Raw genomic sequence first — 55,983 nt, forward strand, 5'->3', positions numbered from 1 at the left:
AAGCGCTTGCACCCCTTGTCCGCGTTGTGTCGCTCGACACAACGATTGAACACAGCGCGTGGAAGACCCTTTAAAAGCGCCTGGAAAGTGGTTATCGTAGACATGGTTGCAGGTTTAGGTTGTGAGCATGAGAACTCAGGGTTTTAGTACCCTTAACCTTTACCTGCAACTCCTTTCCGATGGTCTACTACCAGCTCAACTGTCAATTATCTTGGACAGCAGTGCGCCTTCGCGGGAAGTCATTTCGGGCAATGCCCGGAATGACGGTCAGGTAGCGTCGCGCATCGCCAGATCTTTGGCCTTCAACTTCGCCGACAGCGGCTTGCCCTTGCGCGCCCGCTTGCCGAAGTGCGGCTCCAGTCCGACGCCGAACAGCTCCACGGTACGCGGCTTGTCGCCGGCCCAGGTGCCGTTGACGTTCAGGCCTTTCGGGCTGATCGGCTGTGCGGCCAGCAGGCTTTCCTTCGGCTCCAGCTCCATCAGCGTCACGCCACGGCCGCCGTTCGTCAGCACTTTCATTTCGTCGATGCCGAACACCAGCACGCGGCCCTTTTCGGACAGGCAGGCGATGGCGCCGGCGTTGTCCGTCACCACGCGCGGAGCCAGCGGCACGGCGCCGTCGTCCAGCGTGATGAAGGACTTGCCGCCCTTCAGGCGGGTCGCCATGTCGCCGGCCCTGGCGATGAAGCCGAAGCCCGCAGTGGTCGACAGCAGCAGACGGGTGTCGGCATTGCCGGCGAAGTAGTACAGGATGCGGCCGCCGCCCGACAAGTCGACCAGGGTCGTGATCGGGACGCCGTCGCCGCGCGCGCCCGGCAGCGCGGCCACCGGCACGGAATAAGCCTTGCCGTTGTCGCCGATGCACAGCAGGTTGTCGACGGTGCGGCATTCGAAGACCTTGCCCAGTGAATCGCCGGCCTTGAAGGTGAGCTGCGCCGGATCGTGGCCGATGCCGGTGCGCGCGCGCACCCAGCCCTTCTCGGAGACGATCACGGTGACCGGCTCGTCGATGATTTTCTGTTCGAGCACGGCTTTCTGCGCTTCTTCGATCAGCGTGCGGCGGTCGTCGCCGTACTGCTTCGCATCGGCTTCGATTTCGCGGATCACCAGGCGCTTCATGCTCGAGGTGTTCTCGAGCAGGTCCTCGAGCTTTTCCTTTTCGCCGCGCAGTTCGGCCAGCTCCTGCTGGATCTTGATCGCTTCCAGGCGCGCCAGCTGGCGCAGGCGGATTTCGAGGATGTCCTCGGCCTGGCGGTCCGACAGGCGGAAACGCTCGATCAGCGCGGCCTTCGGTTCGTCCGAATTGCGGATGATGGCGATGACTTCGTCGATGTTCAGCAGGACGGTCTCGCGGCCTTCCAGGATATGGATGCGGTCGTTGACCTTGCCCAGCCTGAACTCGGTGCGGCGGCGGACCGTCACGAAGCGGTAGTCGATCCACTCCTGCAGGATCTCGGACAGGCCCTTCTGGCGCGGACGGCCATCGCCGCCGATCATCACCAGGTTGATCGGCGCCGAGCTCTCCAGCGAGGTATGCGCCAGCAGCATCAGCATGAACTCGGCCTGGTCCTGGTTCTTCGACTTCGGCTCGAACACCAGGCGCACCGGGGCCTCGCGGCCGGATTCGTCGCGCACGGCGTCGAGCGAACCGAGGATGGTCTGCTTCAGCGCCAGCTGCTCGGGCAGCAGGGTCTTCTTGTTGGGCTTGAGCTTCGGGTTGGTCAGTTCCTCGATCTCTTCCAGCACGCGCTGCGACGAGCAGCCCGGCGGCAGTTCGGTGACCACCGCCTGCCACTGGCCGCGCGCCAGTTCTTCGATCTTCCAGCGCGCGCGCACTTTCAGCGAGCCGCGGCCGGTGGCGTAGATGTCGGCGATGTTCGAGGCCGGAGTAATGATCTGGGCGCCGCCCGGATAGTCCGGCCCCTGGATCAGCGTCATCAGCTCGGCGTGGGTGATCTTTGGATTGCGGATCATCGCCACCGCCGCTGCCGCCACCTCGCGCAGGTTGTGCGACGGGACTTCGGTCGCCATGCCCACCGCGATGCCGGAGGCGCCGTTCAGCAGCAGCATCGGCAGGCGCGCCGGCAGGGTGCGCGGTTCCTGGACCGAGCCGTCGTAGTTCGGCTGGAAGTCGACCGTGCCCATATCGATTTCGTCCATCAGCAGGCGCGAGATCGGGGTCAGGCGGGCTTCGGTATAACGCATCGCCGCGGCGCCGTCGCCGTCGCGCGAGCCGAAGTTGCCCTGGCCGTCGATCAGCGGGTAGCGCAGCGAGAAGTCCTGGGCCATGCGCACCAGGGCGTCGTACACGGACTGGTCGCCGTGCGGGTGGAGTTTACCGAGCACGTCGCCGACCACGGCCGCGGATTTGCGCGGTTTCGCGGTCGGGCCCAGGCCCAGTTCGTTCATCGCGTACAGGATACGGCGCTGCACCGGCTTCTGGCCGTCGGACACGTCCGGCAGCGCGCGGCCTTTCACGACCGAGACCGCGTAGTCCAGGTAGGCGCGCTCGGCGAAGGTGGAGAGGGTGAGCGTTTCGGCGTCGTCGCCGGCCGGCTCGTTTTGTTGTTCGAAAAGGTTCGCTTGCGTCATGTTCGTTCGTATCAGATATCGGCTTCGGTTTCGTTACCGTGCTCTTCCAGCCATGCGCGGCGGGCGGCGGCTTCGCCTTTACCCATCAGCATGTTGAAGCGCGCCGACGATTCGGCCAGGTTGTAATCGCCGAAGGCCACCGGCAGCAGGCGGCGGGTGTCCGGGTTCATCGTGGTTTCCCACAGCTGCTCGGCGTTCATCTCGCCCAGGCCCTTGAAGCGGGAGATGCTCCACACGCCTTCCTTCAGGCCTTCCTTTTTGAGCTTGTCCTCGATCGCCAGCAGTTCGCCGTCGTCCAGCGCGTACAGCTTCTGGATCGGCTTCTTGCCGCGCGCCGGCACGTCGACGCGGAACAAAGGCGGACGGGCGACGCAGACATGGCCGTGGTTGAAGAGGGCGGGGAAGTGCTTGAAGAACAGCGTCAGCAGCAGGACCTGGATGTGCGAGCCGTCGACGTCCGCATCGGACAGGATGCAGATCTTCCCGTAGCGCAGGCCGGACAGGTCGGGATTGTCGCCCGAGCTGTGCGGATCGACGCCGATCGCCACCGCGATGTCGTGGATTTCGTTGTTGGCGAACAGGCGGTCGCGGTCGGTTTCCCAGGTGTTCAGCACCTTGCCGCGCAGCGGCAGGATGGCCTGGAATTCCTTGTCGCGGCCCATCTTCGCGGAACCGCCCGCCGAGTCGCCCTCGACCAGGAACAGTTCGTTGCGGGTGATGTCGGTCGATTCGCAATCGGTCAGCTTGCCCGGCAAAACGGCCACGCCCGAGGACTTCTTCTTCTCGACTTTCTGCAGCGAGCGCAGGCGGCTTTGCGCCTGCTTGATCACCAGTTCGGCCAGCTTCTTGCCGTAGTCGACGTGCTGGTTCAGCCACAGTTCGAGCGGCGGCTTCGTGAAGGTCGAGACCAGTTTGACGGCGTCGCGCGAGTTCAGGCGCTCCTTGGTCTGGCCCTGGAACTGCGGGTCCAGCACCTTCGCCGACAACACGAACGAGACGCGCGCGAACACGTCTTCAGGCAGCAGCTTGACGCCCTTCGGCAGCAGCGAATGCATCTCGACGAAATTCTTCACCGCGCCGAACAGGCCGTCGCGCAGGCCGGATTCGTGGGTGCCGCCGCTGACCGTCGGGATCAGGTTGACGTAGGATTCGCGCACCACGGCGCCTTCCTCGGTCCAGGCCACGACCCAGGCCGCGCCTTCGCCTTCGGCAAAGCCCTCATCGCCGGCGGCGGCGTACTGCGCGCCTTCGAACAGCGGGATCACGGTCTGGCCCTGGCCCACGGTTTGTGCAAGGGCTTCGGTCAGGTAGCCGCGCAGGCCTTCGTCGTAGCGCCAGGTCTGGACGTCGCCGGTCTTGGCGTTGGTGAGGGTGACGGTCACGCCCGGCAGCAGCACGGCCTTCGAGCGCAGCAGGCGCTGCAGCTCGGTCATCGGGATGTTGGGCGAGTCGAAATATTTACCGTCCGGCCAGGCGGTGACGCGGGTACCGTTCTTCTTGCCGCCGCGCTCGGGCGGGACGGAGCTCAGAGGCTCGACGACGTCGCCGGCTTCGAAGGCCAGGTTGTGCACGCCGTTGCCCTGGTCGTCCTTGCGCCAGACGGTGATCTCCAGGCGCTTCGACAGCGCGTTGGTGACCGACACGCCGACGCCGTGCAGACCGCCCGAGAAGGCATAGGCACCGCCCGAACCTTTGTCGAACTTGCCGCCCGCGTGCAGGCGCGTGAACACGATCTCGACGGTCGAGACGCCTTCCTCGGGGTGGATGCCGACCGGGATACCGCGGCCGTCATCTTCGACCGTGATCGAACCGTCCGGGTTCATCGTCACGGCGATGTTCTTGCAGTGACCACCGAGCGCCTCGTCCGAGGCGTTGTCGATCACTTCCTGGATGATGTGCAGCGGGTTTTCGGTGCGCGTGTACATGCCCGGGCGCTGCTTGACGGGCTCCAGCCCCTTCAGGACCCGGATGGATGATTCGCTGTAATCGGTTGCGGTTTTCTTGGTGGCCATGCTGTATTTGTGTAATCGAATGCCTGCGCATTCTATCTTGTCGCGCGGCAATAAGGTCGCCAAACGACGTGGCAAAAGGCGCCAGTGTCGGTGCTTACGCGCGTTTTGGGAAGAGTGCTTGGCGCAACACTGTATGGAAATACAGTATTTTTGCCTGTAGCGCGGAAGTTTGCAAGCATTGAATCGTCAGAATCTGTAAATGCGAATCGTGCGGGCCAATGGCCGGGCTATATTTAAGTGCATGGCAGAACATAATGAAAATCGTGAAACTGCCGGCCCGCCGCGCGTGCCGGACCGGCGCGCCAGCGGCAGCGGCTCGCGCTACCTGCGGCAGGGCGATACGCCCTTGAACCTGGCCGGCCGCGTATTGCGCTCGCGCTGGCGCGCCCTCAGCGACCGCTTCAGCCGCGACTTCATGCGGCGCACGCTGCGCATCGGCGTCTCGGCCCGCATCTTCCATCCGGAGCCCGGCTCGGTCGGCCTGCGCAGCAAGAACCTGCAATACCTCGAGGAATCGATTGCACAATGGGTGATGTCGCGCGACGTGCTGGTCTTCATGGTGCCGACCGTGAATACCGGCGGCCTGCTGCACCCCTCCAACATCACCATGCGCCATTACGCGCGCCACCTGGACGGGCTGGTGCTGCAGGGCGGGGCGGACGTCTCGCCGATGACCTATGCGGAGTCGCCCACGCGCCCGGAATGGAACGGCGACCGCGCGCGCGACGTGTACGAGCTGGAACTGCTGCATGAATTCGTCGACGCCGGCAAGCCGGTGCTGGGCATCTGCCGCGGTTGCCAGCTGATCAACGTCGGTTTCGGCGGCACCCTCTACCAGGACGTTGCCACCAACGTGCCCGAGGCCCTGGCCCACGTGCACGAAGACTACGACGCCCACCGCCACGCCATCGTGTTCCCGCCCGGCTCCTCGCTGGGCAAGATGTTCCCCGACCAGCAGCGCCCGATCGTGAACTCCATCCACCACCAGGCCGTCAAGGACCTGGGGCGCGATATCCATGTGGAGGCGATGTCCGACCCGGACGGCATCATTGAAGCGATCCGCTACCAAAGGGCGCCCTTCGTGATGGGGCTGCAGTGGCATCCGGAGTTCCACCGGGCGAAGGGGACGGAGCTGCTGGATTGTACGCCGGTGCTGGATGAGTTTTTGAGGGCGGCCAGGGAGACCAGGCTCTAAGTGTTGACTCGTCGTCCCCGCGAAGGCGGGGATCCAAGTTCTGCATGCGTTTCGTTAGCGCGCGCAACTTGGGTTCCCGCCTTCGCGGGAACGACGAAAGAATATGCTTGCACAGCTTTCCAAGTATCTCCATAATCTAAATGAGAATCATTCTCATGAAGACAAGGAGGCCACATGGACGACGATTTCCTGGACGATACCCCCGCATCCGGCACCCCCAGCACCCGCCACGCCCTGCTGGTCGCGGCCCTGCTGCACCTGATGTCGCAATACACGCTGCGCAGCACCCCGCGCGCACCCGCCGCGAACCCCGAAGACGAAGGCCCCTGCGTGAAACTGGCCGCCGTGATCGAACGCCACCTCGACGCCCTGGCCCGCCTGCCGGATGCCGAGCCGGTGCTGCGCGCCACCTGCGAGCAATTGCGCGTGAAATGGGAAGACCTGGTCGACAGCCGCATGCCTGTGCCGGTCAAGCGGCCGTTGTTGTCGCGCATTCTGCGTCCGGGCGCGTTCAAGGCGCCGGCGCTGGCAAGCTGAGGCGGAAAGGAATCAGCCCAGCCAGGCGCGCAGGGCAGCTTCGCCGTCCGGCGTAAAAGCCAGTACGCGGGAGTCCGGCACGCGCCTGGCCCAGCCCAGTTGCTGAAAACGGTCCAACAGGGCGGTGCCGAGCTGGCCGGCAAGGTGATGGCGCCGCTCGCTCCAGTCCAGGCAGGTGCGGCAGAAGGGGCGGCGCGAGGCCGGCAGCTTGCCGGTGTCGACGCCGAGGGCGCGCACCAGCGCCTGTCCTTGCGAAGTGAGCGCGACGCCGTCGGCGTCCAGCGCAAACGCACCGCGCCGCGCCAGGCTTTCATAAACAAGAACACCCAGCTCGCCGGCCAGATGGTCGTAGCAGACCCGCGCCTTCCTCAGCGCCGGCTCGCGCGGACTCGAGCGCACACGCACGGCGCCGGTGCCGAAAGCCACGCCCATCAGCGATTCGAGCAGCTGGGCGACCTCGGCATCGGCGATGCGGAAGTAGCGGTGCCGGCCCTGCGCTTCGACGCTGAGCAAGCCGGCATCCTCCAGCTTGGCCAGGTGCGTGCTGATGGTCTGGCGCGTGACGCCGGCGGCGTCGGCCAGTTCAGTCGCGGTCAGCGCCATGCCGCTCATCAGGACGGTGAGCACCTCGGCGCGCGCGTGGTCGCCGATCATGGCGGCGATATTCGTGATATTCGGTCCGTCTCGCATGCTTCGATCCTAACCGAAGCATCGTCGCGGGGCAAAGGGCTAATGTGGTCACCTTCATCACCAAGGAGGCCACATGATCACCTGCTTCATCCGCTACGAAATAGACCCCACACGCAAAGAACAGTTCCGCCGCTACGCGGAAAACTGGGGCCGCATCATCCCGCGCCTGGGCGGGAGCCTGCTCGGCTACTTCCTGCCGCATGAGGGCACGAACTACGAGGCCTGGGGCCTGGTCGGCTTCGACAGCCTGGCCGCCTACGAAGCCTATCGCGCACGCCTGAAACTCGATGAGGAGGCGCGCGCCAACTTCGCCTTCGCGCAAGAGCAGTGCTTCATCCTGCGCGAAGAACGGACCTTCACCGAACTGGTCGAAGGGACTTTACACCCGGAGCCGCTGCGATGATCGCCGTGATCTTCGAAGTCGAGCCGGATCCCGCGTATCGGCAGGAATACCTGGATACGGCCGCCGTGCTGCGCGCCGAGCTGGAAGCCATCGATGGTTTCATCTCGGTGGAGCGCTTCGAGTCGCTGTCGCGGCCGGGCACGCTCCTGTCGCTGTCCTTCTGGCGCGATGAAGATGCGGTCAAAGGCTGGCGCAACCTGGCCTCGCACCGCGAAGCGCAAATGCGCGGGCGGCAGGGCGTGTTCCGCAACTACCGGCTGCGCGTGGCCGAGGTACTGCGCGATTACGGCTTGCGCGAGCGGGACGAGGCGCCGGCGGACGCCCCGCGCCTCCGCATCACTCCCTGATCATCAATCCCTGATCTCGGCCTCGACCAGCTTGGCCAGCAGCTCCAGCGACTCCTGCCAGCCCAGGTAGCAGGCCTCTGCCGGAATCACGGCCGGAATGCCTTCCTGCCGGATCTTCACCTCGACGCCGCAGAACACTTCACGCAGCGTTACCGTGGTCTGCATGCGGCCGGGCAGGTTCGGATCGTCGAATTCGGCCGAGTAGCGCAGGCGCTGGCCCGGTTCCAGTTCCAGGTATTCGCCGCCGAAAGAATGGCCATGGCCGGTGGTGAAATTCGTGAAGGACATGCGGTAGCGGCCGCCGACCCGGGCGTCCATCTCGTGGACGGTGCCGATGAAGCCATGTGGCGGCAGCCATTTGGCGAAGGCGCCGGCGGTGGTGAAGGCGCGGTAGACGCGGTCGGCGCTGGATTTCAGGACGCGGTGCAAATCAACAGTATTCGTGGACATGATGTCTCCTTATCGTTGGCAGAGGAGGTCCCTCTGATGCTACGACGAACGGGGCGCGGCAAATTCGACATGCTAGAGTAATCGCATGTCATCCTCCCGACAATATCCAGTCACGCCGGACGGCCGCTACTTCGTGGTCGACGGCCGCCTGTGGCGCACCACCAATCCCGCGCTCGCGCCCGAAGAAAAGCAGGCACTGGTCGACAAACTGATGAAGGCGCGCCGCCAGGTCGGCGTCGCGAAGAAGGCCGGCGATGCGGAAGCGGAGCGCCAGGCCCGCGCCGCGGTCGATGAGGCCAAGCGCGCACTGGGCGAGCGAGGTCCGGTGTGGTGGAGCGATGGCGCCCCCGACTTCAACCGGCGCCTCGCCGCCAACACGCCCTACGCCGATTGGTATGCGGCGCTTCCTTAAAACCATTTCTTTTTGCCGCGCCTTATTCCTACAGCACACCATGTAAATACGATTGATTTCGGCTTGTCATCGTCGATACTTCGGAGCTTATAACCCGCGTCCATTTCCCTTGCTCAGTTACCAGCAGGCTGGCAATCATTGCCCAGCCAGGATTTCGCTCGTCTGTTGCATCCGCGCGGGTTCAACATAAGGAGGAGAGTGATGAAGAAGTTTGCATTTCTACTGGCGACCCTGCTTGGCATCTGGTCGATGGCAACCATGTCGGTCGCCGATACGGTCACGGCGATGCACCCCGCGGCCGCACCGCATCCGGATAATGTGTTCACAAGGATGTTTCCCGATCTATCTCCGTTTTCCCAGCAGACCAACGATGCGCGCAAGGCGGTGCAGCTGCTCGCCGCGCAAGGCGGGTTGCTCGATGCGCACGACCAGCTGACCGACCCGGTCGCCTCGATCACCGATCCCGGGCCGGTCAACCGGGACAACCCCAGCATGACGGCCGGCATGACCTTCCTCGGTCAATTCCTCGACCACGACATCACCTTCGACAAGAGGTCGGCGCTGAATGCCAACGTCGATCCGCTCAGGACAATCAATTTCCGCACCGCGGCCTTCGACCTCGATTCGGTCTACGGCGACGGTCCGCAGCGCTCGCCGCAGCTGTACGACACCAGTTCCGGCCGCATCAAGTTCAGGCTGCAGGCCATCCCCGGTTCGGAGACGGTGTCGCGGCATAACGCGGTGCGCTTCGACGTGCCGCGCGATGGCGCCGCCAATGCCATCGTCGCCGAATCGCGCAACGACGAAAACTGCGTCATCAGCCAGATGCAGGTGGCCTTCCTGTCTTTCCATAACGCCGTCACCGACTGGCTGGCAGCCCAGCCGGCCTACCAGGGCGCGTCCGCGGACCGCATCTTCCGCGATGCGCGCCGCCTCGTGACCTGGCACTACCAGTGGATCATCCTGCATGAATTCCTGCCCAAAACGATAGGGCCGACCCTGCTGGCAAGAATCTTGCGCGATGGGCCGCAGTTCTACCACCCCGAGGCGGCGGTAAACCGCTTCCAGGCCGCCGATGGACAATCGATGCCGCGCATCCCGATCGAGTTCGCGGCCGCCGCCTACCGCTTCGGCCACTCGCAGGTGCGGCCGAGCTACCGCCTGAATTTCTCGGCGACGGGCGGCACGCCGCTGTTCCTGTTCATCTTCGACGACAGCCAGGACCCCGCCGCGGCCGACCCCGGCGACCTGCGCGGCGGCAAGCGCGCGCCGCGCCGTTTCATCGATTGGGAAACCTTCTTCGATTTTGGCGACGGCAATGTCCGCAACAACAAGCTGATCGACACCCATTTGTCCACGCCGCTGATGGCGCTGCCGGGTTCGCGCGGACCTTCGCCCGGGCTGCCGAGCGACGGGCTGCAGTCGCTGCCGGCGCGCAGCCTCACGCGCGCCGTGAACTTCGGCATCCCGTCCGGGCAGGCGATCGCCAGGAAGCTGCGGGTGCCGGTGCTCACGCCGGCCCAGCTGCATGAACTGGCGCCCTACGCCCTCGACAGCAGGACGACCATGGATACCTCGACCCCCTTGTTCTACTACGTGCTGAAGGAGGCGGAAGTGATGGCCAGCGGCCAGCGCCTCGGCCCGGTCGGCGGCGACATCGTCGGCGAAGTCTTCGTCGGCCTGCTGCGCGAGGACAGCGGCGCCTACCTTCGGGCGCAGCCGGGCTGGCGGCCGACCCTGCCTTCCAGCACGCCCGGCGACTTCCGGATGACGGACCTGCTGAAGTTTGCCGGCGTGGTGCCGCCGCTCTGAACAAAAATGCCCCTTCATCATGCCAATCCGAGGAGGTTTTATGAGCACCCTGTCTCACAAGCTAGTTACCGCAGCTATCTCCAGCGCGCTCGCCCTGGCCGGCGCCAGCTTCGCGCAGCAGACGCCGGACGACGCGCAGATCGCCGGCATCGTTGTCGCCGCCAACAGCGTCGACATCAATGCCGGCAAGCTGGCGCAGAAGAAGGCCGCGGACGCCGAGGTCAAGGCCTTCGCCAGGCAGATGGTGACCGACCACACGGCCGTGAACAAGCAGGCCGGCGCACTGGTGAAAAAGCTGAAGGTGACGCCGACGGAAAGCGATCTCAGTAAAACCCTGAAGCAGGGCGGGGCCGACAACATGGCGAAACTCAAGCCGCTGAAAGGCAAGGATTTCGATAAAGCCTATATCGACCACGAAGTCGAGTACCACCAGGCGGTCATCGACGCGATGGACAAGACCCTGATCCCCAGCGCGCAGAACGCCGAGCTGAAGGACACCTTGGTGAAGACGCGCCCGGCCTTCGTCGCCCACCTGGAGCATGCGAAGAAGATCCAGGCGGCGATGATGAAGTAGGCGGCAAATAAGCGGCGGCGCTTCAGCGCAGGCGGCGCTCGCCCCTGAAGCGCTGGATCGCCGCATTCACCATGCCTTCGCAGCTGCCCTGGCGCTCGTACTGCGCGCGCAGCCAGGCGGCATCGCTGCCGCCGGACGCCGCCTCGGCCAGGTGCAGCAGCGCCTCGACGCTGCCCAGCGCCTGGGCGTGCGGCTCCATCAGGTCGAGGGTGGCGAGGATGTCGTCGCGCAGCGGCAGCTGTTCGTAGGTCTTCGGATGCGTGATCACGCCTTCGAGGCCGAAGCGGGCGGCCTGGAAGCGGTTGTAGTTGTAGACGAGATAATCGTCCTCTACCGGTGGCGGATCGCGACGCTCCAGCAGATGGCGGCAGATCGCCTGCAGGTAGGCCGCCAGCGCCGCCGCCCGTTCCACCGTCAGCGGGGTGTCGCAGACCCGCAGTTCGATGGTGCCGTATTCCGGCTTGGGGCGCAGGTCCCAGTAAAAATCCTTCATGCTCTTGATGATGCCGGTGCGCTCCATCTTCGCGAAGTAGACGTTCGCGAACTCGTCCCAATTCAGGACGAAGGGCGCGCGCCCGCTCAGGGGGAAGGCGCTGACGGAATTCAGGCGCGCCGAATCGAAGCCGGAATCGTGACCCTGCACGAAGGGCGAGGAGGCGGACAGCGCGATGAAGTGCGGGATGTAGCGCGACAGCGCGTGCAGCAGGTAGAGCGCGTCGTCGCCGTGGGCGCAGCCGATGTGCACGTGCTGGCCGAACACCGTGAACTGCTTGGCCAGGTAGCCGTACAGGGTCGACAGTTCCTGGTAGCGCGGTTTGGAGGAGATGCGCTGCTCGGACCAGTGCTGGAAAGGGTGGGTGCCGCCGCCCGCGATGCCGATGTTGAGCATGTCGCTGGCGGCGACCAGGGTGTCGCGGATTTCCAGCAGCTCGGCCAGCAGCGGGCGGTAGCGGGTCTGCACGCTCGAATTAATCTCGATCATGCTCTCGGTGATCTCCGGCGTCACGTTGCCGGGGAAGGGCTTGCGCTTCAGGAGATGCATCAGGTCCGGACTGGCCGGGGTCAGGTCCAGATCCGACAGGCTGACCAGCTGCAGTTCGAGCTCGACCCCGAAGCTGAGGGCGTCGGATGTGGCGAAGGCTTCAAGCGGCATGGCGCGGCTCCGGTGCTTCGCGCGCCCACACGAGGGCGCGCTGCAGGATGATGGGCCCGAACACTTCGAGCAGCATGGTCACCGCGGCAATCGCGCGCAGTTCATCCACCACCTGCACGCCGGCGTGGCGCGCATGCTCGAGCAGCAGGATCACGAACACCGACAGCGGCGCCAGCGCGACCCCGGTCAGCGCGCCCTTGCGCCAGGAAATGCCGGCCAGGTGCGCGAAGGCCATCACGCCCAGCAGCTTGGTCAGCAGGCGGGCCAGCACCAGCGCCACGGCCATGGCGCCGCCGGCCACGATCTTCTGCCAGTCCAGGGTGGAGGCGGCGAACACGAACAGCACCACGGTCAGCAGCTCGCCGAGGGCGCCGAAGTTGCGCTGCGCCTGGCTGAAGGCGATGCGGCGGTGGCGCGCCATCAGGCCGAAGGCGAGAGTGGCGACCACCGGCGACAGGCCGAGCGTGTAGGTGACCGAGACCAGCAGGACCACCGCCAGCGAAAAGGCGACGGTGGCGTCCTGGGCCGGCTTGCCGAGCACGCGCAGCACGGCCGGCACGATCAGGCCGAACACCGCGCCGGAAAACGCGGAAACGGCCAGCACCACCAGGCTGTTCCAGAGCGCATCGCCGAGGTCCTCCGAAGTGCGGAAGATCCACAGGCCGACGCTGACGTTGAAGGCGAACACCGCCAGCACGCAGTTCAGCGCGCACAAGTGCAGGGCGCGCTCGGTCACCTGGCCCGAGCTTTTCTGTTCGTTGATCACGCGGACCACGGTGGCCGGCGATGTCGCCATCGAGAGCGAAGCCAGCATCTGGGCGTTGATGACGGCCACGCCGAAAGCCCTGGCGATGTAGTACACGGCGAGGAAGGTGAGCAGGGCCTCGGCCAGGCCGGACACGCCGATCCACGGGTTGGTGCGCAGCCAGCGCAGGTTGATGCGGTAGCCGAGCTCGAACAGGATCAGGCCGAAGGCGACGTCGGCCACCAGCAGCGCAGTGCCGGGCTCGGCCGACGGCAGCACGCCCAGCTGGGGCGCGGCCAGCAGGAAGCCGACCAGGCCATAGAAGCTGATGCGCGGCAAGCCGGTCCAGCGCTGACCGAATTCAGCGGCCAGCCAGGCCAGCGTGATCGCGACCGGCCATGACAGACTGCTCAGGATCGCCAACAGGTCCGGCATGCACGCTCCTTTTGTCAAAATGGCATGATGTACGAGCCGATTCTACAAGAGGCTGCCGCGCGCACGATTGCGTGTAGGAAGACTGGAAGAGCGGGGCGTGTGCGCTGCGATAAAATGGCGGGATGAACCAAACCCCGCCTATCGAAACACCACCGCCCCAGACCGGCGCCCGCGCCCCCATCCGTCTTGCTTCCCAGGTGCTGACCTGCCTGGTGTTCTGCCTGATCGCCGCCCCCATCATCTGGTTCACCCGGCCGCAACCGCTCACGATTTTCAGCCGTCCCGCCGGGCCGCTGACCCAGTTGCTGGTCGGCCAGGTGCTGGCGCTGGTCGCGGCGCTGGTGTCCTGGCTGCTGTTCAAGCTGACGGCCAGTTCGGCCTCCAGTGCCAGGACCGTCGAAAGCTACGCGCGGCTTGACCTGCGCGGCCTGAATCCGCTGTGGATCAGCATCGCCGCCGCCATCGGCGAAGAGGTGCTGTTCCGCGCGGCCCTGCAGCCGTTGCTGGGCGTGTGGATCGTGTCGCTGCTGTTCCTGCTCACGCACGTGCCGGTGTACCGCTTCCGCAAGCTGGACGGCGCGGCGATCGCGCAGGCGGCCAGCGTGTTTGCCGGCAGCGTGGTGCTGGGTTTCGTGTTCGAGTATGTGGGATTGATTGCGTCGATCCTGGTGCATGCGTGGATCGATATCGTGGGGCTGCTGATTGTGCGCCACGCGAGCCAGACACGCGCCTGATTACTTGCTCAACAATCGCATCGCGCGTTCCAACCCATCTATCGTCACCGGAAACATCCGGTTATTCATGATCTGCCGAATCACGCTGATGGATTGCCGGTACTGCCACAAGCTCTCCGGCTCCGGATTCAGCCAGGCGAATTTCGGGAAGGCGTGGCAGAAGCGGGCCAGCCATTCGGCGCCGGCTTCCTCGTTGTTGTACTCGCTTGATCCGCCCGGGGCCAGCACCTCGTAGGGGCTCATGGTGGCGTCGCCGACGAAGATCACGCGGGTGTCGGGCGGGTACTTGCGCAGCACGTCCCAGGTCGGGAAGCGCTCGGAACTGCGGCGGCGGTTGTTCTTCCACAGGTAGTCATACACGCAGTTGTGGAAGTAGAAGAACTCCATGTTCTTGAATTCGGTCTTCGCCGCCGAAAACAGCTCCTCGGTGCGTTCGATGTGGTCGTCCATGGTGCCGCCGACGTCCAGCAGCATCAGCACCTTGATGCGGTTCTTCCGCTCCGGCTGCATCTTGATGTCCAGCCAGCCGGCGTTGTTGGCGGTCGAGCGGATGGTGTCGTCCAGCGCCAGTTCCTCGGCCGCCCCGGTGCGGGCGAAACGGCGCAGGCGGCGCAGCGCCACCTTGATGTTGCGGACGCCCAGTTCGCGCTCGCCATCGTAGTCCTTGTACTCGCGCTGCTCCCACACTTTCACCGCGGTGCGGTTGCGGCTCTTGCCGCCGATGCGGATGCCTTCCGGATTGGTGCCGCCATTCCCGAACGGCGAGCTGCCGCCGGTGCCGATCCACTTGCTGCCGCCTTCGTGGCGTTCTTTCTGCTCCTTCAGCAGCTCGGCCAGGCGCGACATCAGCTTGTCGTAGCCCAGCTTCTGCAGCTCGGCCTTCTGCTCCGGCGTCAACTCGCGCTCCAGCCGCTGGATCAGCCAGTCGAGCGGGATGTCCGCCTTGGCGTCGAACACCGCCTCGATCCCCTTGAAGTAGAGTCCGAAGGCCTTGTCGAACTTGTCGAAGTGGGCTTCGTCCTTCACCAGGGTCAGGCGCGACAGATAGTAGAACGCGTCCAGCGAGGGCGCGATCACGTTCTTCTCCAGCGCTTCCAGCAAGGTCAGGAATTCCTTGATCGTGACCGGGACCTTGGCGTCACGCAGGGCGAAGAAAAAACCGATCAGCATCGCTCAGCTCTCGGCGTGACGGCTCAGACGATAGTGCAGCTGCGATTTGATCTCGGGCCATTCGCCGCGCAGGATGCTGTACATGACGGTGTCGCGCACGGTGCCGTCGCGTCGCAGGGCGCTGTGGCGGATGACGCCATCCTTCTTGGCGCCGAGGCGCTCGATTGCCGCCTGCGAGGCGTGGTTGAAGTTATCGGTGCGCAGGCCGACCACCGCGCAGCCGAGCGTATCGAAGGCGTGCGAGAGCAGCAGCAGCTTGCAGCTGGTGTTGACGTGGCTGCGCTGGCGGCTCCGGGCGTACCAGGTCCAGCCGATTTCGACGCGGTCGATCGCAGGCATGATGTCATGGTAGCTGGTGGTGCCGATCACCGTGCCGCCGGCGACGTCGATCACGGCGAAAGAGACACGATTGTCCATCTCCAGCGCGTTGCGGATGTAGCGTTCGGTCTCTTCCGGCGCCGGCACCGAGGTGATGCGCAGGTTCCACAGCTCGCCGTCCGCGGCGGCCGTGCGCAGGCCGTCGGCGTGGTGCAGGGCCAGCGGCTCCAGGCGCACGCCGTTGAATTCGAGGGTGACGGGGTCGACGCGGATCATCGGTTGTGCCTCGCCATCGCCACCAGGCGCTCGAACAGGTGCACGTCCTGCTCGTTCTTCAGCAGGGCGCCGTGCAGCGGCGGCACGATGGTCTTCGCATCCTGGCTGCGCAGGGCCTCGACCGGGATGTCCTCGGCCAGCAGCAGCTTGAGCCAGTCCAGGAATTCCGAGGTCGACGGCTTCTTCTTGAGGCCCGCCACGTCGCGCAGCTGGAAGAAGCTTTCCAGCGCTGCCGCCAGCAGTTCCTGCTTCAGCTTGGGGTAGTGGACCTTGACGATCTCCGCCATCGTCTCGCGGTCCGGGAATTTGATGTAGTGGAAGAAGCAGCGGCGCAGGAAGGCGTCCGGCAGTTCCTTCTCGTTGTTCGAGGTGATGATGACCAGCGGGCGGTGCTTCGCCACCACCATCTCGCGGGTCTCGTACACATAGAATTCCATGCGGTCGAGTTCACGCAGCAGGTCGTTCGGGAATTCGATGTCGGCCTTGTCGATCTCGTCGATCAGCAGCACCACCGGCTCCGGCGCCGTGAAAGCCTGCCACAGCACGCCCTTGACGATGTAGTTGTGGATGTCGCGCACGCGCTCGTCGCCCAGCTGGGAATCGCGCAGGCGCGAGACGGCGTCGTACTCGTACAGGCCCTGCTGCGCCTTGGTGGTCGACTTGATGTGCCACTGCAGCAGCGGCATGTTCAGCGCGCTTGCCACTTCCTCGGCCAGCATGGTCTTGCCGGTGCCGGGCTCGCCCTTGATCAGCAGCGGGCGGGCCAGGGTGAGGGCGGCGTTCACCGCCAGTTTCAGGTCATCGGTGGCGACGTAGTTGTCGCTGCCTTCGAAGCGTTGGGAGGCGTGCATGGGCGTGCGGTCGTTTTAGGGAATGAGATCGAGTATATGTCAGATGCCTGACCCACGCGGAATATGTTGCTCTGTAGACTGAGTCATGTTCTTCATATAGAATCGGCTCTTCGTAGTACAAATGCTAAGTTTTTGGGCAGTTGCGGTTCCGATTCAACCTTACGATTCCCAATCATGAAAAAATCATTAGCAGTACTGATGTTTGCCGCCGCTGCCGGCGCGGCAGGCGTCGCGGGCGCTGCCGACATCGTCGCCAATCCGAAAGCAGCTCCCAACAAGATCGAGCAGTGCATCGGTTGCCATGGCATCCCCGAATACAAGACCGCTTTCCCCGAGGTCTACCAGGTGCCGATGATCGGCGGCCAGTCCGCCAAATACATCGAAGCCGCCCTGCAGGCCTACAAGAAGGGCGACCGCAAGCATCCGCAGATGACCCCGACCGCCAAGGTGCTGTCGGACCAGGACATCGCCGACATCGCCGCCTACTATTCGCAGCAGACGGCCGCCACGCCCACCAAATGAGCCCGGGACGCCATGAATAAACTCATCCTTGCCCTGTCCTGCGCCGCAGCCCTGTCGGTGTCCGCGTCCGCCTTTGCCGGCGGCGACACCGCACGCGGCGCCGAGCTGACCAAGAAATACAACTGCGCGTCCTGCCATGGCGCCGACTACAAGACCCCGATCGACCCGAGCTACCCGAAGCTGGCCGGCCAGCACGCCGACTACCTGGTGCACGCGCTCACCGCCTACAAGCGCGGCGACAAGGTCATGAACGGCCGTAACAACCCGATCATGGCCGGCATGGCCCAGCCGCTGTCGGACCGCGACATGGTCGACATCGCGGCTTACCTGCAAAGCCTTCCGGGCCCGCTGGTTGTCCGCAAATAAGCTGTACACAGTAAAATAGCGGTCTCTCAGGTCCGCCGGCCCGTGCCGGCGGACCTTGCTTTTTCCGGAGTCCGCCTTGTCCACTGTCTCGCCTTCCCATATCAAGACCAACCTGCTGAGCGGCCTGACCGTCGCGCTGGCGCTGGTCCCCGAAGCCATCGCCTTTGCGCTGGTGGCCCACGTGTCGCCGCTGACCGGCCTGTACGCCGCCGTGCTGGTGTCCTTCATTACCTCGGCCTTCGGCGGCCGTCCCGGCATGATCTCCGGCGCCGCCGGCGCACTGGCCGTGGTCATGGTGGCGCTGGTGGTCCAGCATGGCGCGCAATACCTGTTCGCCGCCATCGTCCTGATGGGCGTATTGCAGATCTTGTTCGCGCTGGCGCGGCTCGGTAAATTCATCCGCATGGTGCCCCATCCGGTCATGCTGGGTTTTGTGAACGGCCTGGCGATCGTGATCTTCGTGGCCCAGTTTGAGCATTTCAAGCTCAGTGCAGCCGATGGCGGCGGCTGGATGAGCGGCCCGCAGCTGTGGACCATGCTCGGCCTGGTGGCGCTGACGATGGCGATCATTTACATCACGCCGAAGATCACCAAGGCGGTGCCGGCCACGCTGGTCGGCATCCTGGCGGTGGCGCTGCTGGCCCACTTCCTGCACATCGACACCAAAACCGTCGGCCAGCTCGGCTCCATTGCCGGCGGCCTGCCCAGCTTCCACATCCCGGACGTCCCCTTCAACCTGGAGACGCTGCGCATCGTGTTCCCATATTCGCTGGTGCTGGCCGGCGTCGGCCTGATCGAGACTCTCCTGACCCTGACCCTGATCGACGAGATCACGGACACGCGCGGCCAGCCGAACCGCGAGAGCCTGGCCCAGGGCGCGGCGAACATCGTCACTGCGCTGTTCGGCGGCATGGGCGGCTGCGCCATGATCGGCCAGAGCATGATCAACATCGGCAATGGCGCCCGCAGCCGCCTGTCGGGCATCGCGGCCTCGCTGTTCCTGCTGTCGTTCATCCTGTTCGGTTCCAGCGTGATCGAGCAGATCCCGCTGGCGGCGCTGATCGGGGTGATGTTCGTGGTCTGCGAAAAGACCTTCGAGTGGGGCACGTTCCGCCTGTTCGGCAAGGTGCCGCGCGCCGATGCGCTGGTGATCGTGCTGGTGGCCGGCGTGACCCTGGCCTTCAACCTGGCGACGGCGGTGGTGGTGGGCGTGATCGTCTCGGCGCTGGTGTTCGCCTGGCAGCACGCCAGGCAGATCCGCGTGTCCACGAATGTGGATGGACAGGGCTGGAAGGTCTACGAGCTGGAAGGCACGCTGTTCTTTGCCTCGGTGGCCGGTTTCCAGGAACTGTACACCCCGAAAGAAGACCCGCAGGACGTCGTGGTCGAGTTCCGCCGCGCGCGCGTGGCGGACCACTCGGCCATCCAGGCCATCGACGCGCTGGCCGAGCGTTACCGCAGCGTGGGCAAGCGCCTGCACCTGCGCCACCTGAGCCCCGATTGCCGCTCCTTGCTGGAGCGTGCGAAGGACATGATCGAAGTCAGCCTGCCGGAAGACCCGCGCTACCGCGTGGCCGACGACAAGCTGGACTAAATACGTAGGGTGGGGTGTTGAGGCCGGGGGCCTCAACACGAGCGTGCCCACCTACTCGCCGCACGCAAGCTTCAGCTGCGCATCCAGCGCTTTCGCCTGGTCCGGCTGGGCATGCGCCCGGTGCCAGTCGCCCATCGCCGACAGCGCCGTGCAGCGGCGTTCCTTGCCCTCCTTGCGGTCGTCGGCCGCCTGCGCCAGCAGCTTGTCGGCGGAGAGTGTGCCGAGATAGAAGTCGGCGATCGGCCTGGGCCATTCGTCGCCGTCGCTGCGCGCGAAGGTCGCGGTCAGCTCGGATTTCGCCAGCTCCGCCTGGCCGCTGCCCACGCGGGCGACATAGAGCAGCAGGGCGCCGTCGCGCTCGGCCGGCAGCTTGTCGAGCGCGGTGCGCAGGCGCGGCGCGGCCGCGGCGTAGTCCTGGCGCTGCACCAGGTGGCGGCCGGTGAGCAGGTTGGCGTGGGCGCTGCCGCCTTTGGCCGCCTTTTCCAGCCAGTCGAAGGCGCGTGCGTCGTCATGCGGCACCAGCTTTCCTCCTGCATATGCCTCGGCCAGCGTCATTTGGGCATCGGCGTTGCCGCTCTCCGCTTCGGCCACGACCCAGGGCTCGAGCGTGCGGCGCTGGCCGAAGGGCTCGCCGCCCACGTACGAAAAATAGAGCTTGGTCTGGCTCATCGCGAACAGCACGCGGTGCGCGCGCAGGAAGTCGGCGCCGAGCGTCACGTCGACGTCATTGAGGCCGGAATCCACCACCGCCATCTCGGCGTTCTCCACGGTTTCGTCGCCGAGCTGGAAGCTCTTGACCGTCACGTACCAGCGCGAGGTCGTGTAGTTGCCGACGCCGACCAGGTCCCCGCCGCGCGCCACGCCGGGGGTATCGAAGGGGATATCGAGGCGCCTGGCGGCGTGGCTGGTGATCGAGCTGACGGCGGCTCCGCTGTCGATCATCGCCTCCAGCTCCTTGCCGTTGATGCGCACCAGGAACTGGGGATTCATGTGGTTCTGGTTATGCCGCCGCAGCGGCACCGCGCTGATATTGCCGCCCCAGTAGCCGAGAAAGGTCCCGCCGCAGTTTTCGGGCACGAAGAAGATCAGCTCCTTGGCCGCCAGCGAGATTTCGACGTCGGTCTGGAACAGGAAGGGCGCGCCCAGGATGCCGTCGTAGGAGGGCGTGTAGCCGAAGCTGCCCAGCACCGGCATGTTGCTGCGTCCCGCGCGCACCGGGCCGACGATGAATTCGTTGACGATGGAGGCGTAGATGGGCGACATGCCGCCGATGCCGGTGGCGCGGCGGCCGGTCGCATAAGCGCGGATGCCGCGCCGCTCGGTGCCGGTGCGCGTAAGATAGGTCTGGGACGCGCCGCTGTCGACCAGCAGCTCGGCCGGCGTACCGTTGATGATGCCCTGGGTCGTGATTTCCAGGCCGGGGCCGCTGTAGCGGAGCGGCAGCTTGCCGATCGGCGTGTACCGGCACTTGGCCGGTTCAGCGGCGGCGTGGGTGAGGGGCAGGAGGGCACAGGCCGCGCCCAGGCTCAGGCGCGCAAGCGCGCGGCACAAGATAGGGTTCATCCATAAATTCTATGAGGAAAGTTTCATTTATGGCAATTCAATGTGCATATATCCTGCCGAATCAGCGCACCCGCCGGCGCACGCAGTCGATATAGGCCTCGGCATCCGGCGGCAGGCTGCTCCGCTGCGAGGTCCAGATCATCTCGCCCAGGCATTCCATGATCTCGTGGTGGGCGTCGTGCTCGCCGATGCGCGCGGCCAGCGCATCGTGCGCGGCCTTGATGCCGCGCGGCTGGTCGACCGAGACCTGCTCGGCGATCGACAAATGCATGGACAGGTGCAGGAAGGGATTCGGCTGGCCGCCTTCGACCGAGTAGTCGCGCGCGACGGCGTCGTCGGCATCCATCAGGGCATCGTGGTATTCGGGATGCTGGTCTATCCAGTCGGCGGCGATGGCGTCCATCGGGGTCAGGATTTCGCCGGCGCGGCGCTTGCGCCAGGCTTCGCAGAAGAAGCGGCGGACGTCGTTGGAGGAGGGGGTGAACATGGTGGGTGCCTGCAAACAAAACAGGCACCATTGTAACGCGGCGGCGCTTACGGCGCTTTTGGCGCCCTTCGCGGCGGGAAGGGATCGCCGCCCAGGTAGCTCATGTACAGGCGGTCCTGGCTCATCGCGAACAGGATGCGGTGGGTGCGCAGGAAGTCGGCGCCGAGCAGCATGTCGACCGGCAGGCGCCCGACCGAGGCATCCTCGTGGACCGCGAGTTCCACATGCTTCATGCTCTCCTGGCCGATGCTGAAGCTGTCGAAGGTGGCGAACCAGGTGTCGACCCGCTCGTCGCCGATGCCGCCGGTCTTGCCGCCCTTGCGCACGCCCGGGTCGTCGATGCGGATGCCGGCCAGTTCGGCGGCATGGCGGGTGAGGCTGCTGTGCGGCGCGCCGGTGTCGAGTACCGCCTTCAGCTTCACGCCGTTCAGCTCGACCGTCACAAAGGGCTTGTTGGAGCGTTCTTCCTTGCCGCTGAAGGGGATTTCCATGGCATTGCTGTCCCAGTAGGCCAGGTAGGTGTCGCCGCAGCCGCTGGCGCGGAAGAACTGCAGGTAGTTGTCCGCCAGCGAGAGCTCCATGTCGGTCTGCAGCAGGAAGTCGACGCCGACCAGCGCGTCGCCGTCCATCCGGCTCGCATTGCCGATGACATTGATGGGCGCCTTCCCGCTGTGGGCGATGCCGACCGAGAAATCGTCGACGCGGGCGACGTAGTTGACCGAGGCGCCGCCGAGACCACGCGAATATTTGCCGGTGGTGTCGAGGGGCAGGCCGAGGCGCTCGGCGCCGGCGCGGAACAGCGAGGTCCGGTAGGCGCCGGTATCGACGATCATGCGTGCGGGCTTGCCATTGACGGCGCCCGTGACGATGGCGCGGTGGCTGGCATCCGTATACGTGATCGGCAGCTTGGCCACCGGGACGTAGCGGCAGCTGCCGGCGTCGCCGGCGGCGTGGGAGAGGGTAGGGAGGGCGAGGGCCAACAAGGCCAGCACGCGGAAATGTGCCTGGATGAGCGGAGTCGGGATCATGGCAAAGATTCTACAATGCAACTTTGTAAATATGGCAAGCTTTAAATGTCAAAAAGCGAGCGTGTCGGTTACGCGACACGCTCGCCTTCTATTTTGTTGCTTTTACGCTACGACGACTACTCTTTATCGCGCACCATGACCAGCTTGGAACTCCCGGACGCGTCGGCAATGGCCTTGGTGGCCGCCACCACCGCCTTGCTGCTGGCGTTGGCGACCTGCCTGTTGCCGGCCTGGGCATTGCCGCCGCTGTTGCCATTCCCGGCGCCGTTGTTGCCGCCGTTGCTTCTTTCCTGGCTGCGCCGCTCGTGCGGCTGGCGCAGGTAGCGCGACGCATGGCGGCGCTCGCCCTGGCCGCCCGCGGGCCAGGTGAGGAAGCGCGACAATTCCTGCAGCGCGCGCTGGTAGACATCGCGCTTGAACTCGATGACCACGTCCAGCGGCACCCAGTAGTCGTGCCAGCGCCAGGCGTCGAACTCAGGATGGTCGGTCAGGCGCAGGTTGACGTCGTTATCGCGCGCGACCATGCGCAGCAGGAACCAGATCTGCTTCTGGCCGCGGTAATGGCCGCGTACTTCGCGCTTGATGAAGTGATCCGGCACTTCGTAGCGCAGCCAGTCGCGGGTGCGGCCCACGATCTTGACGTGCTCCTGGCGCAGGCCGATCTCTTCCTCGAGCTCGCGGTACATCGCCTGTTCGGGCGTCTCGCCGTACTTGATACCCCCTTGCGGAAACTGCCATGAGTGCTCGCGCACCCGCTTGCCCCACCACACCTCGTTGTTGGCGTTCAGCAGGATGATGCCGACGTTGGGGCGGAACCCTTCACGATCGAGCATGATTCACCTCGAAACTTTCTGCCAGCCTTGGTCTTCTCTCTTATATTTTTACTTACGGTTCCTGGGGTCTCTGCCGTTAACTCGCATCGGAACAACGGCATGCACCACTTCTTTCGGAGCCATTTGTATAAAGATTGGATGCATCGGCCAGCTAATCCTTTAAAATTAGGTCGATTATAACCCTCTCTTTTTAAAAAGAATTCATCGATATGCGCGCCTCACGATTTTTTATTTCAACGCTCAAAGAAGCGCCTTCCGACGCGGAGATCGTCAGCCACAAACTGATGATGCGGGCCGGGATGATCAAGCGCATCGGCTCCGGCATCTATACCTATATGCCGCTGGGCTTGCGCGTGATCCGCAAAGTCGAGGCCATCATCCGTGAAGAAATGAACAAGGCCGGCGGCATCGAGCTGCTGATGCCGCTCGTGCAGCCGGCCGAACTGTGGCAGGAGACGGGCCGCTGGGACAAGATGGGCCCGGAACTGCTGCGCCTGAAGGACCGCCATGGCCGCGACTTCGCACTGCAGCCGACCTCGGAAGAAGTCGTGACCGACGTCGTGCGCACCGAGGTCAAGAGCTACCGCCAGCTGCCGCTGAACTTCTATCACATCCAGACCAAGTTCCGCGACGAGCGCCGTCCGCGCTTCGGCCTGATGCGCGGCCGCGAGTTCACCATGAAGGATGCGTATTCCTTCGACCGCGACGTCGCCGGCATGCAGGCTTCGTACCAGACCATGTTCGACGCCTACGTGAAGATCTTCAACCGCTTCGGACTGAAGTTCCGCGCAGTCGCCGCCGACAACGGCGCGATCGGCGGCACCGGCTCGCACGAGTTCCACGTGATCGCCAGCACCGGCGAGGACGCGCTGGTCTACTGCCCGAGCTCCGACTACGCCGCCAACATGGAAGCGGCCGAGGCGCTGCCGCTGATCGCCTCGCGCGGCGCGGCCACGCAAACGCTTACCAAAACGTCGACCCCGAACACCACCAAGTGCGAGCAGGTGGCCAAGCTGCTGGGCCTCGAATTGTCGCAGACCGTCAAGTCGATCGCGCTGACCGTCGAAAACGAGGTCGACGGCAAGCTCACGAAAGAGAACTGGCTGCTGCTGCTGCGCGGCGACCATGAGCTGAACGAAGTGAAGGTCTCGAAGGTCCCTGGCCTGAAGAACTTCCGCTTTGCCACCGAAGCCGAGATCCTGGAAGCCTACGGCAGCGTGCCGGGCTACCTGGGCCCGATCGCCGCCAAACAGCCGGTGAACGTCGTGGCCGACCGCACGGTCGCCAACATGGCCGATTTCGTCTGCGGCGCCAACGAAGCCGAGTACCACTTCACAGGCGCCAACTGGGGCCGCGACCTGCCGGAGCCGGTCGTCGCCGACCTGCGCAACGTGGTCGAGGGCGACGCTTCGCCGGACGGCAAGGGCGTGCTGGCGATCGAGCGCGGCATCGAAGTGGGCCACGTGTTCCAGCTCGGTACCGCCTATTCCGCCGCGATGAACTGCGTCTACCTGGACGAGAAGGGCCAGCCGGCGCCGATGCAGATGGGCTGCTACGGCATCGGCGTGACCCGCATCCTGGGCGCCGCCATCGAGCAGAACTTCGACGACAAGGGCATCGTCTGGCCGGACGCGATCGCGCCGTTCGAGATCGTTCTGTGCCCGATGGGCTACGACCGCAGCGAGCTGGTGAAGACGGAGACCGACCGCCTGTACGCCGAGCTGCAGGCGGCCGGCGTCGACGTCATCGTCGACGACCGCGGCCTGCGTCCGGGCGCCATGTTCGCCGATTGGGAACTGGTCGGCGTGCCGCACCGCGTGGTGATCGGCGAGCGCGGTCTCAAGGAAGGCAACCTGGAATACCAGGGCCGCCGCGATCCTGAAGCGAGCGCTGTCCCGGCTGCGGACATGGTCGGCTTCGTCAAAGGCAAACTGGGCAAGTGATGCTGGCACGTCTGATTCGCCAGGCCTCGGCCTGGCTCGGCTCCGCGCTGTTTGCCGCTTTATTGTTGAGCAGTGCGCTGTTGAGCCCAGCCGCGCATGCCGGCAACCAGAAGGAAGAAGCCATGGCCGATTCGGTCCGGCTGGCGCTCGAACGGGCGATCCGCGACGGCCGCCCGCCCAAGCCTGTCTTCCGCGACGCCAACGCCCAGGCGCGCTATCAGCAGTGGTTCGATGCGATGTCGAGCCGCCTGAAGCGCCGCCTGCCGGACAACCAGGTCCGCACCGAGTTCCTCGAGTCGGCCTGGTACGAAGCGACCCGCGCCGGCCTCGATCCGGGGCTGGTGCTGGGTCTCATCCAAGTGGAATCGGCCTACCGCAAGTACGCGGTGTCGATCGTCGGCGCGCGCGGCTACATGCAGGTGATGCCCTTCTGGACCAAGGTGATCGGCGACTCCAACCGCCGCGCCCTGTTCGACATGCAGACCAACCTGCGCTACGGCTGCTCGATCCTGCGCATGTACATCGACATGGAAGGCGGCAATCTCTACCTGGCGCTGGGACGCTACAACGGCAGCCGCGGCCGGCCGGAGTATCCGAATGCGGTGCTGGCGGCCTGGAAGAATTGGGATTTCAAGGCGGCGTCGACCGCCATCGCGTTGAATTGATTTTCAGGCCCGCAACGCATCGACCAGCTGCTGCGCGTGCCTGGGCAGCGCCTCGAAACTCTTCACGCAAATCGCCAGCTGCCGCGGCGCCCACGCATCCGCCAGCTCCAGCACCGTGATCTTCATCGACTGCGCGCAACGCCGCGCCGCCGGCTCGGGCACGATGCCGACGCCGACGCCGGCTTCTACCATCCTGCAGATCGCCTCGAAGCCGCGCAGGCGCACGCGCGCATGCAGGCTGCGTCCGAGGCGCCGCGCCTGCAGTTCCAGGTAGTTGGACAGGGCGCTGTCGCCGGCCAGGCCGACCTGGTCGAAGTCGGCCAGGCGCACGAAGGCCACCGGCCGCCCGTCCGGCGACAGCACCTGCGCCAGCTCGGGCGTGGCCACCGCCACCAGGCGGTCGGTGCGGAAGGGGAAGCTCTCCAGCTGCGACAGGTCGACCGCGTCCGCCAGGATGCCGACATCGGCGGCGCCTTCGCGTACCGCCTTCGCCACCTCGTGGCTGGTGCGCTCCTCCAGTTCGATGTCGACGTGGGGATGGCGCGCCAGAAAGCCGGTCAAGGCGTCCGGCAGGTATTCGCTCAGCGAGGCCGTATTGCACAGCAGCCGCACCGTGCCCTTCAAGCCTTCCGCATGGTCGCCCAGTTCGGCGCGCATGCGCTCCAGCTGCTGGAACACCAGGCGCGCATGCCGCACCAGGGCCTCGCCGGCCGGCGTCGGCGTCACGCCGCGGCGCCCGCGCAGGAGCAGGGGCACACCCAGCGTCGCTTCCATGCCGTGGATACGTTCGCTGCACGAGGCCAGCGACAAATGGGCGCGCGTGGCGCCGCCGGTGATGCTGCCGGCTTCCACCACGTGCAGGAAGAGCTGCATGTCGACCAGGTCGAATCTCATCTGTTCTCTTTCGATTTAGCCTTCGGATATTCCGAAGGCTGACTGCGGTAATCCCTCATTCTGTCAGCGCCTGCGATGCGTCAGAATTCTCGGCATGGACGTTCTTCTTTCTATCTTACACGCCCACGCGCCGGCCGATTTGGCCTTGATCGCACTGGTGTTCGTGCTCGCCGGCCTGGTCAAGGGCGTGGTCGGGCTCGGGCTGCCGACGGTCGCGGTCGGCCTGCTGGGGATGATGATGGCGCCGCGCGAGGCGGCCGCTTTATTGGTCGTGCCTTCGCTGGTGACGAACGTCTGGCAGCTGGCCGCGGGTCCCTCGGCGGGGCTGCTCGCGCGCCGTTTGTGGCCGATGCTGGCCGGGATCGTCGCCGGCACCCTGCTAGGGGGCATGCTGCTGCCGGCCAGCGCCTCCGCGGATGCAGTGACGGCCCTGGGCGGCGCCCTGATGATGTATGCGGCGGCCGGCCTCGCATCCTTCACGCTGCACGTGCCGCCCAGCGGCGAGCGCGCGGCGTCTCCGGTGGTCGGGCTGGTCACGGGCGCGGTCACGGCCGCCACCGGGGTGTTCGTGATCCCGGCAGTGCCCTATCTACAGGGCCTGAAGCTGGAACGCGATGCGCTGGTACAGGCGCTCGGCCTGGCCTTCACGACCTCCACCGTCGCGCTGGCGGCCTCGCTGCTGCTGGCCGGGCAGTTCCAGGTGCAGGCGGCCGGACTGTCCTTTGTCGCGCTGGCGCCGGCGCTGGCCGGCATGATGCTCGGCCAGTGGATCCGCGGCCGCATCCGGCCCGCGCTGTTCCGCCGCTGCTTCTTCATCGGTTTGTTTGTCCTCGGGCTGCATCTGCTCTTGCGTCCTTTTATCGGATAGACTGCCTGCTTTCCTCACCAGGGAGCAAGCAAGCATGCGATTGACCACCTTCGCCGCCGGCGTACTGATGGCCTGCGGCGCCGCCACGCTGAGCGGCTGCGCGACTGCACCGCCGCCGTCCGCTGCAGGCACGCTGCAGGCCCGCCGCATCGACAACATCGGCGACCGCGCCCGCAACGTCATCTTCTTCCTCGGCGACGGCATGGGCATTAACACCCTGACCGCCGCGCGCATCTACGCGGTGGGCGAAAGCGGCGAGCTGACCATCGACACGCTGCCCGAATCGGCCTTCGTCAAGACCTACTCGAACGACGCCCAGGTGACCGACAGCGCGGCCTCGATGTCCGCCTACATGACCGGCGTGAAGCAGAACAACGGCGTGATCTCGATGTCGGGCGACACCAGCGCGATGGCGCCGGCGGCCGACGGCAGTAGCCGCTGCACGAATGGACAATCCGTGCCGACCCTGCTGGAACTGGCGAAAGCGCGCGGTCTCGCCACCGGCATCGTCACCACCACCAGCGTCACCGACGCCACCCCGGCCGCGACCTATGCCCACGCCTGCCACCGCAAGCTGCAGAACCAGATCGCGGCGATGATGGTGCCGGGCGGCGCCGGTTACAACGCGGCACTGGGCGGCGGCATCGACCTGGTGTTCGGCGGCGGCGCCCAGTATTTCAGGCCGGCCGCAGCCGGCGGCAAGCGCAGCGACGGCCGCGACCTGCTGGCCGAACTGCAGGCGCGCGGCTACCGCGTGGCGAACGATGCGGCCGGCTTCGCGGCGCTGGCGCCGGCAAGCCAGCCCGCCGTCGCCCTGTTCGCGCAGGACGACCTGGCCTACGACGCCGAACGCGATCCGGCAAAGCAGCCCAGCCTGGCCGAGATGGCGCGCAAGGCGGTCTCGCTGCTGAGCCAGCGCAGCGCCGATAAAGGCTTCTTCCTGATGGTGGAGGGCGGCCTGATCGACCACGCCCTGCACGGTACCCGCGCCAAGCGCGCGCTGCAGGAAACCGCGGCCTTCGACGCCGCGCTGAAAGCCGCGATCGACGAGGTACGAAAGACCGATCCGGGCCTGAAGCACACGCTGATCGTCGCCACCGCCGACCACGACCACACCCTGCTGATCAACGGCTACTCGCCGCGCAGCGGTCCGACGACGGCCGACAAACCCGGCGTGCTGGGCCTGGTGCGCAGCCTCCCGGACGGCAAGATCAAACTGGACAAGGACGGCGCGCCCTACGCCATCCTCGGTTTCGGCACCGGCGAACACCGGGTGCAGGGCAGCCGCGCATCGCAGGCCGGCCTCACCGATGCCATCGTCAGCGCCGACGACTATCACCAGGAAGCAGCGGTGCGCATGAAGCTTGAAACCCACGGCGGCGCGGACGTCTACCTGGGCGCGGCTGGCGCCGGCGCGGAAGTCTTCCGCGGCACCATCGACAACACCCGCGTGTTCACGCTCATCAAGGAAGCGGCCGGCTGGTAAGCGGCGCAAGGACATCACGATGAAAACAATCCGACTCTACGCGCTGCTGGCGGCCGCATTCAGCTCCCAGGCCTTTGCACAGGCCCCGGCCAGGAACATCATCTTCTTCCTTGGCGACGGCATGGGCCCGACCACGATCACGGCCGCGCGCATCTACAAATACAAGGAAGAGGGCTTGCTGAACTTCGAGCGCCTCGACCGCACCGCGCGCATCAAGACCTATTCCGCGAACGCGATGGTCACCGACAGCGCGCCCTCGATGGGCGCCTACATGACCGGCGTGAAGATCAACAACGACGTGATCTCGCTGAAGGACGCGAAGCCGCAGTCGCCGGGCAAGGACGCGAACGGCAACCCGACGGTGGACCGCTGCGGCGAAGGGGAGAAGAAAAGCGACGGCATGGCGCCGATGACCATGCTGGAACTGGCCAAGGCTGCAGGCCGTTCCGTCGGCGCGGTCACCAGCACCGAACTGACCCATGCCACCCCGGCCTCGACCTTCGCCCACATCTGCAACCGCAACACGGTGTACACGATCGCGCAGCAGATCGTACCAGGCGGCGCCGGCTACAACGAGCGCCTGAAGGACGGCGTCGACGTGCTGATGGGCGGCGGCCGGCCCTTCTTCACACCCTTCGATGCGAAGGCCAATCCGAAAGGCCGCGCGGACGGGCGCGACCTGCTGGCCGAGTTCAAGGCGCGCGGCTACTTCGTGGCCGCAACCCGCGCCGACATGATGTCGGCCCTGCCGAACCGAAAGTTCGTCGGCATCTACGCCGACAGCCACCTCGACTACGCCACCGTGCGCAAGCCCACCCAGCCGACCCTGGCCGAGATGGCGGTTAAGTCGATCGAGCTCCTGTCGAAGAACCCGAAAGGCTTCTTCCTGATGGTCGAAGGCGGCAAGATCGACCACGCGCTGCACGATTCGAACGCGAAGAATGCGCTGGAAGAGGTGGTCGACTTCGACAACGCGATCCAGGCGACCGTCGACCGTATGCGCCAGATCGATCCGGGCCTGGAGCACACCCTGATCGTGGTGACGGCCGACCATGACCACACGATGGTGATGAACGGCTATCCGAAGCGCGGCAATCCCATCCTCGGCATCGTGCGCGACATCGCGACCGGCCAGCCGGCGCGCGATGCCGACGGCAAAACCTACACGACCCTGGTCTACGGCGGCGGCCCGAACCGGCTTGACGCCCGCGCCGACGTCGACGACGCCCGCGCACAGGCGCTCGACTACCACCAGGAGACAGGCGTGCGCCTGTCCGGCGAGGGCCATGGCGGCGGCGATGTGAAGCTGTACGCGGTGGGGGCGGGCTCGGCGCCGTTCAAGGGGACGATCGAGAATACGCGGGTGTTCGAGCTGATGAAGGCGGCCGGCGGCCTCTAACTCGTCGTTCCCGCGCAGGCGGGAATCCAAGTTCGTAGCGACTCGCCAAACTTGGACCCCCGCCTGCGCGGGGGCGACGGCACAAACAAAAAGCCCCGGCAAAACCGGGGCTTTTCATTTGGACTGGTATCGGGCCAGCGGGGCGGCCTGTGTCTTTTTTATTTGAGGTGATCCGAGATCAGCTTGGTCATCTCGAACATCGATACCTGGGCCTTGCCACCGAAGACGGCTTTCAGCTTGTCGTCGGCGTTGATCATGCGGCGGTTTGCAGCATCCTGCAGGTTTTGCGCCTTGATGTAGTCCCAGACTTTCTTGGTGACTTCGGTACGCGGCAGGGGCTTGTTGCCCACCACTGCGGCCAGGGTCGCCGACGGGGTCATCTCTTTCATGAAGGCGGCGTTGGGCTTGCGCGCTGCTGCCGGCTTCTTTGCTGCTGCTGCTTTCGGTGCTGCTGCCTTGGCAGGAGCTGCTGCTTTTTTAGCTGCCGGCTTCGCCGCTGCGGCCGGCTTGGCGGCGGCTTTCTTGGCCGGCGCTGCGGTGGTTTTTTTGGCTGTTGCCATCTTCAAGCCTCCTAATCGGAACACATGGAAAATTGCGCAATGTACGCACCGGCTTATATTGGTAGGGTTTTAGTGTTCATGCAAGTCTTTTTCGAAATTTTTTCACTCTTACAAGCCCTAAAACCCCTATAAATCAGCGCATACCGGGCATCATGCCCTTCATCCCGCGCATCATCTTCATCAGGCCGCCGCCCTTCAGCTTCTTCATCATCGTGTTCATCTGATCGTACTGGGTCAGCATGCGGTTCACTTCCTGCACCTGCACGCCGGCGCCGGCGGCGATGCGGCGCTTGCGGTTGGCCTTGATCAGTTCCGGCTTGGCGCGCTCCTGCGGCGTCATCGAGTCGATGATGCCGCACATGCGGCGCACCTGTTTTTCGGCCTGGTCCATGTTGGCGCCGGCCGCGGCCTGCTGGAACTGGGCCGGGAGCTTGTCCAGAAGGCCGGACATGCCGCCCATCTTCTTCATCTGGGTCAGCTGGGCCTTGAAGTCGTTCATGTCGAACTTGCCGCCCGACTTGATCTTGTTGGCCATGTCGGCCGCGGCCTGCATGTCCACGCCCTTGCGCGCTTCCTCGACCAAGGCCAGGATGTCGCCCATGCCCAGCACGCGGTTGGCCATGCGGGCAGGGTCGAAGGCTTCCAGGCCGTCCAGCTTTTCGGACACGCCGGCAAACTTGATCGGCTTGCCGGTCACGTGGCGCACCGACAGCGCCGCGCCGCCGCGCGAATCGCCATCGAGCTTGGTCAGGATCACGCCGGTCAGCGGCAGCGCTTCGTTGAAGGCCTTGGCGGTGTTGATCGCATCCTGGCCGACCATGGCGTCGACCACGAACAGGGTCTCGATCGGCTTGACCGCGGCGTGCACCGTGGCGATCTCCTGCATCATCGCTTCGTCGATCGCCAGGCGGCCGGCGGTGTCGATGATCAGGACGTCGTGGTAGTGCTTCTTGGCCCAGTCCAGCGCGGCAAGGGCGATGTCGACCGGCTTGTCGCTGGCGGTGGACGGGAAGAAGTCGGCGCCGACCTGCTTGGTGACCGACTCCAGCTGCGCGATTGCGGCGGGGCGGTAGACGTCGGCGGAAACGGTCAGGACCTTCTTCTTCTGTTCCTTCAGGTACTTGGCCAGCTTGCCGGTGGTGGTGGTCTTACCCACACCCTGCAGGCCGGCCATCAGGATGATCGCCGGCGGCTGCTGGGCGAACGAGAGCTGGGATGCCTCGGGGCCGAGGTCGGCGCCCATCAGGGCCGCCAGCTCCTTCTGCACCACGCCGACCAGGGCCTGGCCGGGAGAGAGCGAGCCGATGACTTCTTCGCCCAGCGCTTTTTCCTTCACTTTGGCGATGAATTCGCGGACGGCCGGCAGCGCGACGTCCGCCTCGAGCAGGGCCAGGCGCACTTCGCGCAGCATCTCGGCGGTGTTCGATTCGGTCAGGCGCGCCTCGCCGCGCATCGTCTTGACGACCTTGGCAAGGCGTTGGGTCAGGTTATCCAGCATGGTGTGTTCTACCTAGATTGTGATTGGGCGCAAACCGCCATTTTACCGCATGTCGGGGCATGTTTTTGCCCGTCAAGACCTTGTCTGGGAGCTGCGCAAGCGAAAAAGTCAAATGGAAACGTTGATTCTTGGTCGGTGTATTTGATACTTGGTAAGTAAGTAATTGTACGGTTTGACAATCCGTTCATTAACGTTATAGCCTCATTGAAATATACGGTTTCGCAGTTCGACACACAACGGAGACAGCATGACAACAAAAGTGTTCGGCAAGACCTTCCTCATCGCCGCCCTGCTGGCCGCGGGCAGCGCCCAGGCCCAGGAGGTGGTCCGCCTCGGCAACCTCAAGTTCGCGCACTACGGCGCGGTGTCGTACATCAAGGAGATCGCACCGAAGTGCGGCATCAAGGTCGAAGAGCGTGTGTTCGCCAAGGGCCTGGACGTGATGCAGGCGATCATCGCCGGTGAAATCGACGTCGGCACCACCGCCTCGGAAGCGGCGATCTCGGGCCGCGCCGGCAATGCGCCGATCTATGTCGTGGCCGGCTTCGCCAAGGGCGGCGCGCGCCTGGTGGCAGGGCAGGGCAGCAATATCAAGAGCGTCAAGGACCTGAAGGGCAAGAAGGTCGGCGTGACCCGCGGCGGCATCCAGGAAGTGCTGCTGATGGCCGAGCTGCAGAAGGTCGGCCTGACCGCCGACGCCGCGCCGGGCAAGGACGTGCAGCTGGTGTTCCTGGCCTACGCCGACCTGAACCAGGCGCTGCTGGGCAAGAACATCGACGCCATGATGCAGTCCGAACCGCAGTCTTCGCAGGCGATCAACAAGGGCTTCGGCACCGAGATCATCAAGCCTTACGACACCCCGATCGGCTCGCCGGTGCGGACCATGGTCATGACCGAGAAGTTCTACACCACCAAGCGTCCGCTGGCCGAGAAATTCATGCGCTGCTTCGTGCAGGCCACCAGCACCTTCATCAAGGATCCGGCGCTGGCCGAGAAGTACGTGCGCGAGAACGTGTTCAAGGGCCAGATCACCAGCGACGACTTCCGCGACGCGATGGACAACGCCCAGTACACCTACGACATCACGCCCGAGCACATCCAGATCACCACCGACATCATGCACAAGACCGGTGTCGGCCGCATGGCCAAACCGCCTGCAGCGAAGGAGTGGGTCAAGACCGATCTGCTGGAAGAGGCCAAGAAGAGCCTGGGCGTCAAATAATCACGATGTGAACGTCATGCGTGGGCGGAGGCCGCCCACCCTACGGAGCGGTAGGGTGGGCACCCCGTGCCCACGCGCACGCAGTGGAGGCATTGGATGGTGAAGAAACGGGGCAAGGACATCGCGGTCGGCCTGGTGGTGCCGGTCATCGCGATCGGGATCTGGCAGTGGGTGGCGAGCATGGGATGGGTCAACGAGAACATCCTGCCGTCGCCGCTGGCGGTGTGGAACAAGTGGGTGGCCTACCTCATGCCGCTGCAGGATTTCAATACCTGGCATGAGAACAACCCGGAGGGCAGCAAGCTGGCCTGGGCGTTTTCCGGTGAGCTGATCGTCGATTCGCTCGGCAGCCTGTACCGGGTGGTGGTCGGCTTCGCGGTCGGCGCCGGCCTTGGCTTGCCGCTCGGCCTGGCAATGGGCGCGAGCCGCATCGTGTATGCCTGGATGAATCCGCTGGTGCAGCTGCTGCGCCCGATCCCGCCGATCGCCTACATCCCGCTGTCTATCCTGTGGTTCGGGCTGGGCAATCCGCCGGCGATCTTCCTGATCGCGATCGGCGCCTTCTTCCCGGTGCTGATGAATACCATCGCCGGTGTGCGCCAGGTCGACGGCATCTACCTGCGCGCGGCGCGCAACCTGGGCGCCGGCCGCTCCACCATGTTCATGCGCGTGATCCTGCCGGCCGCCGTGCCCTACATCCTGACCGGGATGCGGATCGGCGTCGGCACCGCATTCATCGTGGTGATCGTGTCCGAAATGATCGCGGTGAACAACGGCCTCGGTTTCCGCATCCTGGAGGCGCGCGAGTACTTCTGGTCCGACAAGATCATCGCCGGCATGATCAGCATCGGCATCCTCGGCCTGGCGATCGACTGGGCCATGAATTTGCTGAACAACTACCTGCTGCGCTGGCACCGCGGCCTGGAGCATTGATCGGAGCACTGAGCATGAACGCGCATATCGTCATTGAAAACGTCAGCAAGGTGTTCGAGACCGACGGCCGCCGCATGGTGGCGCTGGAGAACATCGATCTCGAGATCCCGCGCGGGCAGTTCGTCTGCCTGCTCGGCCCTTCCGGCTGCGGCAAGTCGACCCTGCTGAACGCGGTCGCCGGCTTCGCGCCGCCGACCCGGGGCAGCATCACGGCGGACGGGGCGCCCGTTGTGGGACCGGGGCCGGAACGCGGCATGGTATTCCAGGAATACGCGCTGTTCCCGTGGATGACGGTCGAGCAGAACGTCGGCTTCGGGCTGGAAATCAAGGGCATGGCCCGCCCGGAAATCGCCGCCCGCGTGGCCGAGCTGCTGAAACTGCTGTCGCTGGAAGACTTCGGCAAGCGCTATCCGAAAGACCTGTCGGGCGGCATGCGCCAGCGGGTCGCGATCGCGCGCGTGCTGGCGCTGGACTCGCCGATCATGCTGATGGACGAACCCTTCGGCGCCCTCGACGCGCTGACCCGCCGCAACCTGCAGGACGAGCTGCTGCGCATCTGGGCCGAGCTGAAGAAGACCGTCATCTTCGTCACCCACAGCATCGAAGAAGCGATCTACCTGGCTGACCGCATCGTCGTGATGACCTACCGGCCGGGCACGGTCAAGCGCGACATCATGGTCGATTTGCCGAGGATGCGGGATCCGGCGGCGCCGGAGTTCAATGCGCTCAAGCGGGAGCTGGGGCAGTTGGTGATGGAAGAGCAGCAAAGGCATCACGAAGCGGAAATCAAAGCCGCCGCGGTCGACTGAGCCGACTCGTCGTCCCCGCGAAGGCGGGGATCCAAGTTTGTTGGCGTTCCGTTAGCTCATGCAAAACTTGGGCCCCCGCCTTCGCGGGGGCGACGTGGTAAACGTCCGGATAGTGTAGACTCGCCCCTATGCAAACCACCTTATTCATCGCCGCAGCCATCCTGTACGCGGTGTGCGCCCTGCTGCCGTCGCCGCGGGGCGCGGTCATTTCCGGCGTCACCGCGCTGGCGTGGGTCCTGCATGGGTCCGCGCTGTGGCCGGACATGCTGGCGAATGGCGCGCTGCGGGTCGGCTTCGCCTTCATGCTGTCGGCCGCGCTGTGGATTTCGGTGGCGGCCTGGTGGCTCGAGAACCGCAATTTCGCGCTCGACGGCATGCGCCGCATGGTGATGCCCTGCGCGGCCGTATCGAGCCTGCTGCCGCCGCTGTTCCCGGGCAGCCTGATGACGATGCAGGGTCCCGCCTTCGGCTGGCACGTGGCCGTGGCCGTGATGGCCTACAGCACGCTCACCATCGCCGCCTTCCACGCCGTGCTGATGGCGCTGCAGGAGACGCGCCTGCATACCCGCAATGCCAGGAAGGGCTGGCTGGGCGCGGCCATCGACCAGCTGCCGGCCCTGCTGACCATGGAAAAGCTGCTGTTCCGGATGATCGCCATCGGCTTTGTCCTGCTCAGCCTGACCGTCCTGTCGGGCATCGTGTTCTCCGAACAGCTGTTCGGGCGCGCGCTGCGCTGGGATCATAAAAACGTGTTCGCGCTGCTGTCGTGGCTCCTGTTCGCCGCGCTGCTGGCCGGACGCCGCTGGCGGGGCTGGCGCGGCAAGACCGCGCTGCGCTTCACGCTGGCGGGATTCGCTACCTTGGCGCTGGCTTATGTCGGCAGCCGTTTTGTCCTTGAAGTCGTTCTGCACCGGGGGTTTACATGACGCGACTGTTATTCTGGATTGCGCTCATCATCCTGGTGGTGATGGCGGTACGCAGCAAGCTGCGGGCGGCGGTGGCCGCGCGCGGATTCGACCCGCACGCCGGGCAGGGCGGCACGCCTGCCGGCGGCGCCACCCGCGCCCAGCCCCGGGTGGAGGAATCCGAGCGCATGACCAACTGCGCCCACTGCGGCATTTATTTCCCGGCTTCGGAAGCGGTGCACGAGGGCGGGCAGGATTACTGCAGCCAGGCGCACGCGCGCCTGCCGGCGTCATCTCGTCCTGATTGAGGCGCATGGCGCCCTGGCAGCCACTGTCCGCCGCGTCGCGGGAGACCTTCTGGCGTTCGCTCCAGACCTTCACCGTGACGCGCATCGTGATCACGCTGGTGCTGCTGGTCTACCTGACCTACGACGCGCGCCGCGGCCACATGGCCGGCGCGGCGTATGCCGAGACCTGCATCGCGTACGTAGCGGCGGCGCTGCTGTTCGCCGCCATCGCCCAGCGCTGGCGGCACCGATTCCTGCTGCAGCTGTCCAGCCAGATCCTGGTCGACATCGGCGCCATCTCACTGCTCTACCTGGCCGCCGGCGGCGCCCGCAGCGGCCTCGGGCTGCTCTACCTGTTCCCGCTGGCCGGGGCGGCGATCCTGGCCCCGCTGGTGCTGGCGCTGTTCTCGGCCTCGCTCGCGACCCTGTTCATGCTGGCCGAAAGCACCTGGCGGATCTTCCTCAGCGAGGATCAAGCGCCGCTGTTCCAGGTCGGGATCATGGGCGCCGCCTTCTTTGCCGTGGTGGTGGTGGTGAGCCGGCTGGCGGCGCGCCTGATCCGGCAGGAAGAGCTGGTGGCCGAGCGCGGCGCCGACCTGCGGGTCCAGCAGGCGGTCTACCGCATCGTGGTCGACGACGTCGGCGACGGCATCCTGGTGGTAGGACGCGACGGCTTCGTTTTCAGCGGCAACCCGGCGGCGCGCCGCATGCTGGGCCTGGAAGCCGACAACGATTTCAAACTGGCCGATATCGCGGCCCTGGAGCCGGTGGCCCAGGGTTTCGAAGCCTGGCTCGCGGCCGGCGCCGCGGACGCCCACGTCACCATCAAGCGCTGGCAGGAGCAGGGCGGACCGGTGCGCGGCCGCCTCGACCAGCCGGTGCACCTGAAGCTGCGTTTCGCGCGGGTCGACACGCCGATTGGTGCGGCCGAGCGCAGCGTGATCTTCATGCAGGACGTGAGCGCCATCGAAAACCAGGCGCAGCAGCTGAAACTGGCCTCGATGGGACGGCTGACGGCCAGTATCGCGCACGAGGTGAGGAACCCGCTGTCGGCGATCGGCCACGCGACCTCGCTGCTGGCCGAGGACCTGAACGGCCCCGCCGAGACCCGCCTGCTGCGCATCGTCGGCGACAACGTGGCGCGCGTGAACCGCATGGTCGAGGACATCCTCAAGTTGTCGCGCAAGGTGCAGCCGGGCGGCGAGCCGGTGCATTTGAAGGCCTTCCTGGAAGAGCTGAAAGCCGAATTCACGGAAACCCATGGCCTGGCCGATAATATGGTGTGGATCGGCGATGCCGGCAAGCGCACCGTGCGCTTCGACGGCCTGCACCTGCGCGAAGTGCTGGTCAACCTGCTCGGCAATGCGATCCGCTACGCGAGCGGCAAGCCGGCCAGCATCCGGCTGTTCCCCGTGCTGGATGCCACCGGCCGCGTCGAACTGCACGTGCAGGACGACGGCCCGGGCATCACGGCCGAGGTACGAGCCCATTTGTTCGAGCCCTTCTATACCACCTCGAGCAAGGGCACCGGCCTTGGGCTCTACCTGGCGCGCGAACTGTGCCTGAACAACGGCGCCATGCTCGACTACGAATACCGGGTGGACGGTCCCGCCGGCTTCGATGCGCCGGGACGGTTCGTGATCACCTTCTCTATATAGATATATGAGTTCTCCCCGCATCCTTGTAGTTGACGACGAAGCCGACCTGCGCGAGCTGCTCGAGATCACCCTGGTCAAGATGGGCCTGGACGTCGACAGCGCCTCCACCGTGCGCGAAGCGAGATCCCTGCTCGGCCAGACTGAATACGCGCTGGTGCTGACCGACATGCGCCTGCCCGACGGCACCGGCCTGGAGCTGGTGCGCGAGGTGGCCGGCGCCGGGCGCGGCACCCCGATCGCCGTGATCACGGCCTACGGCAGCGCCGAGAACGCGGTGATCGCGCTGAAGGCCGGCGCCTTCGACTACGTCTCCAAGCCGGTGGTGCTGGACGATTTGCGCACCATGGTGCGTTCGGCGCTGCGCCTGTCCGAGAAGCCGGCGGCCCAGGCGGCGCAGGATGCGGAAGCCGGCGACGATGGCAGCAATTCGCGCCTGCTCGGCCGTTCGCAGGCGATGCAGGCGCTGCGCGCCCAGATCGGGCGGCTGGCCCGCTCGCAGGCGCCGATCGCCATCAACGGCGAATCGGGCAGCGGCAAGGAGCTGGCGGCACGCGAGATCCACGCCCAGAGCGCGCGCGCCGGCAAGCCCTTCGTGGCCGTGAACTGCGGCGCGATTCCGGAAGCGCTGATGGAGGCCGAGTTCTTCGGCTACCGCAAGGGCGCCTTCACCGGCGCCACCGACGAGCGAGACGGCTTCTTCCAGGCCGCGAACGGCGGCACGCTGATGCTGGACGAGGTGGCCGACCTGCCGCTGGCGATGCAAGTGAAACTGCTGCGTGCGATCCAGGAGCGGCGCGTGCGCAAGATCGGCGCCACGGCGGAGGAAGCGGTCGACGTGCGCATCATCAGCGCCACCCACAAGAACCTGGCCAGGCTGGTCGAGACCGGCCAGTTCCGCCAGGACCTGTTCTACCGCCTGAACGTGATCGAGCTGACCCTGCCGCCGCTGCGCGAGCGCCTCGACGATCTGTCGCTGCTGGCCGACGCCATCCTGGTGCGCCTGGCAGGACCGGGCAATGCGCGCCTGGGCGCCGGCGTGCTGGATGCGCTGCGCGGCTACGCCTTCCCCGGCAATGTGCGCGAGCTGGAAAACGTGCTGGAACGCGCGCTGGCTTTCGCCAACGACGGCGTGATCGAAGTCGGCGACCTGTCATTGAAGGGCGCACGCCTGGCCGGGCAGGGCGAGACGCCGGCGCCGCAGGCGCCATCGCAAGCTGCCGCCGCGCCGGTGGATGTGCCGGCAGCCGCGCCGGTTGCAGTGCAGGCCGCACCCGCCGCGGCGGCGCCGATGGCGCCCACGCCGGCGCCGTCCGACAGCCTGCCCGCGCTGGGCGCCGGCGAGCTGCCCAGCAACCTGCCGGACTACCTCTGCCAGATCGAGCGCGACATCATCCAGCGCGCCCTGCAGCAGACCCAGTTCAACCGCACCCAGGCCGCCAGCCTGCTGGGCATCAGCGTGCGGCAGTTGCGCTACCAGATGCAGAAGCTGGACATCCACGCGCCGGAACCATAAGACCTTTGACCTGGCTCATGTGCTGTTGTCTTTTCGCCATCGCAGCATGCCCTATTTGTGAGCACCTGGCGCGCCAAACGACAGCAGCGTGGCGCCCTCAAAACCTTATGTTAGTGCTCACTTTCATCCCAAGGCCCGGAATGATTCGCCTTGGCAAAAGTCAAGCGCGGCGCTCGAAAAAAATCCGCTCAGCAGGGTCTTTGATATTTCCGAATATCGACTATACTTAGGTTCATACGGCGCTCCAACACTATATCTAGTAGTCAGTGGCAGGAGCCAGCCAAGCAGAGGAGGGCCGGTTGCAGGCTTTTTTAGAACGGGCTTCTCCTCTTTATTATTCTCAAAAAGTTATTAGGCTGCCAACTTTGCACAGTTGGCATTCATCGTTTATCAGTCGGTGGCGGCAGCCATCCCGGGAGGCTCAATGCAAACATCTTCGGACATCTCCATCAACGAGCTGGTCGCCAATAACGACTACCGCATCATCCGCCGCAACGGCGCCGTGGTACCGTTCGCTCCCAGCAAGATCGCCGTCGCCATGACCAAGGCTTTCCTCGCCGTGAACGGCGAAGGTGCCCGCGAGTCCGCGCGCATCCGTGAACTGGTCGAGCAGCTGACGAACAACGTGGTTGCAGCGCTTGTGCGCCGCCAGCCGAACGGCGGCACCTTCCACATCGAGGATGTGCAGGACCAGGTGGAGCTGTCCCTGATGCGTTCGGGCGAGCATGACGTCGCGCGCGAATACGTGCTGTACCGCGCCAAGCGCATGGACGAGCGCCGCGCCGCCAAGGAAGCCTCGGGCGCGACCCAGGCCGACACCCCGCAGTTCACCGTGGTCGACGGCGGTGTGCGCCGTCCGCTGGACATGAACGAAGTGGTGTCCCTGATCGGCGCCGCCTGCGTGGGCCTGGAAAAGCACGTCGACGCCGACGCCATCCTGGCCGAAACCGTCAAGAACCTGTACGACGGCGTGCCGGTCGAAGAGCTGCACAAGTCGGCCATCCTGGCCGCCCGCGCCCTGATGGAAAAGGATCCGGCCTACAGCCAGGTCACCGCGCGCATCCTGCTGCACACCATCCGCAAGGAAGTCTTCGGCCGTGAAGTGCCGCAAGCCGGCGCCGCCGCCGAGTACATCACCTACTTCCCGCAATACATCGCCAAAGGTATCGACGCCGAGCTGCTGGACGAGGAACTGGGCAAGTTCGACCTGCAGAAGCTGGCCAAGGCCATTGTCGCCGACCGCGACCTGCAGTTCGGCTACATCGGCCTGCAGACCCTGTACGACCGCTACTTCCTGCACATCCGCGAAACCCGCATCGAGATGCCGCAGGCCTTCTACATGCGCGTCGCGATGGGCCTGTCGCTGCGTGAAGAGAACCGCGAAGCGCGCGCGATCGAGTTCTACAACCTGCTGTCGAGCTTCGACTTCATGAGCTCGACCCCGACCCTGTTCAACTCGGGCACCCGCCGCTCGCAGCTGTCCTCGTGCTACTTGACCACCATCGGCGACGACCTGGAAGATATCTACGACGGCATCAAGGAAAACGCGCTGCTGTCGAAATTCGCCGGCGGCCTGGGCAACGACTGGACCCCGGTCCGCGCGATGGGTTCGCGCATCAAGGGCACCAACGGCAAATCGCAGGGCGTGGTGCCGTTCCTGAAAGTGGCGAACGATACCGCCGTGGCGGTCAACCAGGGCGGCAAGCGCAAGGGCGCGGTCTGCGGCTACCTGGAAACCTGGCACCTGGACATCGAGGAGTTCCTCGACCTGCGCAAGAACACCGGCGACGACCGCCGCCGCACCCACGACATGAACACCGCGAACTGGATTCCGGACCTGTTCATGAAGCGCGTGATGGAGAAGGGCTCGTGGAGCCTGTTCTCGCCGTCCGAAGCGCCGGACCTGCACGACAAGGTCGGCAAGGCCTTCGAGGAAGCCTATCTGGGCTATGAGGCGAAGGCAGCGCGCGGCGAAATGACCGTGTACAAGAAAATCGAAGCGCTCGACCTGTGGCGCAAGATGCTGTCGATGCTGTTCGAGACCGGCCACCCGTGGATCACCTTCAAGGATCCGTGCAACATCCGCTCGCCGCAGCAGCACGTGGGCGTGGTGCACTCGTCGAACCTGTGCACCGAGATCACGCTGAACACCAACGCCGAGGAAATCGCCGTCTGTAACCTGGGTTCGGTCAACATGCCGGCCCACATGAAGGGCGACGGCCTGGACGCGGTCAAGCTGCAGAAGACCATCCGCACCGCGATGCGCATGCTGGACAACGTCATCGACATCAACTACTACGCCGTCGACAAGGCCAAGAACTCGAACCTGCGCCACCGTCCGGTCGGCCTGGGCATCATGGGCTTCCAGGACTGCCTGCACATGATGCGCGTGCCGTTCGCCTCGGACAAGGCGGTGGAATTCGCCGACCGCTCGATGGAAGCCGTCTGCTACTACGCCTACCTGGCCTCGACCGAGCTGGCCGAAGAGCGCGGCCGCTACCAGTCCTACGAAGGTTCGCTGTGGGACCGCGGCATCCTGCCGCAGGACTCGATCAAGCTGCTGGCGGAAGAGCGCGGCGGCTACCTGGAGCAGGATACGTCCGAGACCATGGACTGGACCGTGGTCCGCAACCGCATCAAGCAGTTCGGCATGCGTAACTCGAACTGCGTGGCGATCGCCCCGACCGCGACCATCTCGAACATCATCGGCGTGTCGGCCTGCATCGAGCCGACCTTCCAGAACCTGTACGTGAAGTCGAACCTGTCGGGCGAGTTTACCGAGATCAACGGCTACCTGGTGCGCGACCTGAAGGCGCGCGGCCTGTGGGACGAGGTCATGATCAACGACCTGAAATACTTCGACGGCTCGCTGTCGCGCATCGACCGCGCTCCGCAAGACCTGCGCGACATCTACGCGACCGCCTTCGAAGTCGAGCCGAAGTGGCTGGTGGAAGCCGCCTCGCGCCGCCAGAAGTGGATCGACCAGGCGCAGTCGCTGAACATCTACATGGCCGGCGCCTCGGGCAAGAAGCTGGACGAGACCTATAAACTGGCCTGGCTGCGCGGCCTGAAGACCACTTATTACCTGCGCACCGTGGCGGCAACCCACATGGAGAAGTCGACCACCCGCACCGGCGCCCTGAACGCCGTGCCGGTCGATGGCGGCCTGTCGGCGGCAGCGGCTCCGGCTGCAGCGCCGGCGGCAGCACCGGCAGCCAGCGCGGACGTGGTGGAAGGCGCGGCCTGCTACCTGCGTCCGGGCGACGCCGGTTTCGACGAGTGCGAAGCCTGCCAGTAATTTAACTCGTCGTTCCCGCGAAGGCGGGAACCCAAGTTCTGCTAGCGCAGTCGAGACGCGCGCAACTTGGGTCCCCGCCTGCGCGGGGACGACGGTTTTGAAGCTAACACTATATATAGAAGGAAAACATCATGGCTCTGTCATGGGACGATGAACCGACCACCAGCGCACCGGCCGCTGCCGCCGCTCCGGAAGGCGCCACCGCCGCCGACGTCGCCAAGCGCGTAAACGCCGACGACAAGCGCATCATCAACGCGAAAACCGACGTCAACCAGCTGGTGCCGTTCAAGTACAAGTGGGCCTGGGACAAGTACCTGGCCGGCTGCGCCAACCACTGGATGCCGCAGGAAGTGAACATGCAGCGCGACATCGAGCTGTGGAAGAACCCGAACGGCCTGACCGAAGACGAGCGCCGCATCGTCAAGCGCAACCTCGGCTTCTTCGTGACCGCCGACTCGCTGGCCGCCAACAACATCGTGCTGGGCACCTACCGCCACATCACGGCGCCGGAATGCCGCCAGTACCTGCTGCGCCAGGCTTTCGAGGAAGCGATCCACACCCACGCCTATCAGTACATCGTCGAATCGCTGGGCCTCGACGAGAAGGAAATCTTCAACGCCTACAACGAAATCCCGTCGATCCGCGACAAGGACCAGTTCCTGATCCCGTTCATCGAGGTCATCAACGATCCGCAGTTCCAGACCGGCACCCTGGAAAACGACCAGAAGCTGCTGAAGTCGATCATCGTGTTCGCCTGCCTGATGGAAGGCCTGTTCTTCTACGTCGGCTTCACCCAGATCCTGGCGCTGGGCCGCCAGAACAAGATGACCGGCGCCGCCGAGCAGTACCAGTACATCCTGCGCGACGAGTCCATGCACTGCAACTTCGGCATCGACCTGATCAACACGATCAAGATGGAAAACCCGCAGCTGTGGACCGCCGAGTTCAAGGAAGAGATCAAGCAGCTGTTCCTGAAGGCCGTCGAGCTCGAGTACCGCTACGCCGAAGACACCATGCCGCGCGGCGTGCTGGGCCTGAACGCCCCGATGTTCAAGGGCTACCTGCGCTTCATCGCCAACCGCCGCGCCGTCCAGATCGGCCTGGACGCGCTGTTCCCGAACGAGGAAAACCCGTTCCCGTGGATGAGCGAAATGATCGACCTGAAGAAGGAACGTAACTTCTTCGAGACCCGCGTGACCGAGTACCAGACCGGCGGCGCGCTGAGCTGGGATTAAGCGCTACCCAGGTAGAATCGAAGGCCCGTTCGCGGGCCTTTTTCTTTTTCCGCCCCAGACATGCTCACCAGCCCGCTCCTCGACCATCCAGCCATCGTCCACGGCTTCGGCCGCCGCCACGACGATATGCAGCAGCTGTTTCCCGCCTACTGGCCCCGGCGCCCGGTCCAGCACGAACGCCACGGCACCCATATCGCCATTGCGACCCAGCCGAACGAGGACTGCGGCGAAGCCGACGGCATGCTGACCGACCGTCCCGGCCTGCTGCTGGCAATCGCCACCGCCGACTGCGTGCCGGTGCTGCTGGCGCGGCGGGATGGACGCGAAGTCGCGGCCCTGCATGTCGGCTGGCGCGGCGCCCATGCCGGCATCGTCGAGCGTTTTGCCGCGCTGGTACGCGGGCGCGGCGGCGATCCCGGCGACTGGCGCGCGGCGATCGGGCCGGCGGCGCACGCCTGCTGTTATGAAGTGTCGGCGGCGCTGATCCACGACTTTTGCGAGCGCACCGGCCTGCCGAGCGAGACCGTCGCGCCGAATGCGAACCGGCTCGACCTGCCCGCGATCGTGCGCTGGCAGCTGGGACAGGCCGGCGTCGAACGTGTCTCGGTCCAGGCCGAATGCACGATGTGCCGCAGCGGCGGCGATGGCCGCTTCATCTATCACAGCTACCGCCGCGACCGCGAAACGCGCACGCCGATCGTCGACGTGCAGTGGTCCGTCATCGCCATCGCAGACCACTGATCACGATTCGCGCAGAAGTTTGTGCAGAAGTTTGTGCGTGGGATGCGCCACTGGCTTGTTAGTAAAGCTATGATGCCAGCCATGCTACGCGTCCTCTTCATCCATCAGAATTTGCCGGGCCAGTTCCGCCGGCTGATTCGCTACCTGCAGACGAGGCCAGACGTCGAACTCGTCGCCATCGGCGAAGAGGCCGCGGTCGCACGCGAAAGCTTGGGACCGAAGATCCGCACGATCGCCTACGCGAAGCCCGAAGGACCGGGCGAGAAGACCCACCACTACCTGAAGCATTTCGAAGGCTGCATCCGGCGCGGCCAGGCCGTCACCCGCATCCTCGTCGAGCTGAAGAAGCAGGGCTGGGCGCCGGACGTGGTGGTCTGCCATCCGGGCTGGGGCGAGGGACTGTTCGTCAAGGACGTGTTCCCGCGTGCGCGCCTGGTGGTGTTCTGCGAGTTCTGGTGGGCCGCCAACGGACTGGACGTGGGCTTCGATCCCGAATACCCATCCAGCTTCGACGACGGCCTGCGCATCCGCATCAAGAATTCGGTGCTGATGCAGTCGCTGCTGGCCGCCGACGACGGCGTGACGCCGACCGACTGGCAGCTGAAAGCGCATCCGCCCGAGCTGCGCCACAAGATCCGCCGCATCCACGAGGGCATCGATACCGCCTACCTGACGCCGGATCCGCAGGCGCGCCTGACGCTGCCGGACGGCCGGGTCTTGAGCCGCGCGCAGCCTGTCGTGACCTACGTCGCGCGCAACCTCGAACCCTACCGCGGCTTCCACGTCTTCATGCGCAGCCTGCCGCGTCTCCTGGCCGGCAATCCGGACCTGCAGGTGGTGGTGGTCGGCGGCGACGGCGTCAGCTACGGACGGCGCCCGACCGAAGGATTCGACAGCTACCGCGCCGCCTTGTGCGCCGAACTGGGAGATTCCGTCGACTGGTCGCGCGTGCATTTCCTCGGCAAGCTTCCATATGCGAGCTACCGCACTGTGCTCCAGGTCTCGAGCCTGCACATTTACCTCACTTATCCGTTCGTGCTGTCGTGGTCCATGCTGGAAGCGATGGCGGTCGGTGTGTCGGTGCTCGGTTCGGATACGGGACCGGTGCGGGAAGTGATCCGCGATGGCGAGAATGGTTACCTGACCGGCTTCTTCGACACCGCGGCGCTGGCCGGCCGCGCACTCGAACTGATCGCGCGCCGCGACGAGACCGCTGCCGTCGGACTACGCGGGCGCGAGACGGTGTTGCGTGACTACGATTTCGAATCGGTCGGCCTGCCGGCCTACCTCGAGCTGCTGCAGCCGTTGCAGCGGCCCGCACATGAGGAAGATAGATGAAGGACCGCTTCGCACTGCATTTCGTCCCGGAGGCTTATTCCGCCGCCGGGCCGAAACCGATGGGACGCCACGCGGCCGGCGCCGCGCTGATGCGTGCCGTCGCGCAGAGCGGGCTGGCGACGGTCGGCTGCTTTGCCGCCGGCGAGGCCGAGGCGGGCGAGTGCGAGCGCGCGCTGCGCGAACATGGTTTCAAGGGCGAGGTCGAGTGGGTGAGCCGCGGCAAGCCGCAGCAGCTGGAGCGCTTCGGCACCCTGTATCACCCGGGCCCGGGGATCGAGCGCCTGGCCTGGCGCCGCCTCGGCCTGGGCGAGCGCCGCTACAGCCTGTGCGGCGTCACGCACACGATCGCCACCCACGCTGTGATGAGCGGCATCGCCAACCTGGTGGTGGCGCCGCTGCGCAGCTGGGATGCGGTGATCTGCACCTCGCGCGTGGTGCGCGACAGCGTGCGCCAGGTGCTGGAGCGGCAGGCCGAGTACCTGCGCGCGCGCCTGGGCGCCGAGCGCTTCGAACTGCCGCAGCTGCCGCTGATCCCGCTCGGCGTGCATGGCCGCGACTTCGAATTCGACGAGGCCGGCCGCATCGAGGCGCGGCGCCGGCTCGGCATCGGAGACGGCGACGTCGCCTTCCTGTTCTTCGGCCGCCTTTCCTTCCACGCGAAAGCGCATCCGCAGCAGATGTTCAGTGCGCTCGAGCGCGCCGGCAAGGACGGCCGCCAGGTGCACCTGATCCTGTGCGGCTGGTTCGCCAACGAGGCGATCGAGAAGGCCTTCCGCGAAGCCGCTGCGCTGCTCTGCCCATCGGTGCGCCTGGCGGTGCTCGACGGCCGCGAACCCGGCAGCCAGACCGGCGCCTGGGCCGCCGCTGACGTCTTCACTTCGCTGTCGGACAATGTGCAGGAGAGCTTCGGCCTGACGCCGCTGGAAGCGATGGCGGCCGGTCTGCCCTGCGTGGTGAGCGACTGGAACGGCTACCGGGACACGGTGCGCGAGGGCGTCGACGGCTACCGCATCGCGACCGTGATGCCCGGCGCAGGCGCAGGCCTTGACCTCGCGCAGCGTTACGACGATGGCGTCGACAGTTACGACCAGTATTGCGGTCATACCAGCCAGGCGGTGGCGCTGGACGGCGCCCAGCTCGCGCAGGCTTTCGAGCGCCTGATCAGGGACGCGGGGCTGCGCCGGCAGATGGGCGAAAACGGACGCCGGCGCGCACGCGAGGAGTTCGACTGGCAGGTGGTGTTCGGGCGCTACCGTGCGCTGTGGAGCGAGCTCGATGAGCGGCGCCGCGCGGATGCCGTGCTGGCGCCGGCGCTGCCGCAGCTGGCGCCGGACCGGCTCGATCCGTTCACGATGTTCGCGAGCTATCCGAGCGCGCAGTTGACGCCGGAATCGATGGTCGAGCTGGCGCCGGATGCCTCGCTCGCGCTGCTGCGCCAATACCGCGAACTGGGGATCAACCGCTTCGCCGCATCGTCGCTGCCGACGCTGGAGGAATTCGGCCAGATCTTCGGTTCGATCGAGTCGCGGCCGATGCAGGTGGACGAATTGCTGGACGCGCTGGGCCCTTGCGACCGCCCGACTTTGCTGCGCGGATTGGCCTGGCTTTGCAAGATGGATCTGCTGCGGATTGGCGCGGCGGGCGAGTAATGAGAATTGGATTTTTATGTGGAATGCGCGATCGATGCGCGCTTGTTTTTTGAAGGAGCTGGAGTACGAATTGGATCAAAGTTATCGCGACGATCGATAGAAAGCCGTCGATAAGAGTTCGTCCAAGCGGAAAGGCATGAAAAATACTGTGCGCGGGTTGCGCACTGACAAGGTTTTCGTGTACTTTACGTGATTGAATTTGTCAAAACGTGAACGTAGATTTTTTTACCACGTTAAACGGGTGGCAAACCGATCAAAAAATGGGACGCTGATTCATTCAGTATGCACGTAAGCTTCGCGAAAAGAACAAGCCGCATTGCCTGAATTAATTCGGGCATGGCGGCTTTTTCTTTTCGCGCTCTTGCGGGCTGCGGTTTGAACAGTGAAGTGAACCAACGAACTTTTGTCTTCAGGTCGTCGGCGACGACGATAGCTGAAGTGCTGCAGACTTGAGGAGTTGCAGCAGTTCAGCTGGTGCCGGATTCATTGACGCAGACGCGAGTGTGCGCCGATGAATAATTCGCCCGACCAAGCAGACGGGTTGGACGGGTTCAAACCTTGTAGCGTATTTTTCTCATCGCAGAGAAGGAGAACATAAAATGGCAACAGCCGCTAAGAAAACCGCAGCAAAGCCGGCCGCAAAAGCAGCCGATAAATCCACCGCCGCCAAAAAGGCAGTAGCCGCCAAGCCGGCAGCGAAAGCCGCCGCGAAACCGGCAGCAAAGCCGGCCGCTAAAGCTGCTGCCAAACCGGCTGCAAAGCCGGCGGCAAAAGCTGCAGCAACCAAGACCGCTGCGAAAGCACCGGCCAAGAAAGCCGCAGCAAGCAAAGCTGCTGCACCGGCAAAGAAAGCTGCAACCAAGTCGGCTGCACCGGCAAAGAAAGCCGCAGCAACCAAATCGGCTGCTAAGCCGGCGGCAAAAGCTGCTGCAACCAAGTCGGCTGCTAAAGCGCCGGCAAAGAAAGCTGCTGCAACCAAATCGGCTGCAAAAGCGCCGGCAAAGAAAGCCGCAGCAACCAAGTCGGCTGCTAAGGCTCCGGCAAAGAAAGCCGCTGCAACCAAATCGGCTGCTAAGGCTCCGGCCAAGAAAGCTGCAGCAACCAAATCGGCTGCTAAGGCTCCGGCAAAGAAAGCCGCAGCAACCAAATCGGCTGCTAAAGCTCCGGCCAAGAAAGCCGCAGCAACCAAGTCGGCTGCTAAAGCTCCGGCCAAGAAAGCTGCCGCAACCAAGACCGCTGCTAAAACTCCGGCCAAGAAAGCTGCTGCAACCAAGACCGCTGCTAAAGCTCCGGCCAAGAAAGCTGCCGCTACCAAGACCGCTGCTAAAGCTCCGGCCAAGAAAGCTGCTGCGACCAAGACCGCTGCCAAGGCTCCGGCCAAGAAAGCTGCTGCTACCAAGACTGCTGCTAAAGCCTCGGCCAAAACCGCTGCCAAAGCTCCGGCCAAGGCTGCTGCAACCAAAACCGCTGCCAAAGCTCCGGCTAAAGCCGCTGCAACCAAGGCTCCGGCCAAAGCTGCTGCAACCAAAGCTCCGGCTAAAGCCGCTGCAACCAAGGCTCCGGCTAAAGCCGCTGCAACCAAGGCTCCGGCCAAAGCTGCTGCAACCAAAGCTGCTGCAACCAAAGCCCCGGCCAAAGCTGCTGCTACCAAAACTGCTGCCACCAAAGCACCGGCCACCAAAACCGCAGCCACCAAAACCGCCGAGTCCAAGCCGGCAGTGAAGGCCGCCGCCAAACCGGCCGCCAAGCCGGCCGCGAAGAAAGCCGCCGCGCCGAAAGCCGACGCCAAGCCGGAAGCCAAGCCGGAAGCGAAAGCGGAAGCCAAGCCGGAAGCCAAGGCCGACAGCAAGTCGGAAACCAAAGCCGAAGCCAAGCAGGACAGCGGCTCGGCAAGCTCGTCGGCCCAGCCGGCAGCGAAATCGGTGATCGCACCGGCAGCATGGCCTTTCCCGACCAGCAGCCGTCCGTAATCCCAATCCTGCCTGGTTCAGGCAAAATACCGCTGTGTGAGAGATTCACACAGCGGTTTTTTTTTAAGGAGAGCTTGTGCTGACCATTCTTCAGTTGATCGTCGATACCGCGGCTAGCGTGGTCGGTGGCGTCTTGTTGCTGCGTTTCTGGATGCAGGTGATCCGCGTGCGGCCGCCGGCATCGGTGGCCCAGTTCACCTTCACGTTGACGGATTGGCTGGTGCGCCCGCTGCGCCGCGTGCTGCCGGGTGTCGGCGGCTATGACTGGGCGAGCCTGATCGGCGCCTTCCTGGTGGTGCTGCTGGCGAGTTGCGTGCTGCTGCTGGCGGGGGCGAGCGGCCAGACCGTCCTGCTGTACGCCCTGTTCCGCTTCCTGAACTGGATCATCTACGGCTTCATGGGCCTGTTGATCATCGAGGTGATCTTCAGCTGGATCAACCCGCACGCGCCGCTGGCGCCTTTCGTGCACGCGCTCAACGACCCGCTGCTGCGGCCCCTGCGTCGGCTGATTCCGCCGGTGGGTGGCCTGGACCTGTCGGTACTGGTCGCGCTGATCCTGCTACAGATTCTCAAGTACCTGCTGGGCCAGGCCTTCTTCTTCTAAACGAGGGAGAAGTTCTTAGAAGCGGTAGCCAAAGGCCGCTTCGAACCTGTCCGCAATCTCTTGCGGCGTGAAGCTGTGGTTCTGGCCGCCCTGATGGGCGATCTTGATCGAGCCGAGCAGGCTGGCCACGCGGCCGCTGGTCGGCCAGTCCAGGTCGTTCGCGATGCCGAACAGCAGGCCGGCGCGGTAGGCGTCGCCGCAGCCGGTCGGGTCGACCACGCTGCTTGCGGGCACCGCCGGAATCTTGTGATGCTCGCCGCCGGCGTAGATGTCCGAGCCTTTCTCGCCGCGCGTGACGATCAGCGCATCCAGGCGCGCCGCGATGTCCTGCAGCGCCAGGCCGGTACGGTCCATCACCATCTCGAATTCATAATCGTTGCAGGCGAGGTAGCTGGCCTGGTCGAGGAAGGTCAGCAGCTCGTCGCCGCTGAACATCGGCAGCTGCTGGCCCGGATCGAACATCAGCGGCACGCCACGCTCGGCGCAGTCGCGCGCATGCTTGATCATGCCGTCGCGGCCGTCCGGCGAGACGATCGCCACGCGCAGCGGCAGGTAGTCGGCCAGGCTGTTCTCGTGCGAGAACTGCATCGCGCCCGGGTGGAAGGCGTTGATCTGGTTGTTGTCCAGGTCGGCGGTGACGAAGCACTGGGCGGTGTAGGCGTCGGCAATGGTGCGGATCGCGTTGGTCGCCAGGCCCTGCTTTTCCATGCGCTCGAGGTAGTCGCCGCCGTCCTGGCCGATGGTGCCCATGATCAGCGGATCGCCGCCCAGCATCTTCAGGTTGTAGGCGATGTTGACGGAGCAGCCGCCGAACTCGGTGCGCAGGGTCGGCACCAGGAAGGAGACGTTCACGCGGTGCAGCTGGTCGGCCAGCAGGGTTTCGCCGAAGCGGCCTTGGTATTGCATGATCTTGTCGAAGGCGATCGAGCCGCAGATCAGGGCAGTCTTGGTCATGGTGGATCCTGGTAAAAAACGATCATATGGTAGCCGGACGGCTTCAGCCCGGTGAGCGCGAAGTTCAGCCGCACCGGCTGCTCCGAGCGTGCGCCGAAGCCGGCGGCGGCCGGCACGCCTTGCGGCAGGTACTCGGCGGGGCCGAACACGCGCCGCAGCAGCGGCTTGTCGTTGGCGTCGGTGAGTTCGAGCTGGATGCTGGGCCAGGCCTGCACGAGGCTACCCTGGTTGCGCAGCAGCGTGTTGAGCGAGTACGTGTCGACGCCGAGGGTCGACAGTTCGCCGGTCTCGATGGCCAGGTTCTCGATCTGCATCGGCAGGCCGATGCGGCAGCCCAGCAGGGCGCAGCCGGCGTTCAGGACCGGCCTGGCGCCCGGATAGCGGGCCGCCAGCACGTTGCGGAAGTCCACCAGCAGCTGGGCCGCCAGCAGCAGGGCCAGCAGCGCGGCGCCGCCCAGCATCAGCAGGCGCCGGGTGCGGCCCGACTCTTCCTGCTTGCGGCTGCGCTTGACGAACTCCGGCTCGTCGGCCTCGGCAGCGACGGGGACGCGCAGCTTGGGCGCGTCGATCCTGGTCGGCGTCAGCTTGGAGCGGCGCGAGCGGGCTTCGAGCGCTTTTGCACGTGCGGACTTCGGCGCGGGCGCCGCCGCGGCGGGCGCCAGGCTGTCGTTGCTGGCCGCCGAGGCGCGCAGGGGCAGGGGGATGTCGTCGCTGGCCACGGCCGCGCTCATGCCAGGCGCTGCGGGCGTCTCGTCCTGGTAGGCATGCTCGTCGTCGGGCAGCGGCTGGGCGACCAGTTCCTCGTCGACCGGCAGTTCGAAGCTGGGTTCGATGCGGCCCTCGGGCGCGTAGGCGGATGCCGGGGGATCGGCGGGCGCCGGTTCGGTGTCGGCGTCGGCCCGCGCGGGGGCCGGCCCGGGTTCGGACGCCGGTTCAGGTTCCGGCTCAGGTTCCAGCTCGGCCACGGTGGGTTCGGCGTCATGCGGCGCTTCTTCCGCAGCCGGCGCATCCGCTTCGGCGACCGGTTCCGGCGCTGGCGGCAGGTCGTCGGCCACGAGGTCGGCGATGTCGACGGCATCGGCCCCGAGCTCGGCAGCGGCTGCGGGCGCCTCGTCGGCATCGGCATCCGGCGCGGACGCCAGCCCGCCGCCATTCCGCCACACCTGCGCGCGCGGCGCAGGCGAAGACGCGTCAAGCGCCGCTTCCGGCAGGATGCCGAGCGAATCGAAGGTTTTACCGGAATCGAAATCGAGGGTGTAGACGGGCTGCTCGCCCTGTTCTTCGGCAGCGACGGGGGCGGGAGCTTCGGTTGCGGAAGCCTGCGCCGCCTGCTCCTTGCTGGCCGCCAGGGCGTCCAGGTCGATCAGGTGGGCGCTGCCGTCAAAAATGCTCTGGCAGGCGCCGCAGCGGACGATGCCGCCGCGGAGCTTGAGCTGGTCCGAGGCGACCCGGAACGTGGTGTGGCAATGCGGGCACTGGGTGGCGAGCGCCATGCCCTTAATTCGTGCCGTGGAGAGCGACCCAGCCGTCCAGCTCGGCCCAGACGCTCAGCTTGATGAAGGGGGCGTAGGCCGCGGCCACTTCTTCGGCCTGGCGCGCCAGCACGCCGGACAGGATCAGCGAACCGCCGGGGGCGACGCGGCCGGACAGCATCGGCGCCATCAGCTTCAGGGGGCTCGACAGGATGTTGGCGACCACGATGTCGAAGCGGCTGTCACCGCCCTTCGCCGCGACGAAGTCGTCCGGCACGTGGAAGGCGATCTCGCAGTGGTTGCGTTCCGCGTTCAGCCTGGCCGATTCGATCGCCTGCGGGTCGATGTCGACGCCGATCACGTCGGCGGCGCCCAGCTTCTTGGCGACCATCGCCAGGATGCCCGAGCCGCAGCCGTAGTCCAGCACCGATTTGCCTGGCGCCGGATGCGCTTCCAGCCATTCCATGCACAGTCGGGTGGTCGGGTGGCTGCCGGTGCCGAAGGCCAGGCCCGGATCGACTTCGAGGATCAGGCCGTTCGGATCCGGGGCTTCGTGCCAGCTCGGCACGACCCAGATGTTCTTGCCGATGTGGATGGGTTCGAACTGCGACTGGGTCAGGCGCACCCAGTCGGCATCCGCCACTGGACGGGTAGTAAACGAGGGCACTTGCGCAATGCCGATCGCAGCAGCAGCTTCGGCGACGATCGCCGCCTGGTCCGCATCGACGTCGGTCAGCGCGACCACGCGGCTGTGATCCCATGCGGCCTCGGTCGGCACCATGCCCGGTTCGCCGAACAGCGGCTTTTCGTCGGCGGTGCCTTCGTCGGCGTCTTCCACCGAGACCGACAGCGCGCCCGCTTCCATCAGGGCGTCCGACAAAGCCTCGGCATGCTCGCGCGCGATCTCGATGATGACTTCAGTCCAACTCATTGATCACCCTTGGTCTCGGACTTCGAGCCGATCGCGCCACCCTTCGGCAGGTCCGGCTTGTGGGCCAGCTTCTGCTCCAGGTAATGGATGTTGGTGCCGCCCTCGATGAAGCGGGCGTCGACCATCAGTTCGCGGTGCAGCGGGATATTCGTCAGGATACCCTCGACCACCATTTCCGACAACGCGATCTGCATGCGGCGGATCGCCTGGTCGCGCGTGGCGCCGTAGGCGATGACTTTGCCCACCATCGAATCGTAGTGCGGCGGCACGTAGTAGCCGGCGTAGGCGTGCGAATCGACGCGGATGCCTGGGCCGCCCGGCGGATGCCAGCCGGTGATACGGCCCGGCGACGGGATGAACTTGAACGGGTCTTCCGCATTGATGCGGCACTCGATCGCGTGGCCCGACAGCATGATGTCGCGCTGCTTGAAGCGCAGGCGCTCGCCGCAGGCGATGCGGATCTGTTCCTGGACGATGTCGATCCCGGTGATCATCTCGGTGACCGGGTGCTCGACCTGGACGCGGGTGTTCATCTCGATGAAGTAGAACTCGCCGTTCTCATACAGGAATTCGAAGGTGCCGGCGCCGCGGTAGCCGATCTTGCGGCAGGCTTCGGCGCAGCGCTCACCGATCTTCTCGATGGTCTTGCGCGGGATGCCCGGCGCCGGTGCTTCCTCGATCACCTTCTGGTGGCGGCGCTGCATCGAGCAGTCGCGCTCGCCCAGCCAGACGGCCTGCTTGTGTTCGTCGGCCAGCACCTGGATTTCCACGTGGCGCGGATTCTCCAGGTACTTCTCCATATAGACTTCGGGATTGCCGAAGGCAGTGCCGGCTTCGGTCTTGGTCATCTGCACGGCGGACAGCAGGGCTGCCTCGGTGTGGACGACGCGCATGCCGCGCCCGCCGCCGCCGCCGGCGGCCTTGATGATGACCGGATAGCCGATCTTGCGTGCGGTCTGGATGATTTCCTTCGGATCGTCCGGCAGGGCGCCTTCCGAACCCGGCACGCAGGGCACGCCGGCACGGATCATCGCCTGCTTGGCCGACACCTTGTCACCCATCATGCGGATCGATTCCGGGCGCGGGCCGATGAAGACGAAACCCGATTTTTCGACGCGTTCGGCGAAGTCGGCGTTTTCCGACAGGAAGCCGTAACCCGGGTGGATCGCTTCGGCGTCGGTCACTTCAGCCGCGCTGATGATCGCCGGCATGCTCAGGTAGCTCTGCGCCGACTGCGCTGGACCGATGCAGACGGATTCGTCGGCCAGTTTCACGTACTTGGCGTCCTTGTCGGCTTCGGAGTGCACGACGACCGTCTTGATGCCCATCTCGCGGCAGGCGCGCTGGATACGCAGCGCGATTTCACCACGATTGGCGATTAGAATTTTTTCAAACATGGTATGCGGTGTTTCTGTGAGTGCCGGCGATGCCGGATACAACAGGAGGAAATAGCTTCAGGGGCCGTCTTGCGTGAAGACGGCCCTGATTTTTTGATATTAGCCGATCACGAACAGCGGCTGGCCGAATTCGACGGGCTGGCCGTTTTCCACCAGGATCTTGGTGACGGTGCCGGAGATGTCGGAATCGATTTCGTTCAGGAGCTTCATCGCTTCGATGATGCACAGGGTGTCGCCTTCCTTCACGCTGGCGCCGACTTCGACGAAAGCCGGGGCGCCCGGGGCCGACGAGCGGTAGAAGGTGCCGACCATCGGCGACTTGACCACGTGGCCGGTCTCGGCGGCCGGCGCTGCCGGCGCAGGGGCCGCGGCCGGGGCCGGTGCACCGGCGACGGCCGGCGCCGAGTATTGCTGCACGCCTTGCGGCGGAACCATGACCACCTGATTCTGCGGGATTGCGGAGGACTTGACGATGCGAACCTTGCTTTCGCCTTCGGTCACTTCGAGTTCAGCGATGTCCGATTCGGCGACGAGGTCGATCAATGTCTTGAGTTTTCGTAGATCCATGTGAAACCCCTTGGAATTATTTGTTGTTGAGTATGCGGTGCGTCAGGTGGTTAGCGCGCGTCCGCACAGGATGCGTGAAGTTGACGTA

51 protein-coding genes are annotated in these 55,983 nt (G+C 65.3%); 30 read left to right on the top strand and 21 right to left on the bottom strand.

The genetic code is table 11. The annotated features are described in order from the left end of the window. Positions 1 to 267 precede the first annotated feature (267 nt). Together parC and LQV39_RS00010 are read right to left on the bottom strand one after the other, a co-directional pair. On the bottom strand, positions 268 to 2,592 hold the full coding sequence (gene parC / locus LQV39_RS00005) for a DNA topoisomerase IV subunit A (protein ID WP_230019580.1): 2,325 nt from the start codon (positions 2,590 to 2,592) through the stop codon (positions 268 to 270). Positions 2,593 to 2,603: 11 nt separating this feature from the next. Further along, positions 2,604 to 4,604 carry a DNA topoisomerase IV subunit B gene (locus LQV39_RS00010; RefSeq protein ID WP_230019581.1) on the bottom strand — a complete coding sequence of 667 codons (2,001 nt, stop codon included), beginning with the start codon at positions 4,602 to 4,604 and terminating at the stop codon, positions 2,604 to 2,606. A 241-nt stretch (positions 4,605 to 4,845) separates the two neighbouring features. On the opposite strand from LQV39_RS00010, the gene LQV39_RS00015 reads away from it, so the two are divergent. Both LQV39_RS00015 and LQV39_RS00020 read left to right on the top strand, forming a co-directional pair. After that, positions 4,846 to 5,799 carry a gamma-glutamyl-gamma-aminobutyrate hydrolase family protein gene (locus tag LQV39_RS00015; protein ID WP_230019582.1) on the top strand — a complete coding sequence of 318 codons (954 nt, stop codon included), beginning with the start codon at positions 4,846 to 4,848 and terminating at the stop codon, positions 5,797 to 5,799. A gap of 174 nt (positions 5,800 to 5,973) precedes the next feature. Further along, positions 5,974 to 6,336: a hypothetical protein gene (locus LQV39_RS00020; protein ID WP_230019583.1), complete on the top strand. Its 363-nt coding sequence runs from the start codon at positions 5,974 to 5,976 to the stop codon at positions 6,334 to 6,336. Positions 6,337 to 6,348: 12 nt separating this feature from the next. Here the strand turns inward: LQV39_RS00020 and LQV39_RS00025 are convergent, their stop codons facing one another. Continuing rightward, complete coding sequence (locus tag LQV39_RS00025; protein ID WP_230019584.1) at positions 6,349 to 7,026, bottom strand: helix-turn-helix transcriptional regulator; 678 nt, start codon at positions 7,024 to 7,026, stop codon at positions 6,349 to 6,351. A 73-nt stretch (positions 7,027 to 7,099) separates the two neighbouring features. On the opposite strand from LQV39_RS00025, the gene LQV39_RS00030 reads away from it, so the two are divergent. Together LQV39_RS00030 and LQV39_RS00035 are read left to right on the top strand one after the other, a co-directional pair. After that, positions 7,100 to 7,429 (top strand): NIPSNAP family protein, encoded by a 330-nt coding sequence (locus LQV39_RS00030; protein WP_230019585.1) that lies wholly within the window; start codon positions 7,100 to 7,102, stop codon positions 7,427 to 7,429. Next, on the top strand, positions 7,426 to 7,776 hold the full coding sequence (locus tag LQV39_RS00035) for an antibiotic biosynthesis monooxygenase (RefSeq protein WP_230019586.1): 351 nt from the start codon (positions 7,426 to 7,428) through the stop codon (positions 7,774 to 7,776). The genes LQV39_RS00030 and LQV39_RS00035 overlap by 4 nt, the downstream gene beginning before the upstream one ends. Positions 7,777 to 7,779: 3 nt before the next feature. Here LQV39_RS00035 and LQV39_RS00040 read toward each other — a convergent pair whose 3' ends face one another. Further along, positions 7,780 to 8,226, bottom strand: a complete 447-nt coding sequence (locus LQV39_RS00040; RefSeq protein ID WP_230019587.1) for an SRPBCC family protein — start codon at positions 8,224 to 8,226, stop codon at positions 7,780 to 7,782. Positions 8,227 to 8,311: 85 nt separating this feature from the next. Here LQV39_RS00040 and LQV39_RS00045 point away from each other — a divergent pair, with 85 nt between their 5' ends. The 3 genes from LQV39_RS00045 (at position 8,312) to LQV39_RS00055 (ending at position 11,024) form a co-directional block, all read left to right on the top strand. Next, a complete protein-coding gene (locus LQV39_RS00045) occupies positions 8,312 to 8,638 on the top strand; it encodes a hypothetical protein (RefSeq protein ID WP_230019588.1) in 327 nt (108 codons plus the stop codon). Between the two features lie 201 nt (positions 8,639 to 8,839). After that, positions 8,840 to 10,450 carry a heme peroxidase family protein gene (locus LQV39_RS00050; protein WP_230019589.1) on the top strand — a complete coding sequence of 537 codons (1,611 nt, stop codon included), beginning with the start codon at positions 8,840 to 8,842 and terminating at the stop codon, positions 10,448 to 10,450. 40 nt (positions 10,451 to 10,490) lie between these two features. Continuing rightward, a complete protein-coding gene (locus LQV39_RS00055) occupies positions 10,491 to 11,024 on the top strand; it encodes a DUF4142 domain-containing protein (RefSeq protein WP_230019590.1) in 534 nt (177 codons plus the stop codon). Positions 11,025 to 11,046: 22 nt separating this feature from the next. On the opposite strand, the gene LQV39_RS00060 is transcribed toward LQV39_RS00055, so the two are convergent. Together LQV39_RS00060 and LQV39_RS00065 are read right to left on the bottom strand one after the other, a co-directional pair. After that, positions 11,047 to 12,177, bottom strand: a complete 1,131-nt coding sequence (locus LQV39_RS00060; RefSeq protein ID WP_230019591.1) for a YbdK family carboxylate-amine ligase — start codon at positions 12,175 to 12,177, stop codon at positions 11,047 to 11,049. Next, positions 12,167 to 13,357, bottom strand: a complete 1,191-nt coding sequence (locus LQV39_RS00065; protein ID WP_230019592.1) for a cation:proton antiporter — start codon at positions 13,355 to 13,357, stop codon at positions 12,167 to 12,169. Before LQV39_RS00065 ends, LQV39_RS00060 begins: the two co-directional genes overlap by 11 nt. A 122-nt stretch (positions 13,358 to 13,479) precedes the next feature. Between LQV39_RS00065 and LQV39_RS00070 the strand changes: the two genes are divergently transcribed. Continuing rightward, positions 13,480 to 14,091 carry a CPBP family intramembrane glutamic endopeptidase gene (locus tag LQV39_RS00070; RefSeq protein ID WP_230019593.1) on the top strand — a complete coding sequence of 204 codons (612 nt, stop codon included), beginning with the start codon at positions 13,480 to 13,482 and terminating at the stop codon, positions 14,089 to 14,091. On the opposite strand, the gene LQV39_RS00075 is transcribed toward LQV39_RS00070, so the two are convergent. Genes LQV39_RS00075 through LQV39_RS00085 form a run of 3 tightly spaced genes read right to left on the bottom strand, consistent with a single transcriptional unit; the run spans position 14,092 to position 16,706 of the window. After that, positions 14,092 to 15,261, bottom strand: coding sequence for a VWA domain-containing protein (locus LQV39_RS00075; RefSeq protein WP_230019594.1), 1,170 nt, complete (start codon positions 15,259 to 15,261; stop codon positions 14,092 to 14,094). 3 nt (positions 15,262 to 15,264) lie between these two features. Further along, entirely contained in the window at positions 15,265 to 15,855 is a 591-nt protein-coding gene (locus LQV39_RS00080) for a GNAT family N-acetyltransferase (RefSeq protein ID WP_230019595.1), read from the bottom strand. Beyond that, positions 15,852 to 16,706 carry a MoxR family ATPase gene (locus tag LQV39_RS00085; RefSeq protein ID WP_230019596.1) on the bottom strand — a complete coding sequence of 285 codons (855 nt, stop codon included), beginning with the start codon at positions 16,704 to 16,706 and terminating at the stop codon, positions 15,852 to 15,854. Before LQV39_RS00085 ends, LQV39_RS00080 begins: the two co-directional genes overlap by 4 nt. 174 nt (positions 16,707 to 16,880) lie before the next feature. On the opposite strand from LQV39_RS00085, the gene LQV39_RS00090 reads away from it, so the two are divergent. The 3 genes from LQV39_RS00090 to LQV39_RS00100 all read left to right on the top strand — a co-directional run bounded on the left by LQV39_RS00090 (position 16,881) and on the right by LQV39_RS00100 (position 19,188). After that, positions 16,881 to 17,228, top strand: a complete 348-nt coding sequence (locus LQV39_RS00090) for a c-type cytochrome (RefSeq protein ID WP_230019597.1) — start codon at positions 16,881 to 16,883, stop codon at positions 17,226 to 17,228. Positions 17,229 to 17,240: 12 nt separating this feature from the next. Continuing rightward, positions 17,241 to 17,594 (top strand): cytochrome c, encoded by a 354-nt coding sequence (locus tag LQV39_RS00095; RefSeq protein WP_230019598.1) that lies wholly within the window; start codon positions 17,241 to 17,243, stop codon positions 17,592 to 17,594. A 76-nt stretch (positions 17,595 to 17,670) separates the two neighbouring features. After that, positions 17,671 to 19,188 carry a SulP family inorganic anion transporter gene (locus LQV39_RS00100; RefSeq protein ID WP_230019599.1) on the top strand — a complete coding sequence of 506 codons (1,518 nt, stop codon included), beginning with the start codon at positions 17,671 to 17,673 and terminating at the stop codon, positions 19,186 to 19,188. Between the two features lie 51 nt (positions 19,189 to 19,239). On the opposite strand, the gene LQV39_RS00105 is transcribed toward LQV39_RS00100, so the two are convergent. The 4 genes from LQV39_RS00105 to LQV39_RS00120 form a co-directional block, all read right to left on the bottom strand. Beyond that, positions 19,240 to 20,751 carry an aspartyl protease family protein gene (locus tag LQV39_RS00105; RefSeq protein WP_230019600.1) on the bottom strand — a complete coding sequence of 504 codons (1,512 nt, stop codon included), beginning with the start codon at positions 20,749 to 20,751 and terminating at the stop codon, positions 19,240 to 19,242. Positions 20,752 to 20,812: 61 nt separating this feature from the next. Beyond that, positions 20,813 to 21,238: a DUF1841 family protein gene (locus LQV39_RS00110; RefSeq protein WP_230019601.1), complete on the bottom strand. Its 426-nt coding sequence runs from the start codon at positions 21,236 to 21,238 to the stop codon at positions 20,813 to 20,815. Between the two features lie 47 nt (positions 21,239 to 21,285). After that, positions 21,286 to 22,266, bottom strand: coding sequence for a retroviral-like aspartic protease family protein (locus tag LQV39_RS00115; protein WP_230019602.1), 981 nt, complete (start codon positions 22,264 to 22,266; stop codon positions 21,286 to 21,288). 116 nt (positions 22,267 to 22,382) lie between these two features. Further along, a complete protein-coding gene (locus LQV39_RS00120) occupies positions 22,383 to 23,099 on the bottom strand; it encodes an RNA pyrophosphohydrolase (protein ID WP_230019603.1) in 717 nt (238 codons plus the stop codon). Positions 23,100 to 23,308: 209 nt separating this feature from the next. Between LQV39_RS00120 and LQV39_RS00125 the strand changes: the two genes are divergently transcribed. Continuing rightward, positions 23,309 to 25,042 (top strand): proline--tRNA ligase, encoded by a 1,734-nt coding sequence (locus tag LQV39_RS00125; protein WP_230019604.1) that lies wholly within the window; start codon positions 23,309 to 23,311, stop codon positions 25,040 to 25,042. After that, positions 25,042 to 25,707 (top strand): lytic transglycosylase domain-containing protein, encoded by a 666-nt coding sequence (locus LQV39_RS00130; protein WP_230019605.1) that lies wholly within the window; start codon positions 25,042 to 25,044, stop codon positions 25,705 to 25,707. Before LQV39_RS00125 ends, LQV39_RS00130 begins: the two co-directional genes overlap by 1 nt. A 3-nt stretch (positions 25,708 to 25,710) precedes the next feature. Here LQV39_RS00130 and LQV39_RS00135 read toward each other — a convergent pair whose 3' ends face one another. Next, a complete protein-coding gene (locus LQV39_RS00135; protein ID WP_230019606.1) occupies positions 25,711 to 26,601 on the bottom strand; it encodes a LysR family transcriptional regulator in 891 nt (296 codons plus the stop codon). A 94-nt stretch (positions 26,602 to 26,695) separates the two neighbouring features. On the opposite strand from LQV39_RS00135, the gene LQV39_RS00140 reads away from it, so the two are divergent. From LQV39_RS00140 to LQV39_RS00150, 3 genes are read left to right on the top strand one after another with little or no spacing between them, the layout of a single operon-like run. Further along, the gene (locus LQV39_RS00140) at positions 26,696 to 27,469 is read left to right on the top strand and encodes a sulfite exporter TauE/SafE family protein (RefSeq protein ID WP_230019607.1); all 774 of its coding nucleotides are present in this window, start codon (positions 26,696 to 26,698) and stop codon (positions 27,467 to 27,469) included. A 34-nt stretch (positions 27,470 to 27,503) separates the two neighbouring features. Then, complete coding sequence (locus LQV39_RS00145) at positions 27,504 to 28,955, top strand: alkaline phosphatase (protein WP_230019608.1); 1,452 nt, start codon at positions 27,504 to 27,506, stop codon at positions 28,953 to 28,955. Positions 28,956 to 28,974: 19 nt separating this feature from the next. Next, a complete protein-coding gene (locus LQV39_RS00150; protein ID WP_230019609.1) occupies positions 28,975 to 30,354 on the top strand; it encodes an alkaline phosphatase in 1,380 nt (459 codons plus the stop codon). Positions 30,355 to 30,512: 158 nt separating this feature from the next. Here the strand turns inward: LQV39_RS00150 and LQV39_RS00155 are convergent, their stop codons facing one another. Further along, positions 30,513 to 30,914 (bottom strand): SWIB/MDM2 domain-containing protein, encoded by a 402-nt coding sequence (locus LQV39_RS00155; protein WP_230019610.1) that lies wholly within the window; start codon positions 30,912 to 30,914, stop codon positions 30,513 to 30,515. A 133-nt stretch (positions 30,915 to 31,047) separates the two neighbouring features. Further along, positions 31,048 to 32,412 carry a signal recognition particle protein gene (gene ffh, locus LQV39_RS00160; RefSeq protein ID WP_230019611.1) on the bottom strand — a complete coding sequence of 455 codons (1,365 nt, stop codon included), beginning with the start codon at positions 32,410 to 32,412 and terminating at the stop codon, positions 31,048 to 31,050. Between the two features lie 247 nt (positions 32,413 to 32,659). Between ffh and LQV39_RS00165 the strand changes: the two genes are divergently transcribed. The 14 genes from LQV39_RS00165 (at position 32,660) to LQV39_RS00230 (ending at position 50,574) form a co-directional block, all read left to right on the top strand. Then, positions 32,660 to 33,634: an ABC transporter substrate-binding protein gene (locus tag LQV39_RS00165; protein WP_230019612.1), complete on the top strand. Its 975-nt coding sequence runs from the start codon at positions 32,660 to 32,662 to the stop codon at positions 33,632 to 33,634. A gap of 96 nt (positions 33,635 to 33,730) precedes the next feature. Then, positions 33,731 to 34,567, top strand: a complete 837-nt coding sequence (locus LQV39_RS00170; protein WP_230019613.1) for an ABC transporter permease — start codon at positions 33,731 to 33,733, stop codon at positions 34,565 to 34,567. Positions 34,568 to 34,581: 14 nt separating this feature from the next. Next, complete coding sequence (locus tag LQV39_RS00175) at positions 34,582 to 35,376, top strand: ABC transporter ATP-binding protein (RefSeq protein ID WP_230019614.1); 795 nt, start codon at positions 34,582 to 34,584, stop codon at positions 35,374 to 35,376. Positions 35,377 to 35,504: 128 nt separating this feature from the next. Beyond that, complete coding sequence (locus LQV39_RS00180) at positions 35,505 to 36,302, top strand: inner membrane protein YpjD (protein WP_230019615.1); 798 nt, start codon at positions 35,505 to 35,507, stop codon at positions 36,300 to 36,302. Further along, the gene (locus tag LQV39_RS00185; RefSeq protein ID WP_230019616.1) at positions 36,299 to 36,589 is read left to right on the top strand and encodes a PP0621 family protein; all 291 of its coding nucleotides are present in this window, start codon (positions 36,299 to 36,301) and stop codon (positions 36,587 to 36,589) included. Before LQV39_RS00180 ends, LQV39_RS00185 begins: the two co-directional genes overlap by 4 nt. A gap of 5 nt (positions 36,590 to 36,594) precedes the next feature. Continuing rightward, entirely contained in the window at positions 36,595 to 38,226 is a 1,632-nt protein-coding gene (locus tag LQV39_RS00190; RefSeq protein ID WP_230019617.1) for a PAS domain-containing sensor histidine kinase, read from the top strand. A 4-nt stretch (positions 38,227 to 38,230) separates the two neighbouring features. After that, positions 38,231 to 39,739 (top strand): sigma-54 dependent transcriptional regulator, encoded by a 1,509-nt coding sequence (locus LQV39_RS00195; RefSeq protein WP_230019618.1) that lies wholly within the window; start codon positions 38,231 to 38,233, stop codon positions 39,737 to 39,739. A gap of 424 nt (positions 39,740 to 40,163) precedes the next feature. Then, positions 40,164 to 43,037 carry a ribonucleoside-diphosphate reductase subunit alpha gene (locus tag LQV39_RS00200; protein ID WP_230019619.1) on the top strand — a complete coding sequence of 958 codons (2,874 nt, stop codon included), beginning with the start codon at positions 40,164 to 40,166 and terminating at the stop codon, positions 43,035 to 43,037. Positions 43,038 to 43,168: 131 nt separating this feature from the next. Continuing rightward, positions 43,169 to 44,272: a ribonucleotide-diphosphate reductase subunit beta gene (locus LQV39_RS00205; RefSeq protein ID WP_230019620.1), complete on the top strand. Its 1,104-nt coding sequence runs from the start codon at positions 43,169 to 43,171 to the stop codon at positions 44,270 to 44,272. 60 nt (positions 44,273 to 44,332) lie between these two features. After that, positions 44,333 to 45,013: a polyphenol oxidase family protein gene (locus LQV39_RS00210; protein WP_230019621.1), complete on the top strand. Its 681-nt coding sequence runs from the start codon at positions 44,333 to 44,335 to the stop codon at positions 45,011 to 45,013. Between the two features lie 81 nt (positions 45,014 to 45,094). Continuing rightward, positions 45,095 to 46,351, top strand: coding sequence for a glycosyltransferase (locus tag LQV39_RS00215; protein WP_230019622.1), 1,257 nt, complete (start codon positions 45,095 to 45,097; stop codon positions 46,349 to 46,351). After that, positions 46,348 to 48,000 carry a glycosyltransferase family 4 protein gene (locus LQV39_RS00220; protein ID WP_230019623.1) on the top strand — a complete coding sequence of 551 codons (1,653 nt, stop codon included), beginning with the start codon at positions 46,348 to 46,350 and terminating at the stop codon, positions 47,998 to 48,000. The genes LQV39_RS00215 and LQV39_RS00220 overlap by 4 nt, the downstream gene beginning before the upstream one ends. Positions 48,001 to 48,599: 599 nt before the next feature. Further along, positions 48,600 to 49,970, top strand: a complete 1,371-nt coding sequence (locus LQV39_RS26460; protein WP_374199384.1) for a transcriptional regulator — start codon at positions 48,600 to 48,602, stop codon at positions 49,968 to 49,970. A 76-nt stretch (positions 49,971 to 50,046) separates the two neighbouring features. Next, positions 50,047 to 50,574, top strand: a complete 528-nt coding sequence (locus LQV39_RS00230) for a YggT family protein (RefSeq protein ID WP_230019624.1) — start codon at positions 50,047 to 50,049, stop codon at positions 50,572 to 50,574. Between the two features lie 15 nt (positions 50,575 to 50,589). Here LQV39_RS00230 and LQV39_RS00235 read toward each other — a convergent pair whose 3' ends face one another. From LQV39_RS00235 to accB, 5 genes are all read right to left on the bottom strand, one after another. After that, the gene (locus LQV39_RS00235) at positions 50,590 to 51,528 is read right to left on the bottom strand and encodes a carbohydrate kinase family protein (protein WP_230019625.1); all 939 of its coding nucleotides are present in this window, start codon (positions 51,526 to 51,528) and stop codon (positions 50,590 to 50,592) included. After that, positions 51,525 to 53,021, bottom strand: coding sequence for a zinc-ribbon and DUF3426 domain-containing protein (locus LQV39_RS00240; RefSeq protein ID WP_230019626.1), 1,497 nt, complete (start codon positions 53,019 to 53,021; stop codon positions 51,525 to 51,527). The genes LQV39_RS00235 and LQV39_RS00240 overlap by 4 nt, the downstream gene beginning before the upstream one ends. 4 nt (positions 53,022 to 53,025) lie before the next feature. After that, complete coding sequence (gene prmA, locus LQV39_RS00245; RefSeq protein ID WP_230019627.1) at positions 53,026 to 53,931, bottom strand: 50S ribosomal protein L11 methyltransferase; 906 nt, start codon at positions 53,929 to 53,931, stop codon at positions 53,026 to 53,028. Next, positions 53,928 to 55,328, bottom strand: coding sequence for an acetyl-CoA carboxylase biotin carboxylase subunit (accC, locus tag LQV39_RS00250; RefSeq protein ID WP_230019628.1), 1,401 nt, complete (start codon positions 55,326 to 55,328; stop codon positions 53,928 to 53,930). The genes prmA and accC overlap by 4 nt, the downstream gene beginning before the upstream one ends. A 99-nt stretch (positions 55,329 to 55,427) precedes the next feature. Beyond that, on the bottom strand, positions 55,428 to 55,895 hold the full coding sequence (gene accB, locus LQV39_RS00255; RefSeq protein ID WP_230019629.1) for an acetyl-CoA carboxylase biotin carboxyl carrier protein: 468 nt from the start codon (positions 55,893 to 55,895) through the stop codon (positions 55,428 to 55,430). Between the last annotated feature and the right edge of the window lie 88 nt (positions 55,896 to 55,983).

Source organism: Massilia sp. Bi118 (genome assembly GCF_918697865.1).
Lineage (GTDB): Bacteria > Pseudomonadota > Gammaproteobacteria > Burkholderiales > Burkholderiaceae_D > Telluria.

Coding starts and splice junctions, on each gene's coding strand:
- prmA (WP_230019627.1), bottom strand. CDS start 53,931: ATGAGTTGGACTGAAGTCATCATCGAGATCGCGCGCGAGCATGCCGAG.
- LQV39_RS00075 (WP_230019594.1), bottom strand. CDS start 15,261: ATGCTGATCGGTTTTTTCTTCGCCCTGCGTGACGCCAAGGTCCCGGTC.
- LQV39_RS00190 (WP_230019617.1), top strand. CDS start 36,595: ATGGCGCCCTGGCAGCCACTGTCCGCCGCGTCGCGGGAGACCTTCTGG.
- LQV39_RS00060 (WP_230019591.1), bottom strand. CDS start 12,177: ATGCCGCTTGAAGCCTTCGCCACATCCGACGCCCTCAGCTTCGGGGTC.
- LQV39_RS00050 (WP_230019589.1), top strand. CDS start 8,840: ATGAAGAAGTTTGCATTTCTACTGGCGACCCTGCTTGGCATCTGGTCG.
- LQV39_RS00150 (WP_230019609.1), top strand. CDS start 28,975: ATGAAAACAATCCGACTCTACGCGCTGCTGGCGGCCGCATTCAGCTCC.
- LQV39_RS00015 (WP_230019582.1), top strand. CDS start 4,846: ATGGCAGAACATAATGAAAATCGTGAAACTGCCGGCCCGCCGCGCGTG.
- LQV39_RS00080 (WP_230019595.1), bottom strand. CDS start 15,855: ATGATCCGCGTCGACCCCGTCACCCTCGAATTCAACGGCGTGCGCCTG.
- LQV39_RS00110 (WP_230019601.1), bottom strand. CDS start 21,238: ATGTTCACCCCCTCCTCCAACGACGTCCGCCGCTTCTTCTGCGAAGCC.
- LQV39_RS00200 (WP_230019619.1), top strand. CDS start 40,164: ATGCAAACATCTTCGGACATCTCCATCAACGAGCTGGTCGCCAATAAC.
- accB (WP_230019629.1), bottom strand. CDS start 55,895: ATGGATCTACGAAAACTCAAGACATTGATCGACCTCGTCGCCGAATCG.
- LQV39_RS00220 (WP_230019623.1), top strand. CDS start 46,348: ATGAAGGACCGCTTCGCACTGCATTTCGTCCCGGAGGCTTATTCCGCC.
- LQV39_RS00210 (WP_230019621.1), top strand. CDS start 44,333: ATGCTCACCAGCCCGCTCCTCGACCATCCAGCCATCGTCCACGGCTTC.
- LQV39_RS00125 (WP_230019604.1), top strand. CDS start 23,309: ATGCGCGCCTCACGATTTTTTATTTCAACGCTCAAAGAAGCGCCTTCC.
- LQV39_RS00055 (WP_230019590.1), top strand. CDS start 10,491: ATGAGCACCCTGTCTCACAAGCTAGTTACCGCAGCTATCTCCAGCGCG.
- LQV39_RS00240 (WP_230019626.1), bottom strand. CDS start 53,021: ATGGCGCTCGCCACCCAGTGCCCGCATTGCCACACCACGTTCCGGGTC.
- LQV39_RS00170 (WP_230019613.1), top strand. CDS start 33,731: ATGGTGAAGAAACGGGGCAAGGACATCGCGGTCGGCCTGGTGGTGCCG.
- LQV39_RS00025 (WP_230019584.1), bottom strand. CDS start 7,026: ATGCGAGACGGACCGAATATCACGAATATCGCCGCCATGATCGGCGAC.
- LQV39_RS00135 (WP_230019606.1), bottom strand. CDS start 26,601: ATGAGATTCGACCTGGTCGACATGCAGCTCTTCCTGCACGTGGTGGAA.
- ffh (WP_230019611.1), bottom strand. CDS start 32,412: ATGCTGGATAACCTGACCCAACGCCTTGCCAAGGTCGTCAAGACGATG.
- LQV39_RS00130 (WP_230019605.1), top strand. CDS start 25,042: ATGCTGGCACGTCTGATTCGCCAGGCCTCGGCCTGGCTCGGCTCCGCG.
- LQV39_RS00040 (WP_230019587.1), bottom strand. CDS start 8,226: ATGTCCACGAATACTGTTGATTTGCACCGCGTCCTGAAATCCAGCGCC.
- LQV39_RS00120 (WP_230019603.1), bottom strand. CDS start 23,099: ATGCTCGATCGTGAAGGGTTCCGCCCCAACGTCGGCATCATCCTGCTG.
- LQV39_RS00105 (WP_230019600.1), bottom strand. CDS start 20,751: ATGAACCCTATCTTGTGCCGCGCGCTTGCGCGCCTGAGCCTGGGCGCG.
- LQV39_RS00065 (WP_230019592.1), bottom strand. CDS start 13,357: ATGCCGGACCTGTTGGCGATCCTGAGCAGTCTGTCATGGCCGGTCGCG.
- LQV39_RS00090 (WP_230019597.1), top strand. CDS start 16,881: ATGAAAAAATCATTAGCAGTACTGATGTTTGCCGCCGCTGCCGGCGCG.
- LQV39_RS00165 (WP_230019612.1), top strand. CDS start 32,660: ATGACAACAAAAGTGTTCGGCAAGACCTTCCTCATCGCCGCCCTGCTG.
- LQV39_RS00030 (WP_230019585.1), top strand. CDS start 7,100: ATGATCACCTGCTTCATCCGCTACGAAATAGACCCCACACGCAAAGAA.
- LQV39_RS00070 (WP_230019593.1), top strand. CDS start 13,480: ATGAACCAAACCCCGCCTATCGAAACACCACCGCCCCAGACCGGCGCC.
- LQV39_RS00235 (WP_230019625.1), bottom strand. CDS start 51,528: ATGACCAAGACTGCCCTGATCTGCGGCTCGATCGCCTTCGACAAGATC.
- LQV39_RS00155 (WP_230019610.1), bottom strand. CDS start 30,914: ATGGCAACAGCCAAAAAAACCACCGCAGCGCCGGCCAAGAAAGCCGCC.
- LQV39_RS00045 (WP_230019588.1), top strand. CDS start 8,312: ATGTCATCCTCCCGACAATATCCAGTCACGCCGGACGGCCGCTACTTC.
- LQV39_RS00175 (WP_230019614.1), top strand. CDS start 34,582: ATGAACGCGCATATCGTCATTGAAAACGTCAGCAAGGTGTTCGAGACC.
- LQV39_RS00020 (WP_230019583.1), top strand. CDS start 5,974: ATGGACGACGATTTCCTGGACGATACCCCCGCATCCGGCACCCCCAGC.
- parC (WP_230019580.1), bottom strand. CDS start 2,592: ATGACGCAAGCGAACCTTTTCGAACAACAAAACGAGCCGGCCGGCGAC.
- LQV39_RS00010 (WP_230019581.1), bottom strand. CDS start 4,604: ATGGCCACCAAGAAAACCGCAACCGATTACAGCGAATCATCCATCCGG.
- LQV39_RS00145 (WP_230019608.1), top strand. CDS start 27,504: ATGCGATTGACCACCTTCGCCGCCGGCGTACTGATGGCCTGCGGCGCC.
- LQV39_RS00185 (WP_230019616.1), top strand. CDS start 36,299: ATGACGCGACTGTTATTCTGGATTGCGCTCATCATCCTGGTGGTGATG.
- LQV39_RS00085 (WP_230019596.1), bottom strand. CDS start 16,706: ATGCACGCCTCCCAACGCTTCGAAGGCAGCGACAACTACGTCGCCACC.
- accC (WP_230019628.1), bottom strand. CDS start 55,328: ATGTTTGAAAAAATTCTAATCGCCAATCGTGGTGAAATCGCGCTGCGT.
- LQV39_RS00180 (WP_230019615.1), top strand. CDS start 35,505: ATGCAAACCACCTTATTCATCGCCGCAGCCATCCTGTACGCGGTGTGC.
- LQV39_RS00035 (WP_230019586.1), top strand. CDS start 7,426: ATGATCGCCGTGATCTTCGAAGTCGAGCCGGATCCCGCGTATCGGCAG.
- LQV39_RS00115 (WP_230019602.1), bottom strand. CDS start 22,266: ATGATCCCGACTCCGCTCATCCAGGCACATTTCCGCGTGCTGGCCTTG.
- LQV39_RS00140 (WP_230019607.1), top strand. CDS start 26,696: ATGGACGTTCTTCTTTCTATCTTACACGCCCACGCGCCGGCCGATTTG.
- LQV39_RS26460 (WP_374199384.1), top strand. CDS start 48,600: ATGGCAACAGCCGCTAAGAAAACCGCAGCAAAGCCGGCCGCAAAAGCA.
- LQV39_RS00205 (WP_230019620.1), top strand. CDS start 43,169: ATGGCTCTGTCATGGGACGATGAACCGACCACCAGCGCACCGGCCGCT.
- LQV39_RS00095 (WP_230019598.1), top strand. CDS start 17,241: ATGAATAAACTCATCCTTGCCCTGTCCTGCGCCGCAGCCCTGTCGGTG.
- LQV39_RS00195 (WP_230019618.1), top strand. CDS start 38,231: ATGAGTTCTCCCCGCATCCTTGTAGTTGACGACGAAGCCGACCTGCGC.
- LQV39_RS00215 (WP_230019622.1), top strand. CDS start 45,095: ATGCTACGCGTCCTCTTCATCCATCAGAATTTGCCGGGCCAGTTCCGC.